58 protein-coding genes and 1 pseudogene (2 of these 59 only partly in view) are annotated in these 55594 nt (G+C 64.6%); 28 read left to right on the top strand and 31 right to left on the bottom strand.

Annotated features, from left to right (window positions below; genetic code table 11):
* The 3 genes from aspS to clsB form a co-directional block, all read left to right on the top strand.
* Window positions 1-51: the final stretch of an aspartate--tRNA ligase gene (gene aspS, locus AruCF_RS28180; protein WP_049077151.1), read on the top strand. Its footprint begins 1737 nt before the window's first position; the window shows 51 of its 1788 coding nt (coding positions 1738-1788); its start codon lies off the left edge, out of view; it ends in the stop codon at window positions 49-51.
* Between the two features lie 363 nt (window positions 52-414).
* Window positions 415-1281, top strand: coding sequence for an endonuclease/exonuclease/phosphatase family protein (locus tag AruCF_RS28175; protein WP_049077149.1), 867 nt, complete (start codon window positions 415-417; stop codon window positions 1279-1281).
* Entirely contained in the window at window positions 1278-2489 is a 1212-nt protein-coding gene (gene clsB, locus AruCF_RS28170; protein ID WP_049077146.1) for a cardiolipin synthase ClsB, read from the top strand. Before AruCF_RS28175 ends, clsB begins: the two co-directional genes overlap by 4 nt.
* A gap of 11 nt (window positions 2490-2500) precedes the next feature.
* On the opposite strand, the gene AruCF_RS28165 is transcribed toward clsB, so the two are convergent.
* From AruCF_RS28165 to AruCF_RS28155, 3 genes are all read right to left on the bottom strand, one after another.
* The gene (locus tag AruCF_RS28165; RefSeq protein ID WP_049077144.1) at window positions 2501-3370 is read right to left on the bottom strand and encodes a DMT family transporter; all 870 of its coding nucleotides are present in this window, start codon (window positions 3368-3370) and stop codon (window positions 2501-2503) included.
* Window positions 3371-3385: 15 nt separating this feature from the next.
* Window positions 3386-4744 (bottom strand): MFS transporter, encoded by a 1359-nt coding sequence (locus AruCF_RS28160; RefSeq protein ID WP_049078202.1) that lies wholly within the window; start codon window positions 4742-4744, stop codon window positions 3386-3388.
* Window positions 4745-4840: 96 nt separating this feature from the next.
* Entirely contained in the window at window positions 4841-5410 is a 570-nt protein-coding gene (locus tag AruCF_RS28155; RefSeq protein ID WP_049077142.1) for an SRPBCC family protein, read from the bottom strand.
* 174 nt (window positions 5411-5584) lie between these two features.
* On the opposite strand from AruCF_RS28155, the gene AruCF_RS28150 reads away from it, so the two are divergent.
* From AruCF_RS28150 to AruCF_RS28140, 3 genes are all read left to right on the top strand, one after another.
* A complete protein-coding gene (locus tag AruCF_RS28150; protein WP_049077141.1) occupies window positions 5585-6688 on the top strand; it encodes an MraY family glycosyltransferase in 1104 nt (367 codons plus the stop codon).
* A 147-nt stretch (window positions 6689-6835) separates the two neighbouring features.
* Window positions 6836-7873: a lipopolysaccharide heptosyltransferase I gene (gene waaC / locus AruCF_RS28145; protein ID WP_049077140.1), complete on the top strand. Its 1038-nt coding sequence runs from the start codon at window positions 6836-6838 to the stop codon at window positions 7871-7873.
* On the top strand, window positions 7873-9186 hold the full coding sequence (locus AruCF_RS28140) for a 3-deoxy-D-manno-octulosonic acid transferase (protein WP_063568516.1): 1314 nt from the start codon (window positions 7873-7875) through the stop codon (window positions 9184-9186). The genes waaC and AruCF_RS28140 overlap by 1 nt, the downstream gene beginning before the upstream one ends.
* Before the next feature lie 21 nt (window positions 9187-9207).
* On the opposite strand, the gene AruCF_RS29615 is transcribed toward AruCF_RS28140, so the two are convergent.
* From AruCF_RS29615 to AruCF_RS28130, 3 genes are read right to left on the bottom strand one after another with little or no spacing between them, the layout of a single operon-like run.
* Entirely contained in the window at window positions 9208-9372 is a 165-nt protein-coding gene (locus AruCF_RS29615; RefSeq protein ID WP_167352803.1) for a hypothetical protein, read from the bottom strand.
* 18 nt (window positions 9373-9390) lie between these two features.
* Window positions 9391-10197, bottom strand: coding sequence for a type III pantothenate kinase (locus AruCF_RS28135; protein WP_049077138.1), 807 nt, complete (start codon window positions 10195-10197; stop codon window positions 9391-9393).
* Window positions 10194-11048, bottom strand: a complete 855-nt coding sequence (locus tag AruCF_RS28130) for a biotin--[acetyl-CoA-carboxylase] ligase (RefSeq protein ID WP_049077135.1) — start codon at window positions 11046-11048, stop codon at window positions 10194-10196. The genes AruCF_RS28135 and AruCF_RS28130 overlap by 4 nt, the downstream gene beginning before the upstream one ends.
* A 95-nt stretch (window positions 11049-11143) precedes the next feature.
* On the opposite strand from AruCF_RS28130, the gene AruCF_RS28125 reads away from it, so the two are divergent.
* The 10 genes from AruCF_RS28125 to AruCF_RS28080 all read left to right on the top strand — a co-directional run bounded on the left by AruCF_RS28125 (window position 11144) and on the right by AruCF_RS28080 (window position 19470).
* Entirely contained in the window at window positions 11144-12277 is a 1134-nt protein-coding gene (locus AruCF_RS28125) for an MlaE family ABC transporter permease (RefSeq protein ID WP_049077134.1), read from the top strand.
* Window positions 12277-13116 (top strand): ABC transporter ATP-binding protein, encoded by an 840-nt coding sequence (locus tag AruCF_RS28120; RefSeq protein ID WP_049077132.1) that lies wholly within the window; start codon window positions 12277-12279, stop codon window positions 13114-13116. Before AruCF_RS28125 ends, AruCF_RS28120 begins: the two co-directional genes overlap by 1 nt.
* On the top strand, window positions 13103-14056 hold the full coding sequence (locus AruCF_RS28115) for an MlaD family protein (RefSeq protein ID WP_049077130.1): 954 nt from the start codon (window positions 13103-13105) through the stop codon (window positions 14054-14056). Before AruCF_RS28120 ends, AruCF_RS28115 begins: the two co-directional genes overlap by 14 nt.
* Window positions 14056-14655 carry an ABC-type transport auxiliary lipoprotein family protein gene (locus tag AruCF_RS28110; RefSeq protein ID WP_049077128.1) on the top strand — a complete coding sequence of 200 codons (600 nt, stop codon included), beginning with the start codon at window positions 14056-14058 and terminating at the stop codon, window positions 14653-14655. The genes AruCF_RS28115 and AruCF_RS28110 overlap by 1 nt, the downstream gene beginning before the upstream one ends.
* Before the next feature lie 33 nt (window positions 14656-14688).
* The gene (locus AruCF_RS28105; RefSeq protein WP_049077126.1) at window positions 14689-15342 is read left to right on the top strand and encodes an alpha/beta hydrolase; all 654 of its coding nucleotides are present in this window, start codon (window positions 14689-14691) and stop codon (window positions 15340-15342) included.
* A 148-nt stretch (window positions 15343-15490) separates the two neighbouring features.
* Window positions 15491-16753 carry a D-alanyl-D-alanine carboxypeptidase family protein gene (locus AruCF_RS28100; protein WP_144419186.1) on the top strand — a complete coding sequence of 421 codons (1263 nt, stop codon included), beginning with the start codon at window positions 15491-15493 and terminating at the stop codon, window positions 16751-16753.
* A gap of 97 nt (window positions 16754-16850) precedes the next feature.
* Window positions 16851-17717, top strand: a complete 867-nt coding sequence (locus tag AruCF_RS28095; RefSeq protein ID WP_049077123.1) for a D-amino acid aminotransferase — start codon at window positions 16851-16853, stop codon at window positions 17715-17717.
* A gap of 105 nt (window positions 17718-17822) precedes the next feature.
* A complete protein-coding gene (locus tag AruCF_RS28090) occupies window positions 17823-18095 on the top strand; it encodes a YbeD family protein (protein WP_047993153.1) in 273 nt (90 codons plus the stop codon).
* Window positions 18096-18106: 11 nt separating this feature from the next.
* A complete protein-coding gene (gene lipB / locus AruCF_RS28085) occupies window positions 18107-18745 on the top strand; it encodes a lipoyl(octanoyl) transferase LipB (RefSeq protein WP_049077122.1) in 639 nt (212 codons plus the stop codon).
* Window positions 18742-19470: a tetratricopeptide repeat protein gene (locus AruCF_RS28080; protein ID WP_049077120.1), complete on the top strand. Its 729-nt coding sequence runs from the start codon at window positions 18742-18744 to the stop codon at window positions 19468-19470. Before lipB ends, AruCF_RS28080 begins: the two co-directional genes overlap by 4 nt.
* A gap of 95 nt (window positions 19471-19565) precedes the next feature.
* Here AruCF_RS28080 and AruCF_RS28075 read toward each other — a convergent pair whose 3' ends face one another.
* Window positions 19566-20378, bottom strand: coding sequence for a LacI family DNA-binding transcriptional regulator (locus tag AruCF_RS28075; protein WP_049077119.1), 813 nt, complete (start codon window positions 20376-20378; stop codon window positions 19566-19568).
* A gap of 149 nt (window positions 20379-20527) precedes the next feature.
* On the opposite strand from AruCF_RS28075, the gene lipA reads away from it, so the two are divergent.
* From lipA to AruCF_RS28055, 4 genes and pseudogenes are all read left to right on the top strand, one after another.
* Window positions 20528-21532 carry a lipoyl synthase gene (gene lipA / locus AruCF_RS28070; protein ID WP_049077117.1) on the top strand — a complete coding sequence of 335 codons (1005 nt, stop codon included), beginning with the start codon at window positions 20528-20530 and terminating at the stop codon, window positions 21530-21532.
* Window positions 21533-21745: 213 nt separating this feature from the next.
* Complete coding sequence (locus AruCF_RS28065) at window positions 21746-23050, top strand: DUF2142 domain-containing protein (RefSeq protein WP_157809337.1); 1305 nt, start codon at window positions 21746-21748, stop codon at window positions 23048-23050.
* A gap of 7 nt (window positions 23051-23057) precedes the next feature.
* Window positions 23058-24047: pseudogene (locus AruCF_RS28060) on the top strand (glycosyltransferase family 2 protein).
* Window positions 24044-24397 (top strand): EamA family transporter, encoded by a 354-nt coding sequence (locus tag AruCF_RS28055; RefSeq protein ID WP_157809336.1) that lies wholly within the window; start codon window positions 24044-24046, stop codon window positions 24395-24397. Before AruCF_RS28060 ends, AruCF_RS28055 begins: the two are co-directional and overlap by 4 nt.
* Window positions 24398-24467: 70 nt before the next feature.
* Here the strand turns inward: AruCF_RS28055 and AruCF_RS28050 are convergent, their stop codons facing one another.
* The 12 genes from AruCF_RS28050 to AruCF_RS27995 form a co-directional block, all read right to left on the bottom strand.
* Entirely contained in the window at window positions 24468-25730 is a 1263-nt protein-coding gene (locus AruCF_RS28050) for a glycosyltransferase family 4 protein (protein ID WP_049077111.1), read from the bottom strand.
* Window positions 25731-25798: 68 nt separating this feature from the next.
* A complete protein-coding gene (locus AruCF_RS28045) occupies window positions 25799-26794 on the bottom strand; it encodes a glycosyltransferase family protein (RefSeq protein WP_049077108.1) in 996 nt (331 codons plus the stop codon).
* Window positions 26795-26806: 12 nt separating this feature from the next.
* The gene (locus AruCF_RS28040) at window positions 26807-27784 is read right to left on the bottom strand and encodes a class I SAM-dependent methyltransferase (RefSeq protein WP_080977529.1); all 978 of its coding nucleotides are present in this window, start codon (window positions 27782-27784) and stop codon (window positions 26807-26809) included.
* A 10-nt stretch (window positions 27785-27794) separates the two neighbouring features.
* Window positions 27795-29156, bottom strand: coding sequence for an ABC transporter ATP-binding protein (locus AruCF_RS28035; protein ID WP_049077103.1), 1362 nt, complete (start codon window positions 29154-29156; stop codon window positions 27795-27797).
* Window positions 29146-29967 carry an ABC transporter permease gene (locus AruCF_RS28030; protein ID WP_049077101.1) on the bottom strand — a complete coding sequence of 274 codons (822 nt, stop codon included), beginning with the start codon at window positions 29965-29967 and terminating at the stop codon, window positions 29146-29148. The genes AruCF_RS28035 and AruCF_RS28030 overlap by 11 nt, the downstream gene beginning before the upstream one ends.
* 11 nt (window positions 29968-29978) lie before the next feature.
* Window positions 29979-30992, bottom strand: coding sequence for a UDP-glucose 4-epimerase GalE (gene galE / locus AruCF_RS28025; protein ID WP_049077099.1), 1014 nt, complete (start codon window positions 30990-30992; stop codon window positions 29979-29981).
* Window positions 30989-31537, bottom strand: coding sequence for a dTDP-4-dehydrorhamnose 3,5-epimerase (rfbC, locus tag AruCF_RS28020; RefSeq protein ID WP_049077097.1), 549 nt, complete (start codon window positions 31535-31537; stop codon window positions 30989-30991). The genes galE and rfbC overlap by 4 nt, the downstream gene beginning before the upstream one ends.
* A complete protein-coding gene (gene rfbA / locus AruCF_RS28015; RefSeq protein WP_049077094.1) occupies window positions 31537-32415 on the bottom strand; it encodes a glucose-1-phosphate thymidylyltransferase RfbA in 879 nt (292 codons plus the stop codon). The genes rfbC and rfbA overlap by 1 nt, the downstream gene beginning before the upstream one ends.
* Window positions 32408-33310, bottom strand: coding sequence for a dTDP-4-dehydrorhamnose reductase (gene rfbD / locus AruCF_RS28010; RefSeq protein WP_049077092.1), 903 nt, complete (start codon window positions 33308-33310; stop codon window positions 32408-32410). Before rfbD ends, rfbA begins: the two co-directional genes overlap by 8 nt.
* A gap of 7 nt (window positions 33311-33317) precedes the next feature.
* Entirely contained in the window at window positions 33318-34241 is a 924-nt protein-coding gene (locus AruCF_RS28005; RefSeq protein WP_080977528.1) for a glycosyltransferase family 2 protein, read from the bottom strand.
* Between the two features lie 169 nt (window positions 34242-34410).
* Window positions 34411-35472 (bottom strand): dTDP-glucose 4,6-dehydratase, encoded by a 1062-nt coding sequence (gene rfbB / locus AruCF_RS28000; RefSeq protein ID WP_049077088.1) that lies wholly within the window; start codon window positions 35470-35472, stop codon window positions 34411-34413.
* A gap of 255 nt (window positions 35473-35727) precedes the next feature.
* Window positions 35728-36291, bottom strand: coding sequence for a cob(I)yrinic acid a,c-diamide adenosyltransferase (locus AruCF_RS27995; protein WP_049077087.1), 564 nt, complete (start codon window positions 36289-36291; stop codon window positions 35728-35730).
* A gap of 141 nt (window positions 36292-36432) precedes the next feature.
* Between AruCF_RS27995 and AruCF_RS27990 the strand changes: the two genes are divergently transcribed.
* Complete coding sequence (locus tag AruCF_RS27990) at window positions 36433-36738, top strand: copper-binding protein (RefSeq protein WP_049077086.1); 306 nt, start codon at window positions 36433-36435, stop codon at window positions 36736-36738.
* Between the two features lie 162 nt (window positions 36739-36900).
* On the opposite strand, the gene hslU is transcribed toward AruCF_RS27990, so the two are convergent.
* The 5 genes from hslU to AruCF_RS27965 all read right to left on the bottom strand — a co-directional run bounded on the left by hslU (window position 36901) and on the right by AruCF_RS27965 (window position 41665).
* Window positions 36901-38235 (bottom strand): ATP-dependent protease ATPase subunit HslU, encoded by a 1335-nt coding sequence (gene hslU, locus AruCF_RS27985; RefSeq protein WP_049077084.1) that lies wholly within the window; start codon window positions 38233-38235, stop codon window positions 36901-36903.
* Between the two features lie 74 nt (window positions 38236-38309).
* The gene (gene hslV / locus AruCF_RS27980; RefSeq protein ID WP_006391917.1) at window positions 38310-38849 is read right to left on the bottom strand and encodes an ATP-dependent protease subunit HslV; all 540 of its coding nucleotides are present in this window, start codon (window positions 38847-38849) and stop codon (window positions 38310-38312) included.
* Window positions 38850-39064: 215 nt separating this feature from the next.
* Window positions 39065-39529 carry an RNA polymerase-binding protein DksA gene (gene dksA, locus AruCF_RS27975; RefSeq protein WP_006389752.1) on the bottom strand — a complete coding sequence of 155 codons (465 nt, stop codon included), beginning with the start codon at window positions 39527-39529 and terminating at the stop codon, window positions 39065-39067.
* A gap of 126 nt (window positions 39530-39655) precedes the next feature.
* Window positions 39656-40786: a CobW family GTP-binding protein gene (locus AruCF_RS27970; RefSeq protein WP_049077083.1), complete on the bottom strand. Its 1131-nt coding sequence runs from the start codon at window positions 40784-40786 to the stop codon at window positions 39656-39658.
* A gap of 375 nt (window positions 40787-41161) precedes the next feature.
* The gene (locus tag AruCF_RS27965; RefSeq protein ID WP_049077081.1) at window positions 41162-41665 is read right to left on the bottom strand and encodes a Fur family transcriptional regulator; all 504 of its coding nucleotides are present in this window, start codon (window positions 41663-41665) and stop codon (window positions 41162-41164) included.
* 337 nt (window positions 41666-42002) lie between these two features.
* Between AruCF_RS27965 and AruCF_RS27955 the strand changes: the two genes are divergently transcribed.
* From AruCF_RS27955 to AruCF_RS27935, 5 genes are read left to right on the top strand one after another with little or no spacing between them, the layout of a single operon-like run.
* A complete protein-coding gene (locus AruCF_RS27955) occupies window positions 42003-42725 on the top strand; it encodes a metal ABC transporter ATP-binding protein (RefSeq protein ID WP_049077079.1) in 723 nt (240 codons plus the stop codon).
* Entirely contained in the window at window positions 42722-43588 is an 867-nt protein-coding gene (locus tag AruCF_RS27950; RefSeq protein WP_049077077.1) for a metal ABC transporter permease, read from the top strand. Before AruCF_RS27955 ends, AruCF_RS27950 begins: the two co-directional genes overlap by 4 nt.
* A gap of 18 nt (window positions 43589-43606) precedes the next feature.
* Window positions 43607-44602 carry a metal ABC transporter substrate-binding protein gene (locus tag AruCF_RS27945; protein WP_049077075.1) on the top strand — a complete coding sequence of 332 codons (996 nt, stop codon included), beginning with the start codon at window positions 43607-43609 and terminating at the stop codon, window positions 44600-44602.
* Window positions 44563-45246 carry a DUF1007 family protein gene (locus tag AruCF_RS27940; protein WP_049077073.1) on the top strand — a complete coding sequence of 228 codons (684 nt, stop codon included), beginning with the start codon at window positions 44563-44565 and terminating at the stop codon, window positions 45244-45246. Before AruCF_RS27945 ends, AruCF_RS27940 begins: the two co-directional genes overlap by 40 nt.
* The gene (locus AruCF_RS27935) at window positions 45237-46388 is read left to right on the top strand and encodes a nickel/cobalt transporter (protein WP_049077071.1); all 1152 of its coding nucleotides are present in this window, start codon (window positions 45237-45239) and stop codon (window positions 46386-46388) included. Before AruCF_RS27940 ends, AruCF_RS27935 begins: the two co-directional genes overlap by 10 nt.
* A 13-nt stretch (window positions 46389-46401) precedes the next feature.
* Here AruCF_RS27935 and xerC read toward each other — a convergent pair whose 3' ends face one another.
* The 5 genes from xerC to AruCF_RS27910 are packed head-to-tail and all read right to left on the bottom strand — an operon-like array spanning window position 46402 to window position 50861.
* The gene (gene xerC / locus AruCF_RS27930; RefSeq protein WP_049077069.1) at window positions 46402-47376 is read right to left on the bottom strand and encodes a tyrosine recombinase XerC; all 975 of its coding nucleotides are present in this window, start codon (window positions 47374-47376) and stop codon (window positions 46402-46404) included.
* Window positions 47377-47410: 34 nt separating this feature from the next.
* Complete coding sequence (locus AruCF_RS27925) at window positions 47411-48088, bottom strand: DUF484 family protein (RefSeq protein ID WP_049077067.1); 678 nt, start codon at window positions 48086-48088, stop codon at window positions 47411-47413.
* A 4-nt stretch (window positions 48089-48092) separates the two neighbouring features.
* A complete protein-coding gene (gene dapF / locus AruCF_RS27920; RefSeq protein WP_049077065.1) occupies window positions 48093-49004 on the bottom strand; it encodes a diaminopimelate epimerase in 912 nt (303 codons plus the stop codon).
* A gap of 52 nt (window positions 49005-49056) precedes the next feature.
* Window positions 49057-49947, bottom strand: coding sequence for a lysophospholipid acyltransferase family protein (locus AruCF_RS27915; protein WP_049077062.1), 891 nt, complete (start codon window positions 49945-49947; stop codon window positions 49057-49059).
* 47 nt (window positions 49948-49994) lie between these two features.
* Window positions 49995-50861: a lysophospholipid acyltransferase family protein gene (locus AruCF_RS27910; RefSeq protein ID WP_049077060.1), complete on the bottom strand. Its 867-nt coding sequence runs from the start codon at window positions 50859-50861 to the stop codon at window positions 49995-49997.
* A 274-nt stretch (window positions 50862-51135) separates the two neighbouring features.
* Here AruCF_RS27910 and metK point away from each other — a divergent pair, with 274 nt between their 5' ends.
* Window positions 51136-52299, top strand: coding sequence for a methionine adenosyltransferase (metK, locus tag AruCF_RS27905; protein ID WP_049077057.1), 1164 nt, complete (start codon window positions 51136-51138; stop codon window positions 52297-52299).
* A 65-nt stretch (window positions 52300-52364) separates the two neighbouring features.
* Here metK and AruCF_RS27900 read toward each other — a convergent pair whose 3' ends face one another.
* Both AruCF_RS27900 and AruCF_RS27895 read right to left on the bottom strand, forming a co-directional pair.
* Entirely contained in the window at window positions 52365-53792 is a 1428-nt protein-coding gene (locus AruCF_RS27900) for an amidase (protein ID WP_049077055.1), read from the bottom strand.
* 98 nt (window positions 53793-53890) lie between these two features.
* On the bottom strand, window positions 53891-55195 hold the full coding sequence (locus tag AruCF_RS27895; RefSeq protein WP_026382075.1) for an MFS transporter: 1305 nt from the start codon (window positions 55193-55195) through the stop codon (window positions 53891-53893).
* A 112-nt stretch (window positions 55196-55307) separates the two neighbouring features.
* Between AruCF_RS27895 and AruCF_RS27890 the strand changes: the two genes are divergently transcribed.
* Window positions 55308-55594 carry the beginning of an Lrp/AsnC family transcriptional regulator gene (locus AruCF_RS27890; protein ID WP_231891610.1) on the top strand. It continues 688 nt past the right edge of the window, so 287 of the gene's 975 nt are visible here — the first part of the coding sequence; its start codon is at window positions 55308-55310; its stop codon lies beyond the right edge, outside the window.

Raw genomic sequence — 55594 nt, 5'->3', positions numbered from 1 at the left:
AAGCAACTGCGCGAGCTGCATATCCGCCTGCGCAACGCAGAGCCGAAGTAGGCCCACCCCCGAGCGCCTGCGGCGCTCCCCCTCAAGGGGGCGCCGCGCGGGACCGGCGGAGCCGGATCCCGGCGGCCTGGCTTGGGGGGCGCTGTGTCGGGCTCGCGGCTTTTTTTCTGGCTGCCCTGTATGTGTCTGGCTTGGGAGGCATCCCGGACGCGCGGCTTCGGCTGAGCTGATGCGCCTCTGAACCGCGGCCGGGGCCGGTCACGGCCGTTTCAGGGTGTCTCCGAGGTGGGAAGGGTTCATGGAATTGGAGTAATCTGGCAAACGCCGCCTGGGTTGGCGGTGCTTGCCGGGACGCTTCTTTTTTGTGGGCCTCGGTTGGCGGTTTCACTGTCTTGAGAAGGCGCCATCTCCTCCATGTCGCTCATTCGTGTCGTCAGCTACAACATCCATAAAGGTCGCTCGGCGCTGGGTCGTCGCGACTCGTTGAACGAACTGCGCCTGGGCCTTTACGGCCTGCGCCCCGACCTGGTCTTCCTGCAGGAAGTGCAGGGCCGCAACGAGCAGAAATCGCTGCTCGACGCCCAGCACGAGTCGCTGGCCGCCGCGCTCAAGCTGGACGTGGCCTACGGCCGCAACGCGATCCGCAGCGCCACGGACCACGGCAACGCCCTGTTGTCGCGCTTTCCCATCCTCGATCACGAAAACCAGGACATCTCCGATCATCGCCTGGAGCAGCGCGGGCTGCTGCACGCGACCATCGAACTCGACGGCCGGGCGGTGCATTGCTTCGTGGTGCACCTGGGCCTGTTCGCCGGCAGCCGCAGCCGCCAGATCCTGGCGCTGACCGAGCGCATCCGGCGCATGGTGCCCGATGGCGAACCGATCCTGATCGCGGGCGATTTCAACGACTGGGGCGACCGGCTGGCGCCGCTGTTCGTGCAGCAGTTGGGCCTGTACGAGGTGTTTTCGCACGCCCCGCGCAGTCATGGCGGCGAATTGCCGCGCTTGCGCGATTCGGTCAAGCGCCTGAGCAACGCCCTGCGCGGCCTGCCCAACAGCGGCGTGTCCGTGCTGGAACGCACCAATCAGCTGGGCATGGACGGCAATTCGCCCCTGTTGCTGCCGCCGCCGCGCACCTTTCCCGCCGTGTTTCCCTGGTTCCGCCTGGACCGCATCTACCAGCGCGGCTTCGCCGTGCGCAGCGCGCGCGTGCTGCGCGGCCGCGAATGGGCGCGGCTGTCCGATCATTCCCCCTTGCTGGCCGAGCTGGAACTCCCGTGAAGGCCGAGCAGGTCAGGCTGGAGTGGACCGACGGCAACGACATCCGGCTGCTGCAGAACGGCACCGACTTCTTTCCGGCGCTGTGCCAGGCGATCGATGCGGCGCAATCCAGCGTGCATCTGGAAACCTACATCTTCATGCTGGACCGCACCGGCGTGAAGGTGCTGGACTGTCTGACGGCGGCGGCCGCACGCGGCGTCAAGGTGCGCGTGGTGCTCGATGGCTTCGGCGCGGCCGAAACCGCGGATACCCTGCGTGAGCGCTTGACCAGCGCGGGGGCGCAATGCCGCATCTTCCGTCCCGAGCCGCGCTGGTTCGCGAAGTTCATTCCCTCGCGCAGCCGCCTGAGGCGCCTGCACCGCAAGGTCACCATCGTCGATGGCAGCGTCGCCTTCATCGGCGGCATCAACATCATCGACGATTATGACGATCTCGATCCCACCGACGGCATCTCGGCGCCGCGCTTCGATTTCGCGGTCCAGGTGCGCGGCCCGCTGGTGACAGAGGCGGCGTACGCGCAGGACCTGCTGTGGGTGCGCCTGAACTGGGCGCGTCTGCGGCGCCATCCGCGCGACTGGAACCGCATGCGGCTGACCAAGCCCAGCCACGCGCCGGTGGCGCCCTGTGGCACCCTGCGCGCCGCGCTGGTGCTGCGGGACAACCTGCGCTTTCGCCAGACCTTCGAACGCGCCTACCTGTATGGCATTACCCAGGCGCGGCGCGACATCCTCATCGCCAACGCCTATTTCTTTCCCGGCCGCCAGTTTCGCCGCGCCCTGGCCAAGGCCGCCGCGCGCGGCGTGCGCGTGCGGCTGCTACTGCAGGGCAAGGTCGAATACCGCATGCAGTACCACGCCACGCGCTCGCTGTACGACCAGCTGCTGCGCGATGGCATCGAGATCTATGAGTACATGCCAAGCTATCTGCATGCCAAGGTGGCGGTGATCGACAACGTCGCCACGGTCGGCTCGTCCAACCTGGATCCGTTCAGCCTGCTGCTGGCGCGCGAGGCCAATGTGGTGGTCGACGACCAGCCGTTTGCCTGGGACCTGCAGGAGCGGCTGGAAGCGGCGATCCAGGAAGGCGGGCGCTTCATCCGTCCGCTGGAATATCAGCGGCGGGGGTGGGTGCGGCGGTGGGTGGATGCGATGTCGTATACGTTGCTGCGGATCGGGGTGGCGTTGACGGGGACGTCGGATAAGTATTGAAGCGCGCCGCCTCAGGCGCGCTTTTTCAGCAGCCCCAGGGCCAGGGCCGTGCCGACCAGGATGATGGCGGCGCCGGCGCCGATGGATGGCGTGATGGCTTCGTCCAGGAACCAGGCGCCCCAGACGACGCCAAAGATCGGCACCAGGAAGGTGACGCTGACGGCGCCGGTGGGGCCGACATTGGCGATCAGCCGGAAGAACACGATATAGGCCGCGCCGGTGCAGACGATCGCCAGCAGGATGGTGGCGATCCAGGCGGAGCCTGACGCGGGCGTTTCGGGCCAGGCGGAGATCGCCAGCGGCAGCAGGACCAGCGAGGCGGCGATCATGCTGCCCGTGGCATTGGCCAAGGCGTCCACGCCGTTCAGGAAGCGCTTGGTCCAGTTGGCGGCGATACCGTAGAAGATGGGCGCGGAAATCGCGGCAATCACGGCAGGACCGGTGCCGCCGTCCTGGAAGTGCAGTTTGTCCCAGACCAGCACGATGATACCGACCAGGCCGATCATCAGGCCGAGCGACCGCATCCAGGGCAGGCGGTCCTTGAACCACAGCCAGCCCACGACCGCGCCCCAGATCGGGGTGACGGCGTTCGCCACGGACAGGAATCCGGCGCCGAGCGACTGCGCCGCGTAGGCATACAGCAGGAAGGGCACCGCCGCGTTGAGCGTGCCAACCACCAGCAGCGATTTCCAATGTTGGCGAATGAGGCGCAATCTGCCCCGCCACAGCGCGATCGGCAGCAGGAACAGCGCCGCCAGGCCCACGCGCAGTTCGATCAGCGCAACCGGACCGAAGTCCGCCACCGCCAGGCGCATGAACAAAAAAGAGCCGCCCCAGACGGCGGCCAGCAAAAGAAGGTCCAGCAGATCGCGTTGGCGCATGCGTTCAGTCCCGGTTCACGTCGGCTTCCGGCTCGTGGCCAGATTCTTCATCTTGACCCGGTGCGCCAGCAGCGCACAGGCCAGGGACAGGACGATACACAGCACCAGGCCGGTGCGCACTCCGTTTAATACATTGCTGTGCGAAATCAGGATGCCGACGACCGCGGTTCCCAGCGCGCTGCCGATGGCGCGTGTGGTCTGGACGAGCGCCGAAGCCACGCCGACGTCGCGGCGTTCGCTCAGCATCTGCATGAACAGGGTCAGGTTGGGCAGCAGGAAGCCCAGCGCGCAACCGTTGACGAAGAAGGCCGCCAGGATCCACCAGGCCGAGGTACCCGGGGAGATCAGCAGCACCATCAGTGAACCGGTCGCCAACAGGCCACCGCCGAATACCATCAGGCGCTGGGGTTCGGTCTGCCGCGGGAACAGCCGGCCATTGATGATGCTGCCGACCGAAATCGCGGCCACCAGCGGTGTCAGCAGCAGACCTGCCTCGCTGGGGGTGTAGCCGAGCACTTGTTGCAGCAGCAGCGGGCTGTAGAAGATCAGGACGAACATGACGGCGCCCACCATCATGGCGGCGAGATTCAGCAACCGTGATTCCCAGGCCGCCAGTACACGCAGCGGAAATATCGGGGATGCGACGCGGCGTTCGATGGGAATCAAGGCGGCGATGGCTAGCGCGCCAGCAACGGCGAGGGCCAGTCCCACCAAGGGGTGGGCGTGGTCGCCGCTGGCGAAGGCCAGTTCCAGGGCCGCCAGGGGTGCACCCACCGCGACCACCAGCAGTATGGCGCCAAGCCAGTCGATCTTGCGGCTTTCATTGTGCAGTGGCCGGATCCGAGGGAAATAGCGCGCGAGCAGGAAGAGCGTGATGGCCGCCGCGACCGGGGAAATGAAGAATGCGGCGCGCCAGCCCATGGCCTGTGTCACTGCGCCGCCCAGTACCGGGCCGATTCCACTCGCCATGGCGAACGCGGCGGATACCAGCGCCATCCAGCGTACGCGTTGTTTGGCGTCGGGGAACAGGTCGGCAGGTGCCGCGAACGCGGTCGCGATCATCATGCCGCCGCCGATGCCTTGCAGCGAGCGGAATACGATCAACTGCGTCATGGATTGCGACAGGCCGCAGGCGATGGAGCCCAAGGCGATGATCAGGACCGACACCAACATCAACGGCTTGCGGCCAAACATGTCGCCCAGGCGACCGAAGATCAGGATCGATGCAGCAGTGGCCAGCAGGTAGCCGGTGCCCACCCAGGCATACAGGGACATGCCGTCGAGGGCCTCAGCCACGCGTGGCAAGGTGGTGCTGATGATGGTGGAATCGAATGCCGCCAGCACGACGGTGGCGGATACCCCCGCCATGGCCATCAGCAGGTCGCGGCGGGAATGCGCGGGGACGGCAGGTTGGGTCGGTGAGGGGGGCGGATTCATGCCGCCAAGCATATCACCGGCCCACTAGGGTTTTTACTTGTAGAAGGCGTGGTAGCTCCAGAACACCGCGATGACCAACACGACCAGTGCCCACGACCAACGCGAATTCGACAGGCCGCGCGGTTCCGGTTCCGGGGGCGGCGGGGGCGGCGCAAGGCGGGGCTGGGCCGCCATGTGGTCAATGAAGGCGGTAAAGAATTTCTGGATGATCTTGTCGCCTGCTTTCAATAGCAGGCCTTCGCCGCATTCAGCGAGCTTGCCGCCAGCCATGCCAGCCACGGTGTAGGCGACACGGGTGCCTTGATCCTTGGTGCTGAGGTTGACCTGTGCTGTGCCTATCGCCAGGCATGCGGCGCGTCCTTTGCCTTCGAACACAAGCGTGCAACTGTTAGGGGCATTGGTGTCCGACATCAGGATCTCGCCTTCGTAGTCGGTATCTATGCCTGCGACCTTGGCCCGCAAAGTGACAGCGTATTCGGTGGGACTGCGCAGGACGACTTCCACGCAACCTGGGATGCACTTCTTCAACACTTCCGGGTCTGTCAGCGCATCCCATGTCTGGTGCTGCGTTGCAGGAATCCATTGGGCATCGGCTATGCGCATGGCTGTCTCCTTGTAGAAGAGTTGTAGGTATATTCTGTGCTCAATTGATGGGTTTGGCTACTTGGGGACGAGCACCCTCGTCATCCCTTCGCATGATCAGCAATTTTGTCCTCCTCTTTCGGGGGGGATGTGACGCTACAATCGCGCCAATTCTCCATTCCGGCGTGCTTTTCCATGTTGTACGTTCTTGTAGCGTTTCTGGTTTCGCTCATCTCGACCTTGCTGATCGTTCGCTACCGTTCGTGGCATGATGGCCTGACGGCCGATCACGACCTGAATGGCGTCCAGAAGTATCATTCGGCCCCGGTTCCCCGCATTGGGGGGCTGTCACTGCTCGTGGCCAGTGGCGTCACCTGTATATTGGTGGCGATACGAGAACCCGAGGTGCTTGTCAGCATGGTGCTGTTGCTGGCTGCGGGCATGCCGGCATTTCTAGGTGGTTTTGCCGAAGACTTGACGAAACAGGTGCGAGTGTTGGTCCGGCTCGGTCTGGCGATGCTGTCCGGCGTAGTCGCCTATTACTTGCTGGGGGCCGCGGTAACGCGCGTCGATATTATTGGCGTCGACTGGCTGCTGCAGTTCGGGGTCGTGTCCCTGATATTCACCTCGGTGGCGATCGGGGGGGCAGCGAATGCGATCAACATTATCGACGGCTATAACGGCCTGGCCGCCGTGGTATCCGCAATGATTTTGGCCGGATTTGCGTATGTGTCGTTTTATCTGGGCGATCGCTTCTTGCTTATCGTGGCGCTCAGCACCTTGGGTGGCGTTATCGGATTCCTGGTGTGGAACTATCCCCGCGGACACATCTTCCTAGGCGATGGTGGTGCCTATTTTCTCGGATTCATCATCGGTGAATTGTCGGTGTTGATGCTGGCAAGGCATCCGCAGGTATCCGCATGGTTTCCGCTGCTTCTGTGTATTTATCCAGTGTTCGAGACTTTGTTTTCGATATACCGGAAAAAATGGCTGCGAGGGCGTTCCCCCGGCGCACCGGATGGCGTGCACCTGCATATGCTGATCTACAAGCGCCTGGTGCGGTGGGCGATCGGCTCGCGTGAAATGCGCCACCAGACGCAGCGCAACTCCATGACGTCACCCTATCTGTGGTTGCTTTCGTCGCTGGCGGTCATCCCCGCCGTGTTGTTCTGGCAACAGCCCTATATTCTTATGTTGTTCACGGCCGTATTCTCGGCAACCTATATCGTCCTGTATCGTAAATTGGTGCTTTTCCGCATGCCGAAGTGGATGATCGTCAAAAAGCGCAAGCGCCATTGATATCGGCGGAATTCCGTTGACAGCGCGGCCCAGTTCCGCACGCCGGCCGCGCATCGCGATACCAGCCAATGTTGTTGTACAGTGCGGGCTGCGTTGATCGGTGCCAGCCCTTGTCGTCCGATGGGGCGCCCAGCACGAATCCTGCCCATGCCCACACGAATTCTCATTGTCCGCACCTCCTCCCTGGGCGACCTCGTCCATATGCTGCCGGCTATTACGGATATCGCCAGGCACGTCCCCGACGCGCAGATAGATTGGGTGGTCGAAGAGGCGTTTGCGGAGATCCCATCATGGCATCCCGCGGTCAAGGAGATCATCCCGGTCGCACACCGGCGCTGGAGAAAATCTTGGTGGTCGGCGCAGGTGCGGGCGGAACGACGCGTATTGCGCGAACGGTTGCGCTCGGTGCAGTATGACATCGTGCTCGATATGCAGGCACTGCTTAAGTCCGCGTGGCTGGTGCGCCAGGCGCGCGGCGTGCGTCACGGACTTGACTGGCGTTCGGCGCGTGAACCCTTGGCGTCCCTGTTCTACAACGTGCGTCACCGGGTGGAGTTCTGGCAGCCCGCCGTGATTCGCCAACGCAAGCTGGCGGGCCTGACCTTTGGCTACCAGCATGCTGGCTTGCCGGATTTCGGTTTGCAGTCATTTGTGCGTCAGGCCAGTCAGGATGTGGAGCCCTCAGTCGAAGTGGGCAGCGCGGGCCTGAATGTGAACGAGTTTCCCCGGTTGCATCACCTGGACCCCGACCGCGGTTACGCGGTGATCATGCCGTCGGCCAGCCGGGACGACAAGCTGTGGCCTGAAGATGACTGGCGCGCCGTGTTCCGCCGTTTGCTTGACGCCGGCTGTGCGCTCAAGCTGCTGGCCGGCAATGACCAGGAAGCCGAGCGTGCCCGCCTGCTGGTCGCGGGCATGGAAGACGTCGAAGTCATGCCCCGAATGGACCTGACCTCGGTTGCCCGGCTGCTGGCCGGGGCGCGCCTGATGGTCGGCCTGGACAGCGGCCTGACCCACCTGTCGGCCGCGCTGGGCCGTCCCACCATCGGCATCTACCGCGCTTCCACGCCGGTGCGCACGCCGCTGGTCGGTTCGAACTACACCGCCAGCCTGGGCGACCGCGGCGCCTCGCCGTCGCGCGAAGCTGTCATGGCGTCGGTGGAGCAGGCGCTGGCCGCGCGCTGATGAACCGCACCGTCTACACGCTGGGGTTGCGGGCGCTGGCGCCCCTGGTGTGGCTGTGGATGGCGCGTCGCGCCAGGCGGGCCGGGGGTGAATGGGGAATCTTCTCGCCCGAGCGATTCGGGCGGGCTGTATCGGGCGCGACCGTGCCGGACCGCTTTGCGCCCGGCAAAACCGGGGCTACCGCAGCGATCGAAGGCCCGGTGTGGGTGCACGCCGTCAGCCTGGGCGAGACGCGTGCCGCGCAGCCGCTGCTGCAGGCCTTGCTCGATCGCGGCCTGCCGGTGCTGCTGACTCACATCACCGCCACCGGCCGGGCCGAAGGCGCGCGCCTGTTCGCCGATGCCATCGCCCGCGGCCAGTTGCGGCAGGCCTGGCTGCCCTACGATTTTCCGGGCGCCACGCGCCGCTTCCTGGCCGCGGCCAGGCCGCGCTGCGGCATCCTCATCGAACGCGAGATCTGGCCCAACCTGCTGGCCGCGGCGCGGCGCGCAGGCGTGCCGATGGCGCTGGTGAGCGCTCGGTTCTCGGAGTCGTCGCTGCGGCAGGCGGGACGCATGGGCGGAGTCATGCGCGAGGCGCTGGCCGGCCTGGACTTGGTGCTGGCCCAGACCGCGCCTGACGCCGAGCGGCTGGCCCGGGCTGGCGCGCCGCAGCCGGCCGTCTCCGGCAATTTGAAGTTCGATCTGTCTCTGCCCCAGGACCGGGTGCGGGAGGGGCAGGCCTGGCGCGCGCGCCTGGGCCGGCCGGTGGTCGCCCTGGCCAGTACCCGCGAAGGCGAGGACGGGCCCTTCATCGCGGCCCTCAAGCGTCTCGCGGGCACGCCCGGTGGGCCTCTGTTCCTGTTGATCCCGCGCCATCCACAGCGTTTCGACGAGGCCGCCGCGTTGCTGGAACAGGCCGGCCTGCCTTATGTTCGGCGGTCGACAGGCCAGGAGCCGGAGCCGCGCACGACCGTGTTGCTGGGAGACACGCTGGGGGAGATGGCTTTCTATTACGCCGCCGCCGATGTGGCCGTGGTGGCCGGCAGTTTCGCGCCGCTGGGTGGGCAGAACCTGATCGAAGCCTGCGCGGCCGGCGTGCCGGTCATCGTCGGGCCACACACCTTCAATTTCCAGCAGGCCGCCAGCGATGCCATCGAGGCGGGCGCGGCGCAACGCCAGCCGGATCCGGAGCGGGCCGTGGCGGCCGCGCTGGCGCTGCTGGCCGACCCCATTGCGCGGCAGGCGGCCGGTGACGCGGCGCAGGCCTGGTTCGCCAGCCATGCGGGCGCCACCGCGCGGACCATGGACGCGCTGGCGCCCTGGTTGCGGTAAGGTCCGCGCCCGCCAAGCGCCTCAGGCGGGTTTGCGCGGTACCAGCGTAACGGCGCCGGGGTTCAGTTCCTGGCTGAAGCGGCGCGTGTCGCGCCCTTCGTCTTCCGGGCGCACGCCCAGCCAGCCTTGGCCGAGGGCGTAGACGCCCAGGTTGGCCAGCAGGATCAGGATGAAGAGCACTCGCATGGCGCGGCCTCGTCGGTGTCAGGCGCCCGCTGCCGGATTGGCGCGCGCGATGGCGGCCAGCCCATCCAGAACGGGGTGGTTCAGGTAGATCGGCACCGGCGCGGCGCCGAACGCGCCGCCGGCGTCGGCCAGGAGACGTTCGATCTCCTGGTGCACTTCCGGCCAGCCGCCGCCGGCGGCGAAGATCTGCGGCGTCTGGCCGTAGCGCTGGCGGCCCGCGAGCCACTGCCGCACCACCGCGCCGGCCTGTGCGGCGGCGATGCCGGAGGCGATGGCTTCATGCGTGTCGGTGGGATAGGGCACCACCTGGCCTTCCGCGATCGGCAGGTTGGCGGTGCCGTGCGCCAGCGCGTTGCGCATCATCGCCGGGCCAGGCAGGATCAGGCCGCCGGCGAAGACGTTGTCCGGCCCCACGGTATCGATGGTGGTGGCGGTGCCGAAGCTGGCCAGCAGGAAGGGCGGATGGGCGCCGGGCAGGCGCGACAGCACGCCCAGCAGCGAGGCCCAGCGGTCCGCGCCCAATTGTGACGGCGTCTTGTAGCGGTTGACCAGTCCCAGGGTGGTGGCCTGCGAGGAGGCCCAGGTCACCGCGCAGCCATGGCGTTGCAGGATGGCGGAGATGGCGGCGCCACGCTCGGCGCCGGCCACGTTCACGCCCAGCGCACGCGACGGCCGTTGCGGCAGGGCGGCGAGCCAGCGGTCCAGGGCGTCCAGGTCCAGGCCGTCGAAGGCGACGGCGGCCGGCTCGCGCGGCATGTCCGGGCTGCTGGGATCCAGCCAACCCACTTTGAGGCGGCTGTTGCCGGAGTCGATGAGGATGATCATGCTTGGCGTCGAATCGAGATTTCACCGACCGAGATCGGCATGGCGCCCTGGGGCGTTTGCACCAGCAGGCGGCCCTGGCCATCGACGCCACAGGCGGTGCCGCTGAGGATCACGTCGCCCTTGTCCAGCACGTTGATCGCGCGGCCGGCAAGCGCGTCCACCTGGTCGAAGCGTTGCGAGAAGGCGGCGAAGCCGTCGCGTTCGAGGGCGCGAACGGCCTCGTGCCAGGCGTTTGCCGCGGCGCACACCAGGTCGGCGGCGGTGGCGGCGTGGCCAGGGGCGTGGCGGGTGACGCCGGTCCAGTCGGCGACCTGACGGTCCAGCGCCTGCGACAAGGCGTCGGCGTCGACCAGGTTCACGCCCATGCCGATGACGACCGTATAGCCCGTTTCGCGGCCACCGGGGTTGCGGGTGGTCTCGACCAGCACGCCGGCCAGCTTGGCGTCGTGCCACTGTATGTCGTTGGGCCATTTCATGCAGAGGCCATCGGCGCCAGGGCCCGCCACGGCGCGTAGCGCCTCGCAGGCCGCCAGGCCGGCCAAGGGCGACAGGGCGGGCAGCTGCGCGGCGGGCAGGTGCACGTCGAAAGCGCACGAGAACATCAGCGCCGCGCCCACCCGGTTCTGCCAGGGACGGCCGGCGCGGCCGCGGCCGGTTTCCTGCAGATGGGTGCCCAGCAGCCAGGGCTTGCCGGCGCCCGCGCCCGTGCGGACGCGCGCCAGCAGGTCGGCGTTGGTCGAGCCGGTGCTGGCGGTCCAGGCGATGTCTTGGAAGGCGGGCAGGCGCGAACCCAACATCCGGGCCAGGTCGTCTGGCGCGGGCAGGTCGATGGGGCGGACGTGATCGGACATGGCGGCGATTGTAGGGCACGCGCGGGCCGCGCTCGCGGCCTGTCGCCCCCAGCGTATATGATTGTGGATACATTTTTGCATTCCTGTCCCGCTACATGCCGCTTTCCGCCCCGACCGCGTCCCGCGCCGCCACGCCCTTCCGCCAGGAAGCGGGTGTGTGCCACGTCGGGGGCGACTGGAGCGTCCTGGCGCTGGCGGAGCCGGGCGAGGTCGAGCGCCGCCGCGCGGCGATGGCCAAGGCGGCCGATGCCGGCGTGCGCTGGGACCTGCAGGGCATCAGCCGGCTCGACACCATTGGCGCGCTGCTGATCTGGCAGGCCTGGGGCGAAAAACTGCCCGAGCGTGTGCGCTGGTCGGCCGGCCAGCAGGACGTGTTCACCGCCCTGGCCACGAACAAGGGCGGCAAGCAGGCGCCGCCTCGTCCCGAGCCCTCGTGGGGCTGGCTGCGCGCCTTGGGCGGGGCCGTGCTGCAGGCCGGCGAGAACGGCCGCGCCTTGCTGACCATGCTGGGGCAACTGGTGCTGGACCTCTTCGGCATGTTGCGCCGGCCGTCGCGGGGGCCGTGGCGCGAGATCTCGGCCCAGGTGTATCGCACCGGGGCGCAGGCGCTGGGCATCACGGCGCTGGTGGGTTTTCTGATTGGCGTGGTGCTGTCATACCTGTCGGCCCAGCAATTGCAGATGATCGGCGCCGACCGCTTCATCGTGCGGCTGCTGGGCGTGTCGATCGTGCGCGAGCTGGGGCCGGTGCTGGCGGCCATCCTGGTGGCGGGCCGTTCCGGTTCGGCCATCACCGCGCAGATCGGGGTCATGCGGGTCACGCAGGAGCTGGACGCGATGCTGGTGATGGGTATTTCGCACGGCCAGCGGCTGATCCTGCCGCGGGTGGTGGCGCTGGCCATCACCATGCCGCTGCTGGTGCTGTGGACCGACGCCATGGCGATCCTGGGCGGGATGCTGGCGGCGCAGGTGCAGTTGGGCGTGTCGGCGCAGTGGTTCCTGCAGTCGCTGCCTGACGCCATTTCCCTGACCAATTACTGGATCGGTATCCTGAAGGGCGTGACCTTCGGCATCCTGATCGCGCTGATCGCCTGCCATTTCGGCCTGCGCATCCAGCCCAACACGGAAAGCCTGGGACGCGGCACCACGACGTCGGTGGTCACGTCGATCACTGGCGTGATCTTGCTGGACGCGCTGTACGCGGTCATTTTCAGTTCGGTGGGCATCTGATGGCCGGCGCCGAACAGCATCGCCTGTTTACCGAGGAGCAGGTCACGGTCGCGCCCGTGATCACCGTGCGCGGCCTGCGCACGGCGTTCGGCGACCACGTGGTGCACGACAACCTGGACCTGACCGTCTTTCCCGGCGAGATCCTGGTGCTGGTCGGCGGTTCCGGCACGGGCAAGACGGTGTTGCTGCGGCAGATCATCGGACTGGACCGGCCGGCGGCCGGCACCATCCAGGTGCTCGGCAACACCTTGTCCGAGTTGACGCCAAGCGAACGTCGGCGCCTGTCCTACCGCTGGGGCATGTTGTTCCAGGCGGGCGCGCTGTTCTCGGCGCTGTCGGTGTACGACAACGTCGCGCTGCCGCTGCGCGAGCTGCGCACGGTGCCGGAGGACCTGGTGCGCGATGTCGTGATGTGCCGCCTGGCGATGGTCGGCCTGTCGGCGCAGGATGCGGACAAGCGGCCCTCGGATCTTTCTGGCGGCATGGTCAAGCGCGTGGCGCTGGCGCGCGCGCTGTCGCTGGACCCGGAACTGGTGTTCCTGGACGAGCCCACGGCGGGCCTCGATCCGCTGCGCTCGGACGAATTCGTGGACCTGGTGCGCAGCCTGCACCGGCAGTTGGGATTTACCGTCGTCATGGTGACGCACGACCTGGACACGCTGCTCGCGCTGGCCACCCGTGTCGCCGTGTTGGCGGACAAGCGGGTGATCGTGTGCGACACGGTGCCGGAAGTGCTGAAGGTCGACCACCCGTTCATTCATACATTCTTCCTGGGCGAGCGCGGTTTGCGCGCGCTCGGGGACATGGCGCCGAAGGGAACGCATCATGGAAAACCGTAGTCACGCGCTCATGGCCGGCATCTTCACGCTGGTCCTGTTGGCCGCCGCTGCGCTGGTGGCCGTCTGGATCGGCCGCGACCGCACCAAACTGCAGACCTACGAAATCGTCTCGGCGACCGCCGTCAGCGGCCTCAACCCGCAGTCGACGGTGCGCTACCAGGGCGTGCCGGTGGGCAAGGTGCAGTCGCTGGCGCTGAACCCCGACAAGCCGGGCCAGGTGCGCATCCGCATCGGCGTGGCGCCGAACACGCCGATCACTGAATCGACCTGGGCCGAACTGGGCGTGCAGGGCGTGACCGGCATGGCCAATGTCGAACTGCGCGACGACGGCAGCTCGTTCAAGCGGCTGGCATCCAGCGCCGCCAACCCGGCTGCGATTCCGCTGCGTCCCGGCTTCCTGGACCGCATCGAGCAGCGCGGCGGCCGCCTCATTTCCAACGTCGAGGACGCCACTGAGCAGCTGCGGCGCCTGCTGAGCGAGCAGAATGTGCAGGCCCTGACCGCCAGCCTGCAGAACGCCACCGACATCACCCAGTCGCTGAAGGACGCCAGCCGCGACCTGGGGCCGGCGCTGGCCAAGCTGGGACCGTTGGTCGATTCGTTGGGCAGCACCTCGCGCCAGGCCGACCGCGCGGCGCGCGAAGTGGCCGACCTGGCCCAGCAGGCGCGCCAGTCGCTGGCGCGCCTGAACGCGCCGGACGGCGCGCTGGCCGCGGCCACGCGCAGCCTGAACGACATTGCCTTTGCCGCTTCGCGGCTGGATGGCGAGACCCTGCCCGCCGTCACCGGCATGGCGGCCAGCGTCACCGAGGCCGCGCGCGGCGCCACTTTCACCCTGCGGCGCGTGGACAACACGCCGCAATCGTTATTGTTCGGGCCGGCGCCGGCGGCGCCTGGACCCGGCGAGGCCGGATTCGCCGGCTTTGGGAGACAGCCGTGATGAAGATGCGTAGCGCAATCCTGATCCTGACCCTGGCGCTGGCTGGCTGCGGCGTGGGCCGTGTCGGCGCGCCGCCCGCCGTGTTCGACCTGGGGCTGGACAGCCGGCCGACGCCGCAATTGCCGGCGCGCGAGCCGGTCGCCCTGGTGTTCTCGGCGGTGCCGACGCTGTCGAGCACCGGCGTCATCTGGCGCGTCGGAGACAGCGCCACGCCCAAGTCCTATGCCACCTATCGCTGGGCCTCGTCGCCGTCCGACCTGGTGCGCCAGCGCCTGATCGAGCGCCTGTCGCGCCAAGGGCCGGTGCTGGCTGAACGCGCCAGCGGCCAGACGCCGCAGTTGCAGGTCTACCTGTCGCAGTTCGAACAGGTGTTCACCCCCGATGGGGCGGCCAGCGAAGGCCGCGTGCTGCTGCAGGCGGTCCTGCTCAATGGCCGCAGCGTGGTGGGCCAGGTGCGCATTGCGACGCAGGCGCCGGCGCCGACGCAGGACGCCGCCGGCGGCGTGGCCGCGTTGCGCCAGGCCACCGACGATGCGGCCGACCAGCTGGCGCAATGGCTGGCCAGCCAGGCCAAGGCCGCGGCGCGGCCCGGCGGTTAACATCTCTCCTTTTCCACGCAGCACGAGTCCGACATGCCCGCAAGCACTGAAACCCATGCCTTTACCGGAGCCGCCGGCCGCATCGACTGCGCCGTGGATTGGCCTGACGGCACACCGCGGGGCTGGGCCCTGGTGCTGCATCCGCACCCGCTGCAGGGCGGCGCGCGCGAGAACAAGGTGGTGACCACGCTGTCGCGCGCCTGCGTCCAGCATGGCCTGGTGGCGGTGCGGCCCAACTTCCGCGGCGTCGGGCTGTCCGAAGGCGAATTCGACAAATCCGTGGGCGAGACCCAGGACATGCTGGCGGTGGTCGCGCAGATGCGCGAGCGCCATCCGGAACTGGCGTCCGCGCCGTGGGTGCTGGCCGGTTTTTCCTTCGGCACCGCGGTCGCCGCGCAGACCTATGCCGCGCTGGCCGACCAGGGCGATGCGGTGCTGCCCAGCGCGCTGATGCTGATGGGCCCCGCCGTCAACCGCTTCCAGTCGCACGAGGTGCAGGTGCCCGGCGACACGCTGATGGTGCATGGCGAAGAGGACGAGGTGGTGCCGCTGTCCGAGGCCATGGACTGGGCCCGTCCGCGTTCGATCCCGGTGGTGGTGATTCCCGGCGCATCGCACTTTTTCCACGGCAAGCTGCTGGTGCTGCGCCAGCTGGTGCAGGCGCACCTGAAGGTCAAGCTTGACTGAGCGCCGCGCAACGCGCCGCGTTGCATCAAGTTGCATGTTTTAAATGGCCGAGGAACCCATCCCGGGCCGGACGGGTCTCATCGACTGCCTATAATTGTCAGCCACTTGCCCCGCGCCGGCGGGCGTCTTTCCTGGACCCACGTTGCCGATGAAGAATTTGTCTCACTCCACCCCTTCCCCCGTTGTCTTTGCCCGCCGCGCCCTGGCCGGCGCGGTGCTGTCGGCGATGCTCGCGACCTCGCTGCCGGCCTCGGCCCAGCAGGCGCCGGCCGCGGCGCCGGCGGCCGCGGGCGCCACGGCTCCCGCGCCGTCGGCGATGGGCGTGGTGCCGGTGGGCGACGTGTCGGCGGTGCCGGCGCCCACCATCGCGGCCAAGGCCTGGATCGTGATCGACGTGAACAGCGGCCAGACCCTGGCGGCGTCGAACCCCGATATGAAGGTCGAGCCGGCTTCGCTCACCAAGATCATGACGGCCTATGTCGTGTTCAATGCGCTCGAAGAGAAGCGCCTGACGCTGGAGCAGACCGTGCCCGTGTCGGAGCACGCCTGGCGCACCGGCGGTTCGCGCATGTTCATCGAGCCGCGCAAGCCCGTTACTGTCGATGAGCTGAACCAGGGCATGATCGTGCAGTCGGGCAACGACGCCTCGGTCGCGCTGGCCGAAGCGGTCGGCGGCAGCGAAACCGCGTTTGCCTCGCTCATGAACCAGGAAGCCGAGCGCCTGGGCATGCGCAACACCCACTTCATGAACGCCACGGGCCTGCCCGATCCGCAGCACATGACGTCCACGCGCGACCTGGCCACGCTGTCGGCGCACCTGATCACCGATCACCCGCAGTTCTTCCACTACTACAAGCAGAAGAGCTTTACCTACAACAAGATCACCCAGCCCAACCGCAACCGCCTGCTGTGGGCCGATCCCTCGGTCGACGGCATGAAGACCGGCCACACCGATTCGGCCGGCTACTGCCTGGTGTCGACCGCGGTGCGCGGCGACCGCCGCATCCTGGTGGTGGTGGTGGGCACCGACAGCGAAGCCACGCGCGCCGAGGAAAGCCTGAAGCTGCTGAACTGGAGCTTCCAGAACTTTGACACGGTCAAGCTGTTCGACAAGAGCCAGCCCGGCATTGACGCCCGCGTCTGGGAAGGCACGGCCGAGAACGTCAAGCTCGGCCCGCCCAACCCGGTCTCGATCGCGGTCCCGCGCGGCAAGGCCGGCGACCTCAAGCCCGTGGCGCAGCGCACCGATCCGCTGATCGCGCCGCTGGCCAAGGGCCAGCAGGTCGGCACGCTGCAGTTCACGCTGGACGGCAAGGTGTTGCGCACCGAGCCGCTGGTGGTGCAGGACGCCGTCGAACGCGCCGGCTTCTTCGGCCGCATGGTCGACACCGTCAAGCGCTGGTTCCAGTAAGCGGACGCGCCACGGGCGCGGTCGCGGGTGTAAGCTTCACCAAGAAGGGGCGGGCCGGGTGGCCCGTCCCTATCCATTTGATTCTCAGGAGCGGCTCATGATTCCGGGCGTGCCGGGCGAAAGCCAGGTGTTTCTCAATGGCGAGTTTGTGCGTATCGACGAGGCCAAGATCTCGGTGCTCGATCGCGGCTTCATTTTCGGCGACGGCATCTACGAAGTGGTGCCTGTCTACCGCGGCAATGCCTTCCGCATGGCCGAACACCTGGACCGCCTGGACCGCAGCCTCGCGGCCCTGCGCATCGCCCAGCCGTTCGACCGCGCGGGCTGGATCGACCTGATCGAGCAGCTGCTGGCGCGCTCGAACCTGGACACCTGCATCGTCTACCTGCAGGTCACGCGCGGCGTGGCCAAGCGCGACCACCAGTTCCCGGCCGAGCCGGTCAAGCCGACGGTGTTCGGCATGGTCTCGGCCTGGGCGCCGCCGTCGGCCGCGGCCCGCGCGCAGGGGCTGTCCGCCATCACCATCCCCGACGAGCGCTGGCTGCACTGCGAGATCAAGTCGGTGTCGCTGCTGGGCAACGTGCTGGCCAAGCAGCAGGCGGTCGATGCCCACGTCGACGAGGTGCTGCAGTTCCGCGACGGTTTTCTCACGGAGGGTTCGTCCACCAACATCTGGGTGGTCTCCGGCGGCAAGCTGTTGGCCCCGCCCAAGAACAACCTGATCCTGGAAGGCATCCGCTACGGCCTGATGGGCGAGCTGGCCGCCGAAGCCGGCATCCCGTTCGAGGCGCGCCGCATCACCCAGGACGAGGTCGCCCAGGCCGATGAACTGATGCTGTCTTCGGCCACCAAGGAAGTGCTGGCTATCGTGTCGCTGGACGGCCGGCCGGTGGGTTCGGGCAAGCCTGGCCCCGTTTTTGCGCAATTGCGCGCGGGTTATGATGCCCGCATCGCCGCGCTCTAGAACGGCCACGCGGGGCGGCCCTGGCGGCCCCCCGCGCCGGCGGCGGGCCTTGCCTGCACGATGCCTGCCCCCATATAGATAGTTTGACGCCCCAGGCCATCCATCATGCATATTCCGCCCGAAGAATCCCTCATCGAGTACCCCAGTGACTTTCCCATCAAGGTCATGGGCAAGCACCATCCCGACTTCGCGCAGACGCTGACCGAAGTCGTGCTGCGCTTCGACCCGGGCTTCGATGCCGCCACGGTCGAGATGCGGCCCAGCAAGGGCGGCAACTACATGGGCCTGACCTTCACGGTGCGCGCCACCTCGCGCGAGCAGCTCGACAGCCTGTATCAGGCCTTGCACGGCCACCCGATGGTGTCGATCGTCCTGTAGGGCCGGCGGTTGTGATCAAGTGGCTCGCGCGGCCCGCGGACTACCTGTCCGTGTGGCGGGACATGCAGGCGTACACCGACCAGCGGTCGGCCGAAACGCCCGATGAAATCTGGCTGTGCGAGCACGCCCCGGTCTACACGCTGGGCCAGGCGGGCCTGCCCGAGCACGTGCTCAACCCCGGCGCCATCCCCATCGTCCATTGCGACCGCGGCGGCCAGGTCACTTACCATGGCCCCGGCCAGGTGATGGCCTACGCGCTGTTCGACCTGCGCCGCGTCGACATGTACGTAAAGGAGTACGTGGCCCTGCTGGAATCGGCGGTGATCGACACGCTTGACGAGATGGGCCTGCCCGGCGCCTGCCGCAAGGCGGGCGCGCCGGGCGTGTACGTGGCGCATCCCGAGGGCGGCGATCTGGCCAAGATTGCCGCGCTGGGCATCAAGATCCGCAACGGCCGCGCCTATCACGGCGTGTCCCTGAACGTGGCGATGGACCTGGCGCCGTTCCTGGGCATCAATCCTTGCGGGTACGCCGGCCTGCGCACGGTCGACATGGCGTCCTGTAGCGTGCGGCGCGAGCCCACGGAAGTGGGCGACGCGCTGGCGCGCAACCTGGCCCGCTTGTGGCGCCAGGCAAGGACACCCGCATGAAGACAAGCTATACCCCGGCCGAGGTGGCCGCGACCACCCCTGAAGCGTTGGCCGGCCTGCGCGCCGGGCCGGCGCCGCAATACGCCGCCTGGATTCGCACGGCGGCCGAAATGGGCCTGGTCGAGGCCCAGACCATTTTCGGCCAGATGCTGCTCGACGGCGTCGGGGTGCCCCAGGACCAGGCCGAAGGATTGGCCTGGTTCAAGCGTGCCGCCAACGCCGATCACGTGATGGCCATGAACATGATTGGCCGCTGCTACGAGAACGGCTGGGGTGTCGCGGCGGACGATACCGTGGCGGCCTACTGGTTCCGGCTGGCCGCGGATCGCGGGCTGGACTGGGGCATGTACAACTACGCCCACATGCTCAAGAGCGGCCGCGGGGGCGTGGCGCGGAACCGCGCCGCGGCGCTGGCGCTGTACCAGCAGGCCGCGCAGGCCGGACACGTCAAATCCATCGGCGTGGTGGGCCGCTTCTACGAAGCGGGTGACGTGGTCGAGCAGGACCTGGAGCGCGCGTTCGACTGCTACCAGCGCTGCGCCGAGGGCGGCGACTTCCGCGGCATGTTCCACCTGGGCCGCATGCTGCTGCTGCGCGGCCGCAAGGAAGAGGCGGTGCAGTGGCTGGCGCGCGTGCCCGAGACCTCCACGCCGGCCTTCCTGCGTGAAGCCGACGCGATGCTGCGCGACTGCGGCTTTCCCGCGCTGTACGAAACCGGCGCCTGAAAGGCGCGGGCGGGGCCACGCCCTAGGCGCCAGGCCCGGTACGAGGCACTCCTCTTTGTGCCAACGTGGCTTCGTCCATCATCCCGGTCCGCGCGCTATGTGCTCAGGCGCGCATCGAACACAATGTCCAGCGTCAGGCGCGTGCCGGCCGGCTGTTCGCCATCGAGCCGGTCCAGCAGCAACTGGCCCGCGCGGCGGCCCAGCTCGGCCGCGTCCAGTCCCAGCGTCGTCAGGCCCTGAACCCATTGCGGCGCGCTGCCGTCCTCGGTGAATCCCAGCACCGCCAGGTCCTGCGGCACCTGCAAGTCGCGGTTGTGGGCCTCCGACACCGTGGCGGCGGCCAGCACGTCCGACGTGCAGAACACCGCATCGAAGATCGTATTGGTGGCCAGCAGGCGCAGAAACGCCATGCGGCCATCGTTCAGTTGCTGCGCCTCGGGTTGCACGATGTCGGCGACCAGATCCAGCCCAAGCGCGTCCGCGCTGCCGATGAAGCCCTCGCGGCGGGCGCGCTCCCACGGGGTGTCGGCGCTGACGCAGGCGATGCGCGCGTGGCCTTTTTCGGCGAAATGGCGGGCCGCCTGCCGGCCGGCTTCGGCATTGTCGACCGTGATCAGGCTGTCCAGCGGGGCGGCCGGCGGACTCCAGGTTTCCACCACCGGGATTTCCAGCGCCGCCACGGCCGCGCGCAGCTGGTGATCGTCCAGGGGGCCGATCACCAGCGCGGCGGCCGGCGCCAACGGCGTCAGCAGCGGCAGCAGGGCCGCGTCACGCCACGGAGCGGCGGCCAGGTAGTAGCCGGCAGGCGCCAGCCGTTCGGCGCAGGCTTGCACGGCGCGGGCGGCCGGGCCGGCGTCCAGCCGGGGGGCGATCAGGGCGATGGGGCGGGGGAGCGGCAGGGTCGACATGGGGGCAGGCGGCACGGATTCATCAGGCGTGACGATAACCCGGCGCGGCCTGGCGCCGGGCCATTCGGGGCGAATTCGGGCGCAGGGGGTAAAATGTCTTCTTTTGTCCCAGACCGCAACGCCGCGCGCGCCGGTCGTGAAGGTGTTCCATGTCCACGCTTGCCGAGTCGTCTGTGCCCTCGAACGAAGCCGCCGCCGCGCCCGCGGAAACGGCGTACGATCCGACGCAGAAACAGAAATCCCAGGCCAAGACGGCGCGCATCCCGATCAAGATCATCCCGGCCGAACGCCTGAAGAAGCCGGAATGGATCCGCGTCAAGGCGGCCCAGCCGGGTTCGCGCTTCTATGACATCAAGCGCATCCTGCGCGAGCACAACCTGCACACGGTGTGCGAAGAAGCGTCCTGCCCGAACATCGGCGAATGCTTCGGCAAGGGCACGGCCACGTTCATGATCATGGGCGACAAGTGCACCCGCCGCTGCCCGTTCTGTGACGTGGGCCATGGCCGCCCCGACCCCCTCGACACCAAGGAACCGGAAAACCTCGCGCGCACCATCGCCGCGATGAAGCTGTCGTACGTGGTGATCACCTCGGTCGACCGCGACGACCTGCGCGACGGCGGCGCCGGCCACTTCGTCGACTGCATCACCCACATCCGCGAACTGTCGCCCACCACCCGCATCGAGGTGCTGGTGCCGGACTTCCGCGGCCGCCTGGACCGCGCCCTGACCATCCTGAACGCCGGTCCCCCGGACGTCATGAATCACAACCTGGAAACCGTGCCGCGCCTGTACAAGCAGGCCCGCCCGGGTTCGGACTACATGCACTCGCTCAAGCTGCTGGCCGAGTTCAAGAAGCTGCATCCGAACGTGCCGACCAAGTCGGGCCTGATGCTCGGCCTTGGCGAGACCGACGAGGAAATCCTGCAGGTGATGCGCGACATGCGCGAACACAACGTCGACATGCTCACCATCGGCCAATACCTGCAGCCGTCGGAACACCACCTGCCGGTGCTGCGCTACGTGCATCCCGACACCTTCGCGATGTTCGAGCGCGAGGCCTATGCGATGGGCTTCTCGCATGCGGCGGTGGGCGCCATGGTGCGTTCGTCGTACCACGCGGATGAACAGGCGCATGCAGCTGGCGTGAATTAGGGATTCCACTTCCGACTGTGCCTATGCGGCCTCGACGTGTCGACACAGAGACCGCGGGTCGCGGGCTATCTTTTTTGAATAATTCGGAGAACAAAAATTCAATCGGCCCATGTTTCGCGCATCGAGGGCGTAGCCCGTATCAGCGGCGGATTTCGCTTCCTGAAGTTTTCCCGCAACGCCTGGTTCGCATTTGCCGCCGTAATGGCGGTATTCATGGTGCTGAATCGACTTGTACCGCCTATGCAGTCGCCGGACGAGCCGGTGCATATATTGCGGGCCTACCTGCTCACCGATGGCGTGGTCTTTCTGAAGAATCAGGAAGGGAAAATGTCGGGAGGCATGATTGATCGCAGCTTGATCGACTTCGCAATGACTGGCCAGGGCCCGCTACCTGGCAATCTGTCGGCGAAGGTGACGAGCCAGCGGGTTGAGAACCTTTCTTCGATGACATGGTCCGGCGACAAGGTATTCTTCGAACTGCCGACCACAAGCTATTACTTCCCTGCCATTTACCTGCCGCAGGCGGTGGGACTAGCGATAGGCGAGAGTCTGCATCTTTCGATTCAGCAGTCGTACTATCTGGCACGCTACAGCGCGTTCTTGGCCAGCGTGGCTGTAATCCTGCTAGCAGTCAGAGTCTTCCCGATCAATCCTCTGACGGTATGCCTGTTGATCATTCCGATGTCGGTCTTTCAGTTCATGGGCGCAGGCATGGATGGCTTTTCACTGGCGCTCACTATTCTGGCCGTCAGTATATTTATGCGGCTTTCACAGGAAAAAGATGATCTGGATAGATCTTGGTCGTATTTATTGATAGCCCTGATTTTCGTGCTGGCAACAAGCCGGATTCAGATTGCTTCGTTCGTGCTGATGCCATTTGCGTTGGCATTGACACGTAGGAAGTCGCTCTATCTCTGGCAGGGGCTGATTGTTACGGCTCTTGTGCTGACTTGGCTGTACATCTCTATCGCCGGAAACCAAGACGGCGGTCTGCATCATGCAGGTTATAGCCATCTGGATGTTATTAAGCATTATCTTGCCCATCCCGCCGAGTTGATCCGTATCATCTACGACACGGTTAGCCATCCATACAATCAAAAAGCCTATGCGCAGCAGTTTGTTGGAGTACTTGGCTGGTTGGACACGAAATTCCCGACTGGGTTCTACAACGTGGTTGGATGGATGTTCGTTTTGGTTGCGGTCCTATCCGTATCTTTGGCCAACATCAAACATGACTGGGTTCCGAGGCTTGCCCTGTTGGTCATGTTTTTGGGCGCCTGCTTTACGATCTATTTCGCTCTACTGGTCCAGTGGAATAAGTTCCCCACGACCATGATCAATGGAGTGCAAGGCCGATACTTCACCGTACCATTGGTCGCGCTTGCCTACGCATTGAGCGGTGACAGAGGATTCAAGACGCCAGCAGCAAAGGCGTCTACGGTCGTTCTGGCGGTGATTGCGGCTCTCACATTCACGAAAATGCCTCAACTCTTGCTCGACCGCTTCTATATCGGTTGAAATTTCCATGTCCCAATTTGAACAGCTTTCCATTGCCGTCATTATTCCGGCTTATAAGGTTACGCGTCATATTTTGAGCGTTATTGCCGAGATTGGTTCTGAAGTGAATCAAGTCTATGTCGTGGATGATTGCTGCCCTGATGGCTCTGGTGCATTTGTCACCGAGCACTGCAGGGACCCACGGGTGGTCGTACTGCGCAATGAAGTGAACCGTGGCGTGGGTGGTGCAGTCATGGCTGGCTACCGCGCAGCAATCGACGCGGGTCATGACATATTGGTGAAAGTGGACGGCGATGGCCAGATGGACCCTCGTCTGATTCCGGATTTCATTGCTCCCATTGTTCTGGGCAACGCAGACTATACGAAAGGCAATCGTTTTTTCGATCTTGAGACATTACGTGCAATGCCCGGAAAGCGGTTGTTCGGTAATGCAGTGCTGTCGTTCATGACCAAATTCTCTTCAGGCTATTGGGACCTTTTCGATCCCACCAACGGCTATACGGCCATTCACGCGCGAGTGGCCGAACATCTGCCGTTCGATAAGATCAGCGAGCGCTATTTCTTTGAGACCGATATTCTCTTCAGGCTCAATCTGATTGGAGCGGTCGTGGTGGATGTGCCGATGGACGCGCATTATGCGGACGAAGTCAGCAACCTGAAAATATCAAAGATCGTTGGTGAATTTTCCTTGAAGCATATTAGAAATTCCCTCAAGCGGATTTTCTACAATTATTATCTGAGAGGATTTTCCATCGCCTCGCTCGAGTTGCCGCTTGGCATCCTGCTCTTCACTTTCGGGGTGGTGTACGGAGGCATGCACTGAATTCAATCCAGCGCCAGCGGTGAACAATCGCCAGCGGGCACCGTGATGCTGGCAGCCTTGCCGGTTCTGATCGGTATTCAATTGATATTGGCGTTTGTGGGGTACGACATATCGCATGTGCCCCAGAAAACACTGCATCGGGCATCTTTGTTGAAAAAGAGGGAAAAGCGGTGATTACTTTCAAGCAACTGCTTGGCACCCTGTTTACGGTCCTCTCGCTATCGGTGGGACAGGTTTTGTTCAAGGTCGCGGCATCTAAGATCGATGTGCAGGGCAAGGGGATACTTCAGGGGTTTCTGTTGAATCCAGCCCTGATCGTTGCGCTTGCGGTTTATGGCTTTGCCACGATTGCATGGTTGTGGGTGCTGAAAGAGATACCGTTGCGTACGGCGTACCCCTTCATTGCGCTCGGGTTCGTGATCGTTCCGATCCTTGCCCACTTTTTCCTTGGCGAGGCATTCAAGTGGACGTCGGTTGCCGGCGCGGTGGTCATTGTGCTGGGAGTCTATATCTCGGTCCGCTGATTCACCGATAGCGGATGAGCAGCTTGGCCCAACCCCCGCCAAGCTGTTCAATGTTAGCCGCGTCGCAGGTTTACGGATGCTTCAAGCGTCGTTTCACCCTGCCTGCTATGCCTCTGCATTTCTTGTAGCCGCGGTAGCCAAACCGTAGCAGGTCCGCAAAATACTTGAAGGCCGTGGAGTTTGCCATGTACACGGCGACGCGTTGCACATGCGGGGCGACCATCTTCGGTGCCTCGCCAGACGTGGCTGGAGCGATGTCTTCAGGCAGAATGCCGCGTGACATCATGTCATAGGCAAATGTGATACTGCGGTCGTACTTCGGACGGAGAGAGTTATCGTACCAGTTCTTCGGATCGGACACGAGCTTGGAATAATACGCTTCCAGTGTGTCGATAGAGCTTTCCCAATCCCATTCTCGCGCGGTCTGAGCCCCGGCGGCAATGAGGCGGTTGCGTAACGCTTCGTCGTCGATGAGGCGTTGTACCGCCGCTCTTGCCGCGGAAATATCCAATGCATCCACCACTAAGGCATTCTGCTCTTCTACGATATATTCATCGTAGCCAGTGACGCGTCCAACGACAGCGACGCCACCGCAAGCCATCATTTCCATCGGCGGGCCAAAAAAACCTTCTACCCGACTCAGTTTCAAGAGGATGTCGCAACTGGAGTAAATTTTGCGCATGTCCTGCATTGGTACGTGCTCGAAGAAGCGATCACAATGCCAATGGGGCTCGGGTTCGCCATAAGAGCTTACGCACCATACCTCGGCATGGATATCCTGGACTGCTTCAAAGGCCTCGCGCATACCCTTGTAAGGTAGCCCGATAGCGCCTTCGAGCAAGATGCGCGGTTTCTTTCCCTTGGGTTCAAGCGGCGTGGCAGGGCCGAAAATCTCGGCATCCAGACCGTTGGGTACCAGTTCCGCGTCGTGTCCGAAACTATTTTTCAGCCAAGTCCGAATCCACCGTGCTTCCGTCAGGTAATGCGCGCCGAAATAATAAGTCAGTGCAGTCAAGTGCTGCCAACGGGAATCGTCGGGATGAAAGCGCGTTTCGTCGGATTGCACGAAATAGCACTTCACCCGCGCTGCCAGCCTTGGCAGCCAAAACGCCGTGCTCCAACCCGTTGCGACGACTACGTCGAGGTCCCCGTCCCAGGACGCAGCGTCATGGATGGGCACCTGTTGGTGGGGAAACCAGTCCATCGGTCGGATGTCAACGATGGACAGAAGCACCACCTCGTGTCCCCGTTTGAGCAAGCGGTTTGCATGCTGGCATATGACCGCCATGCCACCGGAGACCGAGCAACTGGGCACGATATAGCCGATCTTCATTTTGTTTGCGGTTTGGGAAGGCATGTTTGATTACAAGGCCGCGAGTCGCGAATGCGAGCTTATTGAAGTCATTTTAGAAGCTTGCGGCACGAAGCACGCACTCTGGATTCGAAGTCGAAGTACCTGGCCAAGGCGTTGACACTAGTCGAGGACCTCGACGTCTTGAACGTAGAATACTTGCCCTGTTCGAGATCGTGGATGAGTTGGGGGAAATTCGTCTTGGCGCTCAACAGTTCGCGAATACGCGCCTTACCGGACGACGCGATGGTCAGGCGCTCGTTCTCGTGTTCCAGATAATAAGCGACTTTTTCGTACATGTCCGATGGGGATGTAGCCTCGACATAGTCTATGCCGGGGCGCAGGTAGCGATTCGGCGTGATTGGCTCGGAGATGACGAATGCGCCGGTTGCAAGCAGCATTTGCATTCTTGGCTCCCAAGAAATCTCGGACTCGGCATGGACGTTGAGATTGATCTTAGCCCGCGCCATGTACTCGATCAGGGGAGGGCCGAAGATCCCATGGCAAATATGCAGAAACTGGAAATGATGCTTCAAAGGGCCGAAAAACCTCTCGCGATGCTGGGTGCTGCGACCAATGAAGAATATGTCCCACTTGGCATCGAGCTTACGGTCGACATAGGTTTCGGTCGCGACCGGGAACGCAAAAGCTCCTGATAGATTCAAGCCATCACGGGCCATGAATCGCAGCGAGGCCTCATCGTAATGAAAGACGTAGTCGAACGGTTGCGTTCGAATACGTGAACGAAAATCGAGGTAACGCTTTATTGAATCGCGTGTGTATTCGAGCGTGCCGTCCAGATGGCGAGGAAAGGGTTCGCTAGAAAGCGCAATCTTCTTGCCGCGTAGGGCCGGCAATAAAGCGGCCGGGAAAAATTCTCCACGAAAGAAGAAATTGACGTCCGCATCGAAATCGACGAGATCCGCCAATTCCTCTTCCCTCATTCCAAAATGGAAGGGGAATTCGCGTACTTCGTAATCTGTCGAAAGATCCTGCTCGTAGCAGAAACGAAAGTATTCAGGCTGGCTGATGAAGGCAATTTTCATGCGTGAGAATTGTCAAGATTTTCCGAACAACGAACGCAGCTTGCGCATCGTCCGGGCACATAGCGTGGCCTGCGATTCCGCCAAGGCTTGCCGGCAGGCTTCGGCTCCGGCCAAGGCCTGCTGATTGGCGACGAGTTGTTGGTTGACGAACGCAAGATCCTCATCGCGGTTGCGCAAGACACTGGAGATCTCGGCGATATATTCGCTCATACGGCGGATCTCGGTGCTGAGCTCCAGGACTTCGCGTTGCTTGTCGTAGAACGCATTGTCGCGTTCGGAAAAGAACGCACTCGTCGATTCAGTTTCGGGCAGCGAGGTGTTGCTCGCTATCGCCAGATAATACATCGGCTCGATGGCTGACGGTGGCTGGCGCCGTATTCCTTCGCTTGATTCGGTATAGGGCAGGACGCTATCGGCGACGCTTTCTTCCAGCGGTTGCATCAGCGATGTTGCGGTGACGCGTTGGCCGTAGTAACGCACATTCGAAAAATGGCGGCGAATCAGGTCGTCGAGCTCGGAAAAATAGAGTTCTTTGATATGAAAATGATTATGATCGCCACCGGCAAGATCGGAATAGATTTTCTTGTTGGGCGATGACATGATCAACAGCCCACCCGGCACGAGAACCCGCCGAATCTCCGCCATCATTTCTTCATGCTGATCATGATGTTCAATCGTTTCGAAGGAAACGACGACATCGACAGACACATCAGGAAGGGGAATGTTGGCAGCACTGCCTTCGATGAAAGTCAGATTGGTGCGATCCGTGTATTTTGCCTGCGCGTGGGCCACGGCTTCTGCCGAAATATCGACGCCGGTGACTGTCGCCGCATTACGCGATAGCGCATACGAACCGTACCCTTCGCCGGAGGCAATATCAAGGATGCGCTTGCCTTGAACGTACGGAGTACACCATTCATAGCGATGCAAGTGTTCGAGCCGAATATCACCCGGTAAGGTGGGGATAAAACGTTCACCAGTAAATTCCATTTTTATTCTCTTAGTTTCCGTCGCTGAGCTTGAGTTGGATGGCTTCCATGGGAACGCCGACGAGACCGGTCGTGATCGACGTGGAGGTAGACCGGAAAATAAGGGCCTCGTGTATCCACTGGTGCTGCACGTGATCCTGCTGGTTGCCTTCGGCGAGTGCCACATTGATACTGTAATCACCTACCGGCAGGATAGGCATCGGAAACGCGAAGGTCGCCGAAAAGGCCTGGTTGGCGGGTACGCTCAGTGGCGAATCCATATGACTCAGGTATGTGTTGTCACCGAACAGCACCTGCCCGAGTCGATCTTTGATGAAGAAACCCACAATCGGAGAATGAATATCCTGGTGGGCTCGGCAGCTCACATGAAGTTTTACGCGCTCTCCGCCTACGACCCACTGCAATGGTCGGTCTTCGGTGTCGCGCAGTTGCACGTTCTCGATGCTGGCACCGCCCTTCCCGAACGCCTTGGCATTTTCCTCGAACGTGAACAACTGTATGTCGTTTCGAAACTGCGTGTGTTGCACAAAATCCAGGCGCATATCCCGGAAAACGGCTGGGGCGGGCTCCACGATCTGGGCCGGGCTGGTTTCCGTATTGGCCTGCTTGCGAGGCGGGGTGGCACTCGCACCCTGCTGTGCTTCGTAGATGTCGGCCATATAGGCAGCGCTGATGTCCTTGGGGGTTCCCGACATGCGCAGGACGCCCTTGTCCAGCCAGTACGCGCGTTGACACAATGACGTGACGGCGCCGATGTCGTGGCTGACGAAGAGAATCGTTCCATTCTCCTGGAAACGGCGCAGAAAGCGCATGCATTTCTGAGTGAACACTGCATCGCCGACCGCAAGCGCTTCGTCGATGACGAGGATGTCGGCATTGACATGCGCCACGACCGCGAACGCTAGGCGAACGTACATGCCGCTGGAATACGTCTTTACAGGCTGCTCGATAAAGTCCCCGATGTCGGCGAATGCGGCAATGTCGTCGAATCGCTCGGTGATCTCCGCCTCGGTCAGGCCAAGCATGGCCGCGTTCAGATAAACGTTCTCGCGTCCGGTGAATTCAGGGTTGAAGCCGGACCCGAGCTCCAGGAGCGCGGCCACCCGGCCGTTGGTCGTGATCGTGCCGGTGGTTGCGTTGAGCGTGCCGCAGATCAGTTGCAGCAAGGTTGACTTCCCGCTGCCGTTGCGACCGATCAGGCCGATGGTTTCGCCTTTGCGGATTTCCAACGAAAGCGTGTTGAGCGCCCAGAACTCTTTGTAGTACTGCTTGTACTTGCCGAAAAGCATCTGCAACAGCCGATCGCGTGGCTTGTCGAAGATATGGTAGCTTTTGCTGAGCCCGTCTATTTTTATAGCGATATCAGAGGACATCGGCAAATCCCTTACGCGTTTTCTGGAACCAGAAGAAGCCAAGCCATGCGACGGCGCTGCTGAGTATCATCAGGACAGCCCAATGCCGGATATCAGGTAATACTCCGAAAATCAACAGATTCCGGCTTTCTTCTATGAGGTAGGCAAGCGGGTTAAGGTTGACGAGGAGCCGATATTTTTCGGGTAGCGCGCTGATTGGATAGAAGACAGGCGACATGAACAGCAGGATGGTGGTCAGCATGCTGGTGATCTGGCCGATGTCGCGCACATAGACTCCCAGCGCCGACAGGAACCAGCTGACGCCGAGCGTGCCTAGTACCAAAGGGACGAGAAGTAACGGAAACAGCACCACGGTCCAAGGCAATTCGTGCTGCAGCAGGATGCGTGCGACCAGCAGCACGATTAAGCTGATGCAGGTATGAAAAAGCGCCGCGCTGAAAGCGACCCAGGGCAGAATCTCCAGTGGGAAGATGACCTTCTTCACATAATTGACGTTGCTCAGGATCAAGCTGGGCGCGCGCAGGACGCACTCGGCAAACAACCCGTGCACGATCAGCCCGACAAATAGGATCAGTGCAAATTCGGTCTTGCTGCCGCTGGTGTTGGTACCCCATCGTGCGTTGAACACCACCGAGAAGATGAACGTATAGATGCTCAGCATCAGGATGGGGTTGAAAAAGGACCAGGCCAAGCCCATAACCGAGCCGCGGTACCGCCCGATGATTTCGCGTTTTGTCAGGGCAAGGACCAGAGAGCGGTTTCGCCACAAGCTCGCGAAAATCTCGCGGCCGCTACTAGAGTATTGCTGCATGGTGCCTGTTCCTACGATTCGGGGTATCCATTGGGATTCTCGATCTGCCAACGCCAGTGGTCCGCGCACATGTCGGTCAATTGGCGCTTCGCCTTCCAACCCAGCACCTGTTCCGCGTGAGTGACCGCGGCGTAGGATTGGGCCGCGTCACCCAGGCGGCGGCCGATGATTCGATACGGAATCTGGCGGTTGGAAATCCTCGCAAAGGTGCTGACCAGCTCCAGCACGGAGGTGCCACGGCCTGTCCCCAGGTTAACTGTCAACATCTCCGGATGCTGTTGCAAGCGCGCCAATGCGGCGACATGGCCCTCGGCCAAGTCCATGACGTGGACGTAGTCGCGCACTCCCGTGCCATCGGATGTCGGGTAGTCGCCACCAAACACGTTCAGGAAGTCACGATGGCCTGTCGCCACTTGTGCGATATACGGCATCAGGTTGGCGGGCACACCGGTCGGGTCTTCGCCGATACGGCCACTTTCGTGGGCGCCGACCGGGTTGAAGTAGCGCAGGCGAGCTATGCGCCACTGATCGTCTGAGGCTTTCAGATCGGACAGAATCTCTTCAATGAACAGCTTGGTGCGGCCATAGGGGTTCGTGGCGGAACGTGCGCTGCTTTCCGGAATCGGCACATTGCAGGAGTCGCCATAAACGGTGGCCGAGGATGAAAACACCAAAGTTTTGACTTTGGCCGAGGTCATCGCTTCGAGTAGACATAAAGTACCCACCACATTGTTGTCGTAGTAGGAAATCGGCGATTCAGTCGATTCACCAACGGCCTTCAGGCCGGCAAAGTGCATGACCGCGCGGATGTCATGCTTGGCAAACAATGACGCCAGCATTTGCTTGTCACGGATATCACCCTTCTCGAACTCGACGGTGTTCGGGCAGATCTCCCGCAAACGCTCAAGCACGGCCACTTTGGAATTGCTCAGGTTGTCCAGGATGAGTGCATCCCAGCCGGCGTTCGAAAGTGAGATGCACGTGTGGGATCCGATGTACCCCAGGCCGCCGGTTACGAGAATCATGGAAAAACCTCCGATTCGGCGAAGCCCTTGCCTTTCAGGTCCTTGTCGGACATCACAGGAGTGCTGCCCTGAAGAGGCCAATCAATCGCGATTGCAGGGTCGTTCCACATGAGGCAACGCTCATGTTGCGGGGCATAATAGTCCGTGGTCTTGTATAGAAATTCCGCGTGGTCGGATAAGACGAGGAATCCATGTGCGAAACCTTCCGGCACCCACATCTGCCGCTTGTTTTCCGCCGACAGGATTGTCCCCACCCATTGACCGAAGGTGGAGGAGGACTGGCGCATGTCGACAGCTACATCGAAAACTGCCCCTTCGCTGACGCGAACGAGTTTGCCCTGGGCCTGAAGGATTTGATAGTGCAGGCCGCGCAGGACGCCTTTGGAGGAGCGGGAATGATTGTCCTGGACAAACTCCCGATGCAGGCCTGTGGCGTCCTCGAATGCTCTTCTGTTGAAGCTCTCGAAGAAGAATCCGCGGCTATCGCCAAAGACTCGCGGTTCGAACACTACGACGTCCGGTATGGACTGCACGATCGCCTTCATCAATAAACCTTTTCCACGAGCAAGCGCTTGAGATATTGGCCGTAGCCATTTTTTTCCAGAGGTGCAGCGAGTTTTTCCAGGTCTTCGCTGGAAATCCATTTCTGGCGGAAGGCAATCTCTTCCGGGCATGCCACTTTCAAGCCCTGGCGATTTTCAATCGTCGATATGAATTGGCTGGCCTCGAGCAGTGACTCATGCGTGCCGGTATCCAGCCAAGCATAGCCGCGGCCCATGATTTCGACGGCAAGCCTATTATTTTCAAGGTAGGCGCGGTTGACGTCCGTGATCTCAAGTTCACCGCGAGCCGACGGCGTGATGCTCTTGGCTATGTCGATGACGTCGTTGTCATAGAAGTACAGCCCTGTTACGGCGTAACTGGATTTGGGTCGGGCCGGCTTTTCTTCTAGCGACAGCACCTGCCCCTGCGCGTCGAATTCAGCCACCCCGTACCGCTCGGGATCGTGGACGTGGTAGGCAAATACGCTGGCACCTTCGGTGCGCGCATCCGCGCTTTCCAGCAGACGCTGGAAGTCATGCCCATAGAAAATGTTGTCACCCAGCACCAGCGCCGACGGGGCATTGCCAATGAAGGATTCACCGATGACGAACGCCTGAGCCAGACCATCTGGGGATGGCTGTATGGCATATTCCAGATTCAGCCCCCATTGCTTGCCATCGCCCAGCAGTTGCTGGAATCGAGGCGTGTCCTGGGGGGTGGATATTATGAGAATATCGCGAATGCCCGCGAGCATCAGCGTGCTCAGCGGATAATAGATCATGGGTTTATCAAAAACTGGCAGCAACTGTTTGCTGATTGCGAGCGTTGCCGGGTGCAAACGGGTGCCGGATCCGCCAGCCAGGATTATGCCTTTACGCATTTTTTTGATTTCCGAGTCTAATGAGTTGATCGATGGCGCGGTCGGTATGCAATGTCCAATGCGGCATGCGTAGTTGTAGTGCCTGCGACAGCTTATCGGTATTCAGTCTGGAATTTTGCGGACGCTTTGCTGGCGTCGGGTACTCCGAAGCCGGTATCGGATGGATTTGATCCGCGGTCAGCTGTAGCTCGAGCCCGCCGGCCCGGGCTTGCGAAACGATGTAGCGTGCGAACTCGCACCAGTTGGTGGCGCCGGAGGCAGCCAGATGATATATGCCATTGGGCAACCGCCCCTGGCGGCTGCCGTGGATGGCCAGCGCGGTTACGTCGGCAATGAGTTCGGCCGATGTCGGGGCGCCGTATTGATCTGCCACGACCTTCAACTCGCTTTTTGTCGCGGCGAGGCGCAGGATGGTCTTCAGAAAGTTGCCTCCTTGTGAAGAGAACACCCAACTCGTTCGAAAAATCAGGCCTCTGCAGCCGCTTTCGATGATCGCTGTCTCGCCGTCTCTCTTGGTGGTGCCATAGACGCTTTGGGGGGACGTCAGATCCGTTTCGACATGCGCTGTCTCCCCGGTTCCGCCAAATACGTAATCGGTCGAGTAGTGAACGAGCGTGGCGTTGTTGGTCTTGGCGTATTGCGCTAGTACGGATACGGCGTCCATATTGATCCGCGCGGCTGCCTCCGGCTCGCTCTCGGCCTTGTCGACGGCCGTATAGGCCGCCGCATTGACGATGATATCCGGGCCATGGCTTGCCAGGGTTGCGCGCAGCTCGGGCAAATCACTCAGATCCGCCTCGCTCCTTCCGAGTGCCAGGGTGTCACCCAGAGGGAGCAGTGTTCGTTGCAATTCCTGGCCGACCTGACCGTCTTTGCCGAGAAGTAGTATTTTCACGGGAATCTCAAAGCTTGTTGAATATAACTGCTACGATCATGCCCAAGTTGCCAAGCGCCGTTTGGCGATATATCCCGGTGGATTTGAAACGTAGAATTCGGCGCCACAATCCGCTAGCGCGGGCGGCGCTGAATTGATCAAGGCGCTGTATGTTGGCCAGCGGCATGCGATCACGCAGCTTGGTCAGCTCCTTGATATTTCGCTCGTTCCAGTCCTTCAAATGACCCCTGAATAGCATGCGGATACGCGTAAACCTGGCCAGTAATCCGCGGTTGGCCCCGATGAGGTTGCTATTGTGCTGTCGGTAACGCAAGGAGGGACGGGGATCATAGTGCACCCTGCCGCCACAGGCGGTTACCGCGAGATATACCCACCAATCATGGGCGGCGACGTCCACCTGGGGGCCGGCCTGCAGCAGCAGGCGGCGCGCAGCATCGTTGAATACCATGGTATTGCCACCAGCAATATTCTGGGCCAAGGCATTTTCAAACGCCGGAGGGCGGCAGAACAGTGGCGATAGGCCAGTGGCTTGGTCCTCTTCATTGACCAGTTGGGTACGAGTGCAGTACAGCGCGGGAGTATTGGGTGGCACCGTCTTTAGCCAATCGACTGCATTCTGGATTTTATCGTGATGCCAGATATCATCTTGATCGGAGAATGCATAAAAATCGGCCTGCACTTTGGGATTGCAGGTCAGTGCCATGAAGTTGCCGACGAAGCCGCGGCGAGGGCCTTCGAATACGCTGAGTTTGCCGGCGCCCCATTTCTGTTGGTAATCGGAAAGCATGGCGCGCGTGCCATCAGTGGAGCCATCGTCCGATACGGCCAATACCCAGTCGGGATGTGACTGAACCGCGAACGAATCCAATTGGCTCGCTAGGTATTTTTCGCCCTGATACGTGCACATCAGGATGGCAATTCTTTCACTCACGACTGCTCGTCTTAAATGTGTTAGGCTCTGCATGGCCTGAGCCTGGGACTGTTGCGAGGAACAGGGTATGATCGACTGAACGGCAGGCGTTCGGGCGAGGTCTGCAGGAAGACGACGACACACTTGTTGACGCCGTCGTCGGGCGGATAATGACCGGCTTTGAAGAGAGTTATGCCTGGTATTGCTTGTTGACCCAATCTCGGTATGCGCCGCTGGTTACATTGCGTACCCACTCCTGGTTTTGCAGATACCAGGTAATCGTTTTCCGAATACCGGTTTCAAATGTCTCCTCTGGGGTCCAGTTCAACTCGCGTTGCAAGCGTGTGGCATCGATGGCATAACGCCTGTCGTGGCCAGGGCGGTCTTGCACAAACGTGATCTGACTGGCGTACGATTTGCCATCTGGTCGAGGGCTTAGTTCATCCAGGAGCGTGCACAGGACGTGCACGACTTCCAGGTTGGTTTTTTCATTCCACCCGCCGACGTTGTAAGTTTCGCCGATCTTGCCAGCCTCGAGTACCCGACGAATGGCGCTGCAATGGTCGGTAACATAGAGCCAATCACGTATTTGCTGGCCATCGCCATAAATCGGCAGTGGCTTGCCGGCCAAGGCGTTGTGGATGATGAGCGGGATCAGCTTTTCGGGGAAGTGGTAAGGGCCGTAATTGTTCGAGCAATTGGTGGTGAGGACCGGCAGGCCGTAGGTGTGATGGTAGGCACGCACCAGATGGTCACTTGCGGCTTTGCTCGCGGAATAGGGGCTATTGGGCTCGTATCGGTTGTTTTCGTTGAACGCCGGGTCGTCTTTGGCCAGCGACCCGTAGACCTCGTCAGTCGATACATGCAGAAAACGGAAAACCTGTCGTGCGGCAGAGTCGAGGCCGCCGTAGTAGCTACGCACGGATTCCAGTAACTGGAAAGTGCCAACGATGTTGGTTTGAATGAACACGCCCGGCCCGTGTATGGAACGATCCACGTGGGATTCGGCCGCAAAATTCACGACCGCCCTCGGACGGTGTTGATCCAGCAGTCTGGATACCAGCGCAGCGTCGCCGATATCGCCCTGGACCAGCTGGTGACGGGGGTCGTCGTTCAGGGAGGCAAGGTTATTGGGGTTGCCGGCATACGTCAATTTGTCCAGGGTAATAATGGGCTCATCATGCTTCGCGAGCCAGTCCAGGACAAAATTAGAACCTATGAAACCGGCTCCGCCGGTGACAATAATACTCATTATTTATTGGATCCTTGAGCTGAGAGCGCGGTGCGCTAACCCGCTCGACAACCCATAATTATGCCGCAACTGTTCTGTCACCACCTAATAAATGAAACGGGCTGTTGCTTTGTGTCCGTGCGTTGCGCGCTCGCGCCTGGAGGCAGGCCGTCCCCCAGTTACTTGACCTTACGCTAGGCCCGAAGAGGGTTTGAATGATTGTCGATATGGCGAGGCAACTTTGCAGCGATGAATTCCAGCCTTGCGGCGCATCTGTCACTGCGTGTCGAGGCGCGACACGCGGCTGGTCCAGAACACGTCGGGCCGGCCTGCTTCGCGGTTCAGGTAGCGCGCCAGCACGAACATCAGGTCCGACAGACGGTTCAGATATTGCCGCACCGGCGCGTTCACCGCTTCCTCGCGCGCCAGCGCCACCACCGCACGCTCGGCGCGGCGGCAGGCGGTGCGCGCCAGATGGGCCTGCGCGGCCGCGCGCGAGCCGCCGGGGAGGATGAACTCGCGCAGGGGCGGCAGGGCCGCGTTGTAATGCGCCAGCCGCGCATCCAGGTGCGCAACCTGGGCATCGGCCAGCGCGACGTGGCCGGGGATGCACAATTCGGCGCCCATATCGAACAAATCGTGTTGGATCGTGAGCAGATCGGCAGCGACGTCCGCCGGCATGGGTTCGGTCAGCAGCAGGCCGATGACGCTGTTCAATTCGTCTACATCGCCCAGCGCGGCGATGCGGGCCGCGTCCTTGGGCACGCGCGACCCGTCCCCCAGTCCGGTGCTGCCGTCGTCGCCGGTGCGGGTGGCAATGACTGAAAGGCGGTTGGCCATGAGATGTCCTTTGCAAACAACCGTCAGGATTGTTGCGTTATTACGGGGAAACTATTGCACAAGGGCGGTATCCTAGCATTGTGGAAAGCGGGCGCGCGGCAAGACCGGCACGGCGCTTTCATGGCAATCGGAGGATAGAGCATGGCTTTCAATCGCAAATACACCACGCCCATGGCCGTGGCCACCGCGATGGCCGTTGTGTCGCTGGCCACGCCGCTGGCGTTCGCGCAGCAGGCCGACGCCAGCGGCGAAGTGCGGCGCGTGGACCCGGGCGCGGGCAAGGTCACCATCAAGCACGACGCCATCAAGGCGCTCGACCTGCCGGCCATGACGCTGGTGTACGACGCCGATCCGGCGCTGCTGGCCAAGATCAAGGCCGGCGACAAGGTGCGTTTCACCGCCGAGCGCAAGGATGGCAAGTATGTGGTGACCTCGATCACCAATTGAACGGGCGCCGCGCGCGCCGATATGGCGCTCGCCTGGCACGGGAAGCTCCATCGCTGCCGCAGGCGCCGATATCGAGTTCCAACGCAAAAGCAAAAGGCCCACCGCAATCGCTTGCGGCGGGCCTTCGTGTCTGTGCCGCCGGCCAGGGCCGGGGCGCGGACCTTACAGCACGTAGCGGGCCAGGTCCTGGCTGCTGGCGGCTTCGGCCAACTGCGCGTTGACGTAGGCGGCGTCGATCTTCACCGTCTTGTTGCTGGAGGCGGTGGCGTCGAACGACAGTTCGTCCAGCAGCTTTTCCATCACGGTGTAGAGGCGGCGGGCGCCGATGTTCTCGGTGGTCTCGTTGACCTCGTAGGCCAGTTCGGCCAGGCGGCGCACGCCTTCGTCGGTGAATTCCAGCTGCACGTCCTCGGTGGCCAGCAGCGCTGTGTATTGCTTGGTCAGCGAGGCGTCGGTATCGCCCAGGATGCGCACGAAGTCCTCGGCCGTCAGCGATTCCAGTTCGACGCGGATCGGGAAGCGGCCCTGCAGCTCGGGAATCAGGTCGGACGGGCGCGCCAGGTGGAAGGCGCCCGAGGCGATGAACAGGATGTGGTCGGTGCGGACCATGCCGTAGCGCGTGTTGACGGTGGTGCCTTCGACCAGCGGCAGCAGGTCGCGCTGCACGCCCTGGCGCGAGACGTCGGCGCCGCCGCTTTCCTGGCGCGCAGCGATCTTGTCGATCTCGTCCAGGAACACGATGCCGTTCTGCTCGACGTTGTTGATGGCGACGGTGCGCAGGTCTTCCTCGTTGATGCGCTTGGCGGCTTCCTCGTCGACGATCAGCTTGAAGGCTTCGCGCACCTTCATCTTCTTGGACTTCTTTTTGTCGCGCGCCAGGCCGGCGAACATGCCGCGCAGCTGCTCGGCCATTTCTTCCATGCCTGGAGGCGTCATGACGTCCATCTGCGGCGCGGCCTGGGCCACTTCGATTTCGATCTCAAGATCGTCGATCTTGCCTTCGCGCAGGCGCTTGCGGAAGGTCTGGCGAGCGCTGTTGTCTTCACCGCGCTCGGGCTCTCCCGAGGCGCCGCGGGGCGGCGGCACCAGGGCGTCGAGGATGCGGTCTTCGGCGGCGTCCTCGGCCTGGGTGCGCACGCGGCGCATTTCCAGCTCGCGGGTCTGCTTGATCGAGTATTCGGTCAGGTCGCGGATGATGGTGTCGACGTCGCGGCCGACGTAGCCCACCTCGGTGAACTTGGTGGCCTCGATTTTGATGAACGGCGCGTTGGCCAGCTTGGCCAGGCGGCGCGCGATCTCGGTCTTGCCCACGCCGGTGGGGCCGATCATCAGGATGTTCTTGGGGTGGATCTCGTGGCGCAGCGGCTCGGCCACCTGCTGGCGGCGCCAGCGGTTGCGCAGGGCCACCGCCACCGCGCGCTTGGCGCGGTTCTGGCCGACGATGTACTTGTCGAGTTCGGAGACGATCTCTCCGGGCGTCATGTTGGAAGCGGACATGAGGGCGGATCCTTGAAGCGGGGCGATGCTGGGAGGACGGGCCGCGGCGCCGGGTGGGCGCCGCGAGGCGCGCGTCAGTCGCCCAGCGTCTCGATGACGTGGTTCTGGTTGGTGTAGATGCAGAGGTCGCCGGCGATCTCGAGCGATTGCTTGACGATGGTCTCGGGCGCCAGGTCGGTATTGCGCAGCAGCGCCAGCGCGGCGGACTGGGCATAGGCCCCGCCCGAGCCGATGGCGGCCAGGCCGTGCTCGGGTTCGAGCACGTCGCCGTTGCCGGTCAGCACCAGCGTGTGCTCGGCGTCGGCCACGATCAGCATGGCTTCGAGCCGGCGCAGGACGCGGTCGGTGCGCCAGTCGCGGGTCAGTTCGACGGCCGCGCGCATCAGGTTGCCCTGGTGCTTTTCGAGCTTGGCCTCGAAACGCTCCTGCAGCGTGAATGCGTCGGCGGTGGCGCCGGCGAAGCCGGCCAGGATCTTGTCGTGGTACAGGCGGCGGATCTTGCGCGCCGTGCCTTTGATGACGATGTTGCCCAGGGTGACCTGGCCATCGCCGCCCAGTGCGACGCGGTTGCCGCGGCGCACACACACGATGGTGGTGGCGTGAAATTGTTCCATGCGTTCCTTCCTTTGAAAGGACTAGCTGGGGGCGAAGCGAACGAAATCAAGGCTTGCGGGCCGAGGAAGAATGGAGGCGCCCACGCCGCGCCTTCTGCCGGCCGCCTTTCCCGGTGAGAGGGGCATTCTTGGCATGAGGCGGCCCAGCAATGAAAAAAAGGCCATGCTGGAAACCAGCATAGCCTTTCGATGTGGCGCTTGAATAACGGGACGGATCAGTCGCCGTACAGCTTCTGCCGCATTTCGCGCCGTTCCTGCGCTTCCAGCGACAGGGTGGCGGTGGGGCGGGCCAACAGGCGCGGGATGCCGATGGGTTCGCCGGTTTCCTCGCACCAGCCGTATTCGCCGCTGTCGATGCGGGCGATGGACTGTTGCACCTTCTTGAGCAGCTTGCGTTCGCGATCGCGGGTGCGCAGCTCCAGGGCGTGTTCTTCCTCGATGGTGGCGCGGTCGGCGGGATCGGGCACGAACTGCGTTTCACGCAGGTGCTCGGTGGTTTCGCCGGCGTTGGCCAGGATGTCCTGTTCGAGTTGTTTGAGCCGTTCCTTGAAGAACGCCAGTTGGCGTTCGTTCATGTAGTCGGACTCGGGCATGGCCAGCAATTCCTTCTCGCTGGGCAGATCAATCGCCGTATCGCTCGTCGACTTGCTTGATTTTTTGGTTGCTGCCTTGGTAGCCATGAAAACACTCCACTATGAATCGATCCTGGCGCGGGCTTGTCTTCCCGGTCCGTGTTTGCTGCCTACGCTATTCGTACCCTCACAGTACTGCCTTCGTCGCACCGCGTCACGTATCCAAAAAGGGGATTACCCCGCCAGGCACTGCTCCAAGCCCCGGGTGAAAATCTCCTGGGGCAGCTTGCGGCCGATGAAGACCATCTTGGTGGACGGCTTTTCGGCCGCGGTCCACGGTTTGCCGGGTTCGGCGCCCATCATCATGTGCACACCCTGGAACAACATGCGGCGGTTGATGCCCTTCATGTACAGGATGCCCTTGTAACGCAACAGGTCCGGGCCATAGACCTGCACCACGCCGCCCAGGAATTCCTCGAGGCGAGCAGGATCGAACGGCTTGTTGGAGCGGAACACGAAGGCGCCGATCTCGTCGTCGTGCTTGGGGTGGTGATGATGCGCGTGATTGCAGTGCGCCCCGCATTCGCCGTCGTGATCGTGGTCATGGTCGTGACCGTGGTGGTCGTGGCCGTGATCATGATCGTGGCCGTGCCCGTGGGCATGGCTGTGGGCGGCATCGGGGTGCTCATCGGCCAGGAAGTCCGGGTCGATGTCCAGAATGGAATTCAGGTTGAAGCCGCTGATATCGATGATCGACTTCAGGTCGGCGTCGCCGAAGTTGACCGGCGTGATGGGCGCGCGCGGGTTCATCCGCAGCAGGCGGTTGCGCAGCGCTTCGTAGTCGACGTCGTTGACCAGGTCCTTCTTGGAGATCAGGATGCGGTCCGCGAAGCCGACCTGCTTCTGCGCTTCGGGTTGTTCGTCCAGCGTCGCCATGCCGTGTTTGGCGTCGACCACCGTGACCACCGCGTCCAGGCGGTAGTACTCGGCGATGTCGTCGTCCATGAAGAACGTCTGGCACACCGGGCCGGGGTTGGCCATGCCGGTGGTTTCCAGGATGACGCGTTCGAAATTCAGGGCGCCGGCCTCGCGCTTGGCGCGCAGGTCGGACAGGGTGCGCATCAGGTCGCCGCGCACCGTGCAGCAGACGCAGCCGTTGGACAGCTCGATGATTTCTTCATCGCTGTCCTGGACCAGCAGGTCGTTGTCGATGCTTTCCGGTCCGAATTCGTTTTCGATGACGGCGACGCGACGGCCGTGGAATTCGGTCAGGATGCGTTTGAGCAGGGTGGTCTTGCCCGCACCGAGAAAGCCGGTGAGGATGGTGACGGGAACCATTTTGTCCAAACTGCGCGGGGTGTTCATGGCGAAGCTGCTTGCGTGAAGTAAAGGCGGTTAAACACGGGGGTCAAGCGCTGGGTCTGGCGGCCGGCAGTGGGTGCCGAGTGCCTGCCAGACATCGCTCGACCGATGTTACTGCCACAGGCTGCGAGGGCCGCCTATCGCGGCCGGACGCAGGATTACAGCACAGTCGGGGGCGGGGGGCAAACCCCGGGCCAACCCGGGGGCCGTAGCCGCCCAGATCGCGGCTGTACGCCGTCAAGTATCGGGCGATATCACTATTTTGGGGCAATTTTCCGGATTTCAAGGGCCGGATGGAAAGCGCGCGACGAGCGAGGCGTCGGCCCCCGCTGCCTGATCGCCTGTGGCGGGTCCGGCAGCGGGCAGGGACAGGCCCCGTCAGTGATGGTGGTGATGATGCCCGGCGTCCGCGGGCTGCTTCTTCTGGCACTGCGGGCAGAGGGCCCGGATCTCGGTCTCGTGGGTGGCCAGCACATAGCCGGTCTGGGCCACGCGTTCGGCCAGTTGGCGGCTCATGGCGGGATCGGAGATCTCGGCGACCGCGCCGCACGCGGTACAGACCACCAGCAGGTCGTGCGGCGCGCCGCCGACGTCGTGGCAGGCGCTCCAGGCGTTGACGGCATCCAGGCGGTGGATCAGGCCTTCGTCCATCAGGAAGTCGAGGGCGCGGTAGACCGTGGGAGGCGCGGCGCCAGGGTGCACTTCGCGCATGGCGTCGAGCAACTCGTAGGCCTTGAGGCTGCGGCCGTGGCGTAGCAGCAGCTCGAGCACCTTGCGGCGGATGGGCGTGAGGCGGCGGCCGCGCTGTTCGCACAGCGCTTCAGCGACGCTGAGTTGGGCACCTACGGTGTCAGTGCGGGGAGAACGGGGTGGAGCGGGCATGGCGGGCTTCATCTGAATAGGGACGCGCGCGACGCGCGAGATGTCAGGAAGGTAGCAGAAAACAACTGGCTACGGGCAAAACCAACCGATCCCGGTTTATTAGTTATGATATAACATAATATGCTCAATCAGCCGGCGCCATTTTCCAGTTTTTGCTGCTTGCCGTTTCCATGTCCCGCTCTTCGCTTCTACCCCCGCACCGCGGCAATGCGCCGGACCCGTGCACTTCCTTCCGTTCCGCCTTCCTCGCTTCCGCTTGGCGCCGCATGGCCTATGCGGTGGCCGCGGCCGCTGCCCTGTGGGCGTTGACCGGCTGGGCACTGGACTGGTGGCCGCGATGAAGGCCGCGCCGGTCGCCATCGAACTGTGCAATGCGTCCTTCGGCTGGCACGGGCATACGGCCCTGCGCGGCATCTCGGGCCGTTTCGAGCCCGGCGCGATGACAGCCGTGGTGGGCCCCAACGGCGCCGGCAAGTCGACGCTGATCAAGGGAATCATGGGGGTGCTGCGGCCCATGGCCGGCAGCGTCACCATCGGTGGCGCGGGGCGGTCCGAATTGGCCTGGCTGCCGCAGGCCGCCGAACTCGACCGCGCCTTTCCCGCCAAGGTCCTGGACCTGGTGGCGCTGGGCGCCTGGCGCCGGGTCGGCAGTTGGCGCCGCTACGGTCGCGAGGAAATCGACCGCTGCATGCACGCGCTGGAGACCGTGGGCCTGGCGGACATGGCCGGCCGCGGCATCGACACGCTGTCCGGTGGCCAGATGCAGCGCACGCTTTTTGCCCGCATGTTGGTTCAGGATGCGCCCGTGCTGATGCTGGACGAACCGTTCACCGCCGTCGATAGCCATACCGCCGACGAATTGATGGCCCTGCTTTGCGACCTGCACGGGCAGGGACGCTCGGTCATCGCCGTGTTGCATGACCTGGACCTGGTGCGCGATCACTTTCCGCAATGCCTGCTCCTGTCCGGTTCGGTGGTGGCCTGGGGCGAGACCGGGATGGCGCTGAGCGAGACGCACCTGAGAACGGCGCGCCAATGGCATACGAGGGCCTTCGCATGACGGCGCTGCAATGGGCCGTGGCGCCCTTTCTCGACTACGGTTTCATGCGGCGCGCGCTGGCCGGCGCCAGCGCCCTTTCCCTGGGCGCGGCGCCGCTGGGCGTATTCCTGGTGCTGCGGCGCATGAGCCTGATGGGCGATGCCATGTCGCACGCCATCCTGCCGGGCGTGGCGGCGGGCTTCCTGCTGTCCGGCCTGTCGCTCGGCGCCATGATGCTGGGCGGCATCGTCACCGGGCTGGCCGTGGCCCTGCTGGCGGGGTTGGTGGCTCGGCTCACGCCGTTGCGCGAAGACGCCAGTTTTGCCGCGTTCTACCTGATCTCGCTGGGCCTGGGGGTTCTGCTGGTGTCGCTGCGCGGCTCCAACATGGACTTGCTGCACGTGCTGTTCGGCACGGTGCTGGGGCTCGATGACGATGCGCTGTTGCTGGTGACGGCGACCGCCAGCGTCACGCTGCTGGCGCTGGCCGGGCTCTACCGCCTGCTGGTGGCCGAGTGCCTGGACCCTGGTTTCCTGCGCGCCAGCGGCGGCCGGGGCGGCTGGGTGCACATGAGCTTCCTGGTGCTGGTGGTGGTGAACCTGGTGGCCGGGTTCCAGGTGCTGGGCACGCTGATGGTGGTCGGCATCATGATGCTGCCGGCCGCGGCCGCCCGATTCTGGATGCGCTCCGCGGCCGGCCAGATCCCCCTGGCCGCCGGTATCGGCGTGACCGCCTCGATCGTCGGCCTGCTGGTGTCCTACCACTTCAACGTGCCGGCCTCGCCCGCCATCATTCTGGCGGCGGGTGTCTGTTATCTGTTTTCCATCGTTGGCGGCCCGCATGGCGGGCTGCTGCGGGCGTCGCGCCGATCGCGCCGGGCCTGAACCTCAAGGAGATTCGCTATGCGTTCCATTCTGCCGGCGCTGTCGCGCCGCCGCGCCTTACTCGCGGCGGCCGGCTTGTGGCTGTCCGCGACCTTTGGCGCGGCGCATGCCGCCGAACCGTTGCCGGTCGTGGCCAGTTTCTCGATCCTCGGCGACATCGTGCGCGAGGTCGGCGGCGCTGACGTCCGGCTTGACATCCTGGTCGGGCCGGACGGCGACGCCCATGAATACGAACCCACTCCAGGCGATGCCAAGAAGCTGGCGGCAGCCAAGGTACTGTTCGTCAACGGCCTGGACTTCGAGGCCTGGTTGCCGCGACTGGTCAAGGCGTCCGGTTTCAACGGGGCCACCGTGGTGGCATCCCGGGGCGTGACGCCGCGCAAGTTCGCCGGCCATGGCGACAAGGAGCATGGCCATGGCGCCGACCACCACGACCACGATCATGGCCATGCCCATGGCGCGGATGACGGCCACCATCATCATGGCGACGCCGATCCGCACGCGTGGCAGAACCTGGCCAACGGCGTGATCTATGCGCGCAATGTCGCCGAGGGCCTGGCCGCGGCCGACCCGGCTCACGCCGATGCCTACCGCAAGCGCGCCGACGCCTATGTCGCCCGGCTGCAGGCCGCCGATGCCGCCGCGCGCAAGACCTTCGCCGCGATTGCGGCCGAGCGCCGCAAGGTGGTCACGTCGCACGATGCCTTCGGCTATTTCGGCGATGCCTACGGCGTGGACTTCATCGCCGCGATGGGCATCTCGACCGCGGCCGAGCCGTCCGCTGGCGACGTCGCGCGCATCATCGAGCAGGTCAAGCGCGACAAGGTGCCGGCGGTGTTTGTCGAGAACATCACCAGCCCGCGCCTGGTGCAGCAGATCGCGCGCGAAACCGGCGCCAAGGTGGGTGGTACGCTGTATTCCGATGCGCTGTCCAAGCCCGGACAGCCCGGCGCCACCTATCTGGAAATGTTTGAATGGAACGTACGTCAGCTCGCCGCGGCCTTGCAGCCCTGAGCGCCATGGCGGGCGCGCTGGCGGCCACCGCCGCCAGCGCGCATCCCCATATGTGGATCGACGCCCGCGCGGTGATCGACCTGGACGAACAGCATCGGGTCACCGCGGTGCGGCAGGTCTGGCAGTTCGATGAGATGTTCGGCGCCTATGCCACGCAGGGGCTCAAGAAGGGTAAGGGTGGCACGCTGCCCGACGACACCCTGAAGGGCATGGCGCAGGATTGGATGAAGGCGCTGGGCGAGCCGGTGTCGCACTATTTCACGCGTGTCACCGTGGCGGGCAAGAGTGCGGCGTTCGCCGCGCCGCGCGATGCGCGCGTGACCTGGAATCCGAAGACCGGGCGGTTGGCGCTGGCGTTCACGTTGCCGCTGGCCGAACCCGTCGCGCCGGACGCCGCGGGGGCGCAGGTCGATATCTACGATCCGACGTACTTCGTTGCCTACGCCTTCGATGAAAAGGGGGCGGTCGCGCTGGAAGGGCCTGGCGCGGCAGCCTGCAAGCAGGCTTACCGCAAGCCCAAGGAACTGGATTGGAACACCATGCAGCAGTTGGCCGCGATCCCGGCCGATCCGGAGGCGTTGCCCGAGGAGCTTTTCGCCATCACCAAGGGCCTGACGCATCGTATCGAGGTGCAATGCCCGTAGCGCGCGGCCGTCCGCCAACCGTCACGCTCGCGTGGCTGCTGGCCCTGTTCGTTGCGTTGGCCTGGGCAGGGGAGGCAGCGGCGCAGGGCGCGCATCCCTTCGGCGTGCCCGAGAGCGGCGGCGCAGGCCTGGGCGGTCCCGGCTGGCTGGCGGGCTTTTTCGGCCAGGTGTCGGCATGGCAGACCCATTTCTACCGCCAACTCACGGCGGCGGTGCGCGCCTGGCAGGCCGATGGCGGCGGCTGGCTGCTGATTGGCCTGTCGTTCGCCTATGGCGTGTTCCATGCCCTGGGGCCGGGCCATGGCAAGGCGGTGATTTCGTCGTATGTGCTGGCCAATCGACAGACCGCCCGCAATGGCGCGCTGCTGGCGTTGCTGTCGTCATTGGTGCAGGCCTTGGTGGCGATTTCGATGGTGGCGGTGCTGGCGCTGGTGTTCAACGCCACGGCGGCTTCCATGAACCAGGCGACACGCTGGCTGGAGCTGGCGTCGTATGCGCTGGTAACGCTGTTGGGGGCGTGGCTGGTGTGGGTCAAGGCGATCAGGCCGCTGTGGCGGCGACGGTCGTCCGCCGCGCGTGTCGCGTCTGCGCCGGCCCGGCCCGCGGCGCCGGCGGTCGCCGGCGGGCCGGGATTGAAGGGCGCCGCGGCGCTGCGCGCGATCACGGTGCAGGCCGCCGCGCCACGCGCTCAGCCGGCGCTCCACGAACACGCACACGTCCATGGGCACCACCGCCATGATCACCCGCATCATGACGACGCCTGCGGCTGCGGCCATGCCCACGTGCCGCCGGCGGAGCAGATGGCGGGGCCGTTGAACTGGCGCCGCGCCGGGTCCGCCATTCTTGCCGTGGGCCTGCGCCCGTGCAGTGGCGCGCTGATCGTGCTGGTATTCGCGCTGTCGCAGGGGTTTTACCTGGCGGGCGTGGCTTCGGCGCTGGCGATGGGCCTGGGCACGGGCTTGACCGTGGCGGCGCTGGCCTGCCTGGCGGTCGCGGCCGGGGGCGCGGCGGATGCGCTGGGCACGCGCCTGTCGAGCGCGGCGGCGGCGCGGCTGCGCTACGCGGTGGAAGCGTTGGCCGCGCTGGCGGTGCTGGCGTTGGGCGTGCTGCTGCTGGGCGGCATGCTGGCAGGGGGCGGTTGAACGCGCGCCGGTCTCAGGACTTGCGACCGGCGCGAGGATGCGCCTGGTCGTAGGCGCGCGCCAGGTGCTGGAAGTCGAGCCGGGTATAGATCTGGGTGGTGGAGATGTTGGCGTGGCCCAGCATTTCCTGCACGGCGCGCAGGTCCTGGGCCGATTGCAGCACGTGGCTGGCGAAGCTGTGGCGCAGCACGTGCGGATGCACGTGGGTTGGCAGGCCGGCGGCCTGCGCGATGTGCGCCAGCTGCAGTTGCACGACGCGCGGCGAGATGCGCCGACCGCGCGCGCCCAGGAACAGCGCGGCGGCGTCGTCCGCCGACGCCGCCGGCGGCGCCAGTTGCGGGCGCGCCTCGATCCAGCGCCGCAGCGCCGCCAGGGCGGCCTGGCCGACCGGAACCGACCGGCGTTTGCCGCCCTTGCCCAGCACGATGACCTCGGCTTCGTCCAGGTTCAGCCAGCCGCGCGATTCGTGGTCGGCCGAGCGTGTGTAGCGCAGATCCAGCCCGACCAGTTCCGACAGGCGCAGGCCGCTGGAATACAGCAACTCGAACATGGCCTGGTCGCGCAGCGCGGCCGGCTCGGTCGCGACCTTTGCCGGCGCGCGGTCGAGCAGGGCCTGGGTCTGCTCCACCGACAAGGCCTTGGGCAGGCCGCGAGGCGCCTTGGGCGCGCGCACGCCGGCCACCGGATTGCCGGCCAGCCCGATGGCGGGCGCCCACCATTGGTAGAAGCCGCGCCAGGCCGCCAGCGTGCGGGCCAGGCTGCGCGGGCCGCGGCCCTGGGCGTGCAGTCGTGCGACGAATTGCCGGATGTGGCCGTTGCCGAGCTGGTCGAGCGGCAGTCTGGCGCGTTTGGCCAGCGCATGCAGGAAACGCAGTTCGCGCCGGTAGCCGTCCAGCGTGTGGGGAGAATAACGGCGGTTGCTTTCCAGATGGCGCAGCCAGGCGGCCATCGGATCGGGCAGGGGAGCATCCGGCGCCGGATCCTGCATGGCGTGTTCCGGGGCTCCCGTGCTCATGGTGCGCTTACGCCTTGGGCGCGGCCGGGTTCAACCGGTGCAGCGCGGCCGAGGCCAGCTGGCCGATGGATTCGAGGAACGCGGTGCCCATCTCGGGCGTAAAGCGTTCGGCGTCGTCCGAACCCAGCACCAGCAATCCGACGCTGGCGCCGTCGGCCTCCAGGCGCAGCGGCACCAGCGCCAGCGATTTGGGCTTGGCGTCCAGCCAGGCGACCGCCTCGAAGGCCGTGTCGGTGCCGCAATAGGGCGTCTTCAGGCTGTCGGTGAAAGTGCGCACGTCCTGGCTGACGGGTTCGCCGTAGCCGGTCTCGGGCAGTTCGGGCAGGTTCCACAGGCGCAACGCCACGTGGTTCAGGTCGAATTGTTCGGCCAGGCCCAGGGCGATCTCGCCGGGCACACGCTGCGGGTCAGGTTCGGACAACAGGCGGCAGCACCACTTGGAAATGTGGCCGCCGATGGTTTCGTTGGCGGTGGCGTTGCGCACCAGTTCGTTCAGGCGCCACTCGAGTTCGCGATTGCGTTCGCGCAGTGTGAGGATCTGGCGTTCGCCCAGCGAGATGGCGCGCGAGCCGTGCGGATGCGGCACCTGCAGCGTGGCGAAAACGTCGGCGTGCTGGTCGAAGAAGCCGGGGTGTTCCTGCAGGAAAGTGGCGATGTCCTGGGCGGTGAAAGCGGTATCGGTCATGGGGTTATCGGTTCAGCGCCATGGAGAAGACGAGCTTGTCGATATCGACCTGGCCCGTGAAGACGGATTCGGCGGGGCCGGTCATGCGCAGCTGGTCGCCATTCCAGGCGATGGTCAGCACGCCGCCGCGCGTCTGCACGCGCACCGGGGAATCGAGCAGGCCGCGGCGGATGCCGGCGGCGACGGCGGCGCAGGCGCCGGTGCCGCAGGCCAGCGTTTCGCCGGCGCCGCGTTCGTGCACGCGCAGGCGGATGTGGTGGCGATCGACGATCTGCATGAAGCCGGCGTTGACGCGGCGGGCGAAGCGCGGGTGGTTTTCGATCAGCGGGCCGACGATGGCGACGGGCGCGGTTTCGACGTTGTCCACCACCTGCACGGCGTGCGGGTTGGAGATGGCCACGGCCGACAGGGCCACGCCGCGCGGCAGGCCGGCGGGCACGTCGAGCTCCAGCTGCCAGAGTGTGTCCTGGCCTTCGGTGCGCGAGGCCAGGCCAGCCGTGTCGAACGGCAACGCGGCCGGGTCGAAACGGGTGCTGCCCATGTCGACGGTGACCTGCTCGTCGTCGCCTTCGTCCAGCACCAGGATGCCGGTGGCGATCTCGGCGCGCAGGGGGTTGCGGTCGGACAGGCCCTGTTCGTGCACGAAACGCACGAAGCAGCGCGCGCCGTTGCCGCAGTGTTCGACTTCGCTGCCATCGGCGTTGAAGATGCGATAGCGGAAGTCGGCGTCGGGCCGGGTGGCGCGTTCGACCAGCAGGATCTGGTCGGCGCCGATGCCGAAGTGACGGTCGCCCAGGGCGCGGGCGCGCTCGGGCGTCATCTCGATGGCCTGGCGGACCCCGTCGAGGACGACGAAATCGTTGCCCGCGCCGTGCATTTTGGTGAAGTTCCAGTTCATGGGGGGATTATCGCCCATTCTGGCCGGGGAAACCGCTTTCGCGCGGCCCCGGGGGGAACTCGGATGCGGGTCAGTAGATCTTGGGTTCGCCCGGCGGGCGCGTCTTGAAGCGGCGGTGCACCCAGTAGTACTGGCTGGGGCAGCGGCGCACCCAGGCTTCCAGTTCGCGGTTCAGGCGCGCGGTGGCCTCTTCCAGCGAGTCGTCGCCGGGGAAGTTCTCCAGCGGCGGCAGGACTTCCGCGTGATAGCGGCCGGTTTCGGGGTTCCAGAAGTCCAGGATCGGCAATACCGCCGCGTCCCATTTCTTGGCCAGCTGGGCGGTGGCCAGCAGTGTGGCCGCCTGCACGCCGAAGAAAGGCGCGAACACCGCGCCCTGGCGGCCGAAGTCCATGTCGGGCAGGTAGTACACCGGCCGCGGCGCGCGCAGGTGGCGGATCAGTTCGCGCACGCCATCCTTGCGGCTGACCAGGAACACCTCGTTGAAGCGGGCGCGCCCGGCGGCCACCACCGCATCGATGTGCGGATCGCTTTGCGGCGTGTACATGGTGGCCGCGCTTGGCACTTCCATGGTGAGCCGGGTCGCGGCCGCGTCCAGGCCGATGAAGTGCGGCGCCAGCAGGATCACCGAGCGGCCCTGGGCGGTCAGGTCGTTGATGCGTTCGGCGCCGCTCTGCGTGACCATGTCCTTGATGGCTTCGGGCGTGCCGTACCACAGCACGCCACGGTCGACGATGGATTGCGCCAGCGCCCGGAAGTGTTCGCGCACCCAGCGTTCGCGCACTTCCTCGGGCTGGTCCGGAAAGCACAGCTCGAGATTGCGGCGCACGATGCGGGTGCGCGACTTGGCCAGGCGCATGGCCAGCCAGCCGAGCGCGGCGCCGATACGCAGGCGCGTGGACGGCCGCATGCGGCCGAACCATTTCAGCAGGTTGACCAGCGTGCGCGTTTTGGATTCGTTCATGGGCGGATTGTGGGGCTTGGGACCAGGGCGGCGGCGGGGCGGCGGCGTCAGCGGGAGGCCGTGGCCGTGTCCTCGGCGGGCGCGGGCGGGGCGCCGCGCGGGGTCTTGTAGCGGTTGTAGCTCCAGAGATACTGCTGCGGGCAGCGGCGGATCAGCGTTTCCATGGCGGCGTTGAGCAGCGCGGCCTGGGCCTGCGGGTCCGCCGGCAGCGGCTCGGGCACCCGCACGTAGTGGATGCGCCAGCCACGGCCGTCCGGCAGGCGTTCCCCGGCGGTCAGGATGATCGGCACGCCGGTCTGGGTGGCCAGCTTGCCGGGCAAGGTCATGGTGTAGGCCATGCGTCCGAAAAATGGCGCCCAGACGCCGTCGCCGACGCCCGGCGCCTGGTCCGGCAGCATGCCGACCGATTCGCCGCGGCGCAGGGCACGCACGAATTCCCGCACCCCTTGCATGGTGGCGGGCACGGCATTGACGGCCGAACTGTTGCGCGCGGTTTCCAGCAGCGGCGCCAGGATATCCTTGCGCGGCGGGCGGAACATCACGGTCATGGGCATCAGGCGGGCCAGGTAGCGCGCGGTGATCTCGAAACAGCCCAGGTGCGGGGTCAGGAACAGGATGCCGCGGTTTTCGGCGCGGGCGGCTTCCACCACCGCGTTGTCGTCCGAGATGACCTGGGCCAGGCTTTGTTCATTGCGAAACCAGACTCGCGGCATTTCCAGGATCATGGCGCCGGCTTCGCCGGCCGCCCGGCGCGCGAAGGCCGCGTCCGGGTAGCCGGCCTGCGTGGCGTTGGCCCGCAGGCGGCGCCGGTACTTGCCCGGGAAGGCGTAGGCAATGCGGCCGAGCAGGCGCCCCAGCGCGTGCGCGACGGGCAGGGGCAGGGCGGCGAACAGGCGGAACAGGGCGAGCAGCATGCGGCAAATGAGTGATATCGGGCATGGTAATACCGGTACTCGAGGGAAAGACCCCACCCCCGGCACAAGCATAAGACCCGCATTTTCGCTTAAAATCGGCAGGTCGCCGAGTTAACCGACAACTTGCGGGGCGACGGCAAGGTCCAGGCGCGTCATGCGTCGCTTGCCAAATCCGCTAAAGCGTCGCGCCCAGATCAGTGCATGCCATGCCGTCCGGGGTGCAACGCGCCTCGTGAACCTATGCTCCGTGTACCGGACACGAAAGGACGCATCTGTGGCCAATAACGACTTTCTCTTCACTTCCGAATCCGTTTCCGAAGGGCACCCCGACAAGGTAGCCGACCAGGTTTCCGACGCGATTCTGGACGCCATCTTCACCCAGGACCCCAACGCCCGCGTGGCGGCGGAAACCCTGTGCAACACGGGTCTGGTCGTGCTGGCCGGTGAAATCACCACCACCGCCAACGTCGATTACATCCAGGTCGCGCGCGACACGATCCGCCGCATCGGCTACGACAACACCGAGTACGGCATCGACTACAAGGGTTGCGCGGTGCTGGTCGCCTACGACAAGCAGTCGCCCGACATCGCCCAGGGCGTGGATCGCAGCTCGGAAGACTACCTGAACCAGGGCGCGGGCGACCAGGGCCTGATGTTCGGCTATGCCTGCGACGAAACGCCCGACCTGATGCCGGCCCCGATCTGGTACGCGCACCGCCTGGTGCAGCGCCAGAGCGAACTGCGCAAGGACGGCCGTCTGCCGTGGCTGCGCCCCGACGCCAAGTCGCAAGTCACCTTCCGCTATATCGACGGCCGCCCGGCGGAAGTCGACACGGTGGTGCTGTCGACCCAGCACGCGCCGGACGTCACGCAAGAGACGATCCGCGAAGCGGTCATCGAAGACATCATCAAGCCCAGCTTCCCCGAAGGCCTGATCACGCCCAAGACCAAGTTCCTGGTCAACCCGACCGGCCGCTTCGTCATCGGCGGTCCGCAGGGCGATTGCGGCCTGACCGGCCGCAAGATCATCGTCGACACCTACGGCGGCGCTTGCCCGCATGGTGGCGGCGCGTTCTCGGGCAAGGATCCGTCCAAGGTCGATCGTTCGGCCGCCTACGCCGCCCGCTACGTGGCCAAGAACATCGTGGCCGCCGGCCTGGCGCGCCAGTGCCAGGTGCAGGTCAGCTACGCTATCGGTGTGGCCGAGCCCATCAACATCACCGTCTACACCGAAGGCACCGGCGTCATCCCCGACGACCAGATCGCCAAGCTGGTGCGCGAGCACTTCGACCTGCGTCCGAAGGGCATCGTCAACATGCTGGACCTGCTGCGCCCGATCTACACCAAGACCGCCGCGTATGGCCACTTCGGCCGTTCCGAGCCGGAGTTCTCGTGGGAAGCCACGGACAAGGTCCAGGCCCTGAAGAAGTCGGCCTGATCCTCCCCGCCTGGCAAGACGCCCCTGCATGCAGGGGCGTTTTCTTTTGGACGGCCTCGGCCGGGTCAGAGGTTCCAGGCCGAGAGGTCGGGTGTGCGCATGACTGGCGCCAGGATGCGTTCCAGCGCCGCGGCGCAGTCCAATAGCGCGGCATCGGCGCCGGCGGGCGCCAGCAATTGCACCGCCATCGGCATGCCGTCGGCGTCGAACCCGGCCGGCAGCGCGATGGCCGCCGCGCCCAGGAAGTTGGCGGGACGCAACAGCCTGCCCAGGCCCGCATGGCGCACGTCGGCAGCGTCCAAAGCCTGGGCGGCCTGGTCGCAGGCCGGCATCAGCAAGGCGTCCACCCCCTGCATGGCGGCGGCGAACGTGGCCATGTCAGTCTGCCGCCGTTGCAGCGCGGCAGCGTAGTCGGCCGGCGTGATGCGGCCGCCGGCGGCGATGCGCGCGCGCACGACTTCCCACAGCGGTTGCGCCGGGTCCTCGGCCAGGTGGCCGAAATGGCGGTAGGCCTCGTAGGCCAGCACCAGCGAGTTGTCGTCCGCCATGCGCGTGAACGATAGCGACGCCGGCGGATGCCAGGTCGCGGGCGTGACGCCGGCCTGGTCCAGTCGTTCCAGCGCCTCGTGCCAGATCCGTAGGCCCTCGTCGGCCAATGCCGCGGGCCAGGCCTGTGGCGCCAGCACCGCGATGGCGCCGCCGCGGCGCGGGGCCGGGCGTCGCAGCGCGGCGATGCTGGCGGCGGAGACGTCCAGCGTGGCGACATCGTCGATATCCGGACCGGCCAGCACCTGCGCCAACAGGCGTGCATCGGCCACGCTGCGGGCGATGGGGCCCAGCACATCCAGTGTCTCGGACAGCGGCAGGCAGCCGGCGCGGCTGATGAGGCCCGAGGACGGCTTGTAGCCGACCACGCCATTGAGCGCGGCGGGCGCGCGCACGGAGCCGCCGGTATCGCCGCCCAGCGCCAGCGGGGCCAGGCCCGCGGCCACCGCGACACCGGCGCCGCTGGACGAGCCGCCGGGTGCGCGCGGGGTGCCCGCGTCCCAGGGGTTGCGGGCGGTGCCCTGGGTCGGGTTCTGGCCCGACAGGCCGAACGCGAATTCGGTCATGCGGGTCTTGCCCAGGATCACCATGCCCTGCGCCGCCAGGCCGCGCACGGCGGTGGCGGTTTCATCGCTGACCACGCCGCGGCGGGTCTGCGAGCCGCCGCTGGCGGTGGTGCCGGCCCATTGCACACTGTCTTTCACCGCCACCGGCACGCCATGCAGGGGCCCCATCGAAATGCCGGCCGCCAGCAGGCGATCGGCGGCTTCTGCCTGGGCCAATGCGCGTTCAGCCGTCACCTCGCTGTACGCGGCCAGGTCGGCCGCGCGGGCAATGCGATCCAGGAAATGGGTGGTGATCTGGCGCGAACTCAATTCGCCCGCGCGGATGGCGCGGGCGAGTTCGCGGGCTTCTCGGCAGTGCAGGGCGGTGTCTTGTTCTGGCATGGCTCTCACGAAAAAAGGAAAAGCTTTCCGGCCCAGGAGGAGCCGGAAAGCGTTGAGACGGGGCGTCAGCGCCGGGGGCGGTCTTGTTTCAGCCGGTCTTACTTGAGCGATTGGCCCCGGGTCTCGGGCATGCGGATGAAGGTGATCAGCGTGATGACGGCGCCGGCCAGCACGTAATAGAAGAACCAGCGCTCCATGCCCTTGCTTTGCAGCCAGGTCAGCAGGTAGGGCGTGGTGCCGCCCAGCAGCGCCACGACCAGGTTGTACGGCGTGCCGATGCCGACGGCGCGCACGCTGGTGGGGAACTGCTCGGACATGATGGCCGGCGCGATCGACGTGTACATGGCGTACAGCACCAGGCCGAACAGCTCCACGGCCAGGATCGAGCCGAACGACGGGCCCAGCGTGGTCATGAGCGGGTAGAAGAACACCAGGTAGCCGGCGGCGAAGAAGATCAGCTGCGGCTTGCGGCCGATGCGGTCCGACAGCATGCCGAACACGGGCTGCACCAGCATGAAGACGATCAGCGCGACGGTGTTGGCGGCGAACGCCACCTGCGGATCGGCCTTGACCTGGCGGATGGCGTAGGTCGGCACATACGCCACGAAGATATAGAAGGCAAACGTCGTCAGGATCGAGAAGCCGACGATGCGCAGCACCTCACGCGGATGCTCGCGCAGCAGGGTGCGCAGCGGCTGTTTTTCGACGCCGGCCTTCTTGGCGTGCGAGAACGCCTCGGTTTCGGGGACCGCGCGGCGGATCCACATGCCCGCCAGGCCACCGAGCGCGCCCAGGAAGAACGGAATGCGCCAGCCCCAGTCGGCCATCTCGGCCTTGGTCAGGGTCGAAGTCAGCAGCCAGCCCACCGCCGACGCCGCCAGGATGCCCACGGCGGCGCTGAAAAAGACGAAGCTGGAGTAAAAACCGCGCTTGTTGGGCGGCGCCATTTCCGCCAGGAAGGTCGTGGCCGAGGCATACTCTCCGCCCAGCGACAGGCCTTGCAGCAGGCGCGCGGCGGTCAGCAGCAGCGGGGCGGCCAGGCCGATGGTGGCATAGGTCGGGGTGACGGCGATGATCAGCGAACCGCCGGCCATCATCAGGATGGTCAGGCCCAGCGCGGCCTTGCGGCCGTAGCGGTCGGAGAAGATGCCGAGCACCCAGCCGCCGACCGGGCGCATGAAGAAGCCGACGGCGAAAATGCCGAAGGTCGCCAGCAGCGCGGCGGTTTCATTGCCCTCGGGGAAGAACTGCTTGGAGAAGAAGATGGCGAATGACGCATAGATGGTCCAGTCGAACCATTCCACCGCATTGCCTACACTACCGGCCAGAATCGTGCGGGCGCGCGACACGGGCGCGGCGTTTGCCCCCTGCGTGGCTCGCAGGGTCGCGGAAGGGGTACTCATAACGTCCTCGTTTTTGTTTTTTGGTCAAATAGACCGTTAAATTTTGTGTTTTTATCAATGCGCGAACGTTAGATTAATGAATATGGTCACGTCAAGTAAGGGTAAGTCCCTAATGCCGGCGCTCGATGACACCGATCTGGCCTGCCTGATCGCCTTGCAGGCCGACCCGCGAGCGTCCTGGCGCGAGCTGGGCGCGGCCACCGGCATCGCCGAGCGCACGGTGGCGCGCCGGATCAAGCGGCTGATGGATGCCGACGCCCTGCGCGTCATTGCGGAGGCCGACCCGCTGGCCACAGGCCGTGGCGTGGTGCTGCATGCCTGGGTGCGCTGCCGCTCGGGCCGCGTGGCCGAGGCGGCGGAAGCCCTGGCGCAGCTCGGCATCACTCAGTTGGTGGTGAC

The sequence above is a fragment of the Achromobacter ruhlandii genome, from assembly GCF_002082135.1.
In the GTDB taxonomy this organism is placed as follows: Bacteria; Pseudomonadota; Gammaproteobacteria; order Burkholderiales; family Burkholderiaceae_B; genus Achromobacter; species Achromobacter ruhlandii.
Note: the sequence above shows the minus strand (reverse complement) of the source record. Positions and strands in the feature narration are given on the sequence as shown.

Coding starts and splice junctions, on each gene's coding strand:
- dapF (WP_049077065.1), bottom strand. CDS start 49,004: ATGGGCGATAATCCCCCCATGAACTGGAACTTCACCAAAATGCACGGC.
- lipA (WP_049077117.1), top strand. CDS start 20,528: ATGTCCACGCTTGCCGAGTCGTCTGTGCCCTCGAACGAAGCCGCCGCC.
- rfbA (WP_049077094.1), bottom strand. CDS start 32,415: ATGCGTAAAGGCATAATCCTGGCTGGCGGATCCGGCACCCGTTTGCAC.
- AruCF_RS27955 (WP_049077079.1), top strand. CDS start 42,003: ATGAAGGCCGCGCCGGTCGCCATCGAACTGTGCAATGCGTCCTTCGGC.
- AruCF_RS28050 (WP_049077111.1), bottom strand. CDS start 25,730: ATGAAGATCGGCTATATCGTGCCCAGTTGCTCGGTCTCCGGTGGCATG.
- AruCF_RS28090 (WP_047993153.1), top strand. CDS start 17,823: ATGCATATTCCGCCCGAAGAATCCCTCATCGAGTACCCCAGTGACTTT.
- AruCF_RS27950 (WP_049077077.1), top strand. CDS start 42,722: ATGACGGCGCTGCAATGGGCCGTGGCGCCCTTTCTCGACTACGGTTTC.
- AruCF_RS28120 (WP_049077132.1), top strand. CDS start 12,277: ATGGCCGGCGCCGAACAGCATCGCCTGTTTACCGAGGAGCAGGTCACG.
- AruCF_RS28130 (WP_049077135.1), bottom strand. CDS start 11,048: ATGTCCGATCACGTCCGCCCCATCGACCTGCCCGCGCCAGACGACCTG.
- AruCF_RS28155 (WP_049077142.1), bottom strand. CDS start 5,410: ATGCGCATAGCCGATGCCCAATGGATTCCTGCAACGCAGCACCAGACA.
- AruCF_RS27995 (WP_049077087.1), bottom strand. CDS start 36,291: ATGGCCAACCGCCTTTCAGTCATTGCCACCCGCACCGGCGACGACGGC.
- AruCF_RS28165 (WP_049077144.1), bottom strand. CDS start 3,370: ATGCGCCAACGCGATCTGCTGGACCTTCTTTTGCTGGCCGCCGTCTGG.
- AruCF_RS28065 (WP_157809337.1), top strand. CDS start 21,746: ATGGTGCTGAATCGACTTGTACCGCCTATGCAGTCGCCGGACGAGCCG.
- AruCF_RS28080 (WP_049077120.1), top strand. CDS start 18,742: ATGAAGACAAGCTATACCCCGGCCGAGGTGGCCGCGACCACCCCTGAA.
- AruCF_RS27910 (WP_049077060.1), bottom strand. CDS start 50,861: ATGCTGCTCGCCCTGTTCCGCCTGTTCGCCGCCCTGCCCCTGCCCGTC.
- AruCF_RS28115 (WP_049077130.1), top strand. CDS start 13,103: ATGGAAAACCGTAGTCACGCGCTCATGGCCGGCATCTTCACGCTGGTC.
- AruCF_RS28035 (WP_049077103.1), bottom strand. CDS start 29,156: ATGTCCTCTGATATCGCTATAAAAATAGACGGGCTCAGCAAAAGCTAC.
- xerC (WP_049077069.1), bottom strand. CDS start 47,376: ATGCAGGATCCGGCGCCGGATGCTCCCCTGCCCGATCCGATGGCCGCC.
- rfbC (WP_049077097.1), bottom strand. CDS start 31,537: ATGAAGGCGATCGTGCAGTCCATACCGGACGTCGTAGTGTTCGAACCG.
- AruCF_RS27925 (WP_049077067.1), bottom strand. CDS start 48,088: ATGACCGATACCGCTTTCACCGCCCAGGACATCGCCACTTTCCTGCAG.
- AruCF_RS28105 (WP_049077126.1), top strand. CDS start 14,689: ATGCCCGCAAGCACTGAAACCCATGCCTTTACCGGAGCCGCCGGCCGC.
- AruCF_RS27940 (WP_049077073.1), top strand. CDS start 44,563: ATGGAACGTACGTCAGCTCGCCGCGGCCTTGCAGCCCTGAGCGCCATG.
- AruCF_RS27970 (WP_049077083.1), bottom strand. CDS start 40,786: ATGAACACCCCGCGCAGTTTGGACAAAATGGTTCCCGTCACCATCCTC.
- AruCF_RS28135 (WP_049077138.1), bottom strand. CDS start 10,197: ATGATCATCCTCATCGACTCCGGCAACAGCCGCCTCAAAGTGGGTTGG.
- AruCF_RS27915 (WP_049077062.1), bottom strand. CDS start 49,947: ATGAACGAATCCAAAACGCGCACGCTGGTCAACCTGCTGAAATGGTTC.
- hslV (WP_006391917.1), bottom strand. CDS start 38,849: ATGGAACAATTTCACGCCACCACCATCGTGTGTGTGCGCCGCGGCAAC.
- AruCF_RS28160 (WP_049078202.1), bottom strand. CDS start 4,744: ATGGCCATGGCGGGGGTATCCGCCACCGTCGTGCTGGCGGCATTCGAT.
- AruCF_RS28030 (WP_049077101.1), bottom strand. CDS start 29,967: ATGCAGCAATACTCTAGTAGCGGCCGCGAGATTTTCGCGAGCTTGTGG.
- AruCF_RS27990 (WP_049077086.1), top strand. CDS start 36,433: ATGGCTTTCAATCGCAAATACACCACGCCCATGGCCGTGGCCACCGCG.
- AruCF_RS27965 (WP_049077081.1), bottom strand. CDS start 41,665: ATGCCCGCTCCACCCCGTTCTCCCCGCACTGACACCGTAGGTGCCCAA.
- AruCF_RS28140 (WP_063568516.1), top strand. CDS start 7,873: ATGAACCGCACCGTCTACACGCTGGGGTTGCGGGCGCTGGCGCCCCTG.
- AruCF_RS27935 (WP_049077071.1), top strand. CDS start 45,237: ATGCCCGTAGCGCGCGGCCGTCCGCCAACCGTCACGCTCGCGTGGCTG.
- galE (WP_049077099.1), bottom strand. CDS start 30,992: ATGATTCTCGTAACCGGCGGCCTGGGGTACATCGGATCCCACACGTGC.
- dksA (WP_006389752.1), bottom strand. CDS start 39,529: ATGGCTACCAAGGCAGCAACCAAAAAATCAAGCAAGTCGACGAGCGAT.
- hslU (WP_049077084.1), bottom strand. CDS start 38,235: ATGTCCGCTTCCAACATGACGCCCGGAGAGATCGTCTCCGAACTCGAC.
- AruCF_RS28150 (WP_049077141.1), top strand. CDS start 5,585: ATGTTGTACGTTCTTGTAGCGTTTCTGGTTTCGCTCATCTCGACCTTG.
- AruCF_RS27945 (WP_049077075.1), top strand. CDS start 43,607: ATGCGTTCCATTCTGCCGGCGCTGTCGCGCCGCCGCGCCTTACTCGCG.
- AruCF_RS27895 (WP_026382075.1), bottom strand. CDS start 55,195: ATGAGTACCCCTTCCGCGACCCTGCGAGCCACGCAGGGGGCAAACGCC.
- AruCF_RS28045 (WP_049077108.1), bottom strand. CDS start 26,794: ATGAAAATTGCCTTCATCAGCCAGCCTGAATACTTTCGTTTCTGCTAC.
- AruCF_RS28040 (WP_080977529.1), bottom strand. CDS start 27,784: ATGGAATTTACTGGTGAACGTTTTATCCCCACCTTACCGGGTGATATT.
- AruCF_RS28125 (WP_049077134.1), top strand. CDS start 11,144: ATGCCGCTTTCCGCCCCGACCGCGTCCCGCGCCGCCACGCCCTTCCGC.
- waaC (WP_049077140.1), top strand. CDS start 6,836: ATGCCCACACGAATTCTCATTGTCCGCACCTCCTCCCTGGGCGACCTC.
- rfbB (WP_049077088.1), bottom strand. CDS start 35,472: ATGAGTATTATTGTCACCGGCGGAGCCGGTTTCATAGGTTCTAATTTT.
- AruCF_RS28175 (WP_049077149.1), top strand. CDS start 415: ATGTCGCTCATTCGTGTCGTCAGCTACAACATCCATAAAGGTCGCTCG.
- AruCF_RS28075 (WP_049077119.1), bottom strand. CDS start 20,378: ATGTCGACCCTGCCGCTCCCCCGCCCCATCGCCCTGATCGCCCCCCGG.
- AruCF_RS27900 (WP_049077055.1), bottom strand. CDS start 53,792: ATGCCAGAACAAGACACCGCCCTGCACTGCCGAGAAGCCCGCGAACTC.
- AruCF_RS28095 (WP_049077123.1), top strand. CDS start 16,851: ATGATTCCGGGCGTGCCGGGCGAAAGCCAGGTGTTTCTCAATGGCGAG.
- AruCF_RS28100 (WP_144419186.1), top strand. CDS start 15,491: ATGAAGAATTTGTCTCACTCCACCCCTTCCCCCGTTGTCTTTGCCCGC.
- AruCF_RS28110 (WP_049077128.1), top strand. CDS start 14,056: ATGAAGATGCGTAGCGCAATCCTGATCCTGACCCTGGCGCTGGCTGGC.
- AruCF_RS29615 (WP_167352803.1), bottom strand. CDS start 9,372: ATGCGAGTGCTCTTCATCCTGATCCTGCTGGCCAACCTGGGCGTCTAC.